The organism is Streptomyces sp. NPDC005799, assembly GCF_040630525.1.
GTDB classification, from domain to species: Bacteria; Actinomycetota; Actinomycetes; order Streptomycetales; family Streptomycetaceae; genus Streptomyces; species Streptomyces griseorubiginosus_B.
Map to the genome: position 1 here is coordinate 1 of NZ_JBEXXQ010000026.1, position 56588 is coordinate 56588.

At 72.1% G+C, this 56588-nt stretch carries 54 protein-coding genes, 1 tRNA gene, 3 pseudogenes and 1 riboswitch (1 of these 59 running past the window's edge); of the genes and pseudogenes, 43 read left to right on the forward strand and 15 right to left on the reverse strand.

Translation table 11 applies throughout. The annotated features are described in order from the left end of the window. Window positions 1–104 precede the first annotated feature (104 nt). Window positions 105–356 (forward strand): annotated as a pseudogene (locus ABZ453_RS24830) (DJ-1/PfpI family protein); the annotation flags it as partial. On the opposite strand, the gene ABZ453_RS24835 reads toward ABZ453_RS24830, so the two are convergent. After that, entirely contained in the window at window positions 328–1083 is a 756-nt protein-coding gene (locus ABZ453_RS24835) for an enoyl-CoA hydratase-related protein (RefSeq protein ID WP_359017806.1), read from the reverse strand. The pseudogene ABZ453_RS24830 and the gene ABZ453_RS24835 overlap by 29 nt on opposite strands. A 223-nt stretch (window positions 1084–1306) precedes the next feature. On the opposite strand from ABZ453_RS24835, the gene ABZ453_RS24840 reads away from it, so the two are divergent. Then, window positions 1307–1780 carry an ATP-binding protein gene (locus tag ABZ453_RS24840; protein ID WP_359018033.1) on the forward strand — a complete coding sequence of 158 codons (474 nt, stop codon included), beginning with the start codon at window positions 1307–1309 and terminating at the stop codon, window positions 1778–1780. 6 nt (window positions 1781–1786) lie between these two features. On the opposite strand, the gene idi is transcribed toward ABZ453_RS24840, so the two are convergent. Next, window positions 1787–2380 (reverse strand): isopentenyl-diphosphate Delta-isomerase, encoded by a 594-nt coding sequence (gene idi, locus ABZ453_RS24845; RefSeq protein WP_356766717.1) that lies wholly within the window; start codon window positions 2378–2380, stop codon window positions 1787–1789. Window positions 2381–2916: 536 nt separating this feature from the next. Continuing rightward, window positions 2917–3885, reverse strand: coding sequence for a UDP-glucose 4-epimerase GalE (galE, locus tag ABZ453_RS24850; RefSeq protein WP_359017809.1), 969 nt, complete (start codon window positions 3883–3885; stop codon window positions 2917–2919). Window positions 3886–4162: 277 nt separating this feature from the next. On the opposite strand from galE, the gene ABZ453_RS24855 reads away from it, so the two are divergent. The 21 genes from ABZ453_RS24855 to ABZ453_RS24955 all read left to right on the forward strand — a co-directional run bounded on the left by ABZ453_RS24855 (window position 4163) and on the right by ABZ453_RS24955 (window position 28754). Beyond that, window positions 4163–5974, forward strand: a complete 1812-nt coding sequence (locus ABZ453_RS24855; RefSeq protein ID WP_359017811.1) for a DUF5941 domain-containing protein — start codon at window positions 4163–4165, stop codon at window positions 5972–5974. Continuing rightward, window positions 5971–6723 carry a phosphocholine cytidylyltransferase family protein gene (locus ABZ453_RS24860; RefSeq protein ID WP_359017813.1) on the forward strand — a complete coding sequence of 251 codons (753 nt, stop codon included), beginning with the start codon at window positions 5971–5973 and terminating at the stop codon, window positions 6721–6723. Before ABZ453_RS24855 ends, ABZ453_RS24860 begins: the two co-directional genes overlap by 4 nt. Next, the gene (locus ABZ453_RS24865; protein WP_359017815.1) at window positions 6711–7772 is read left to right on the forward strand and encodes an iron-containing alcohol dehydrogenase family protein; all 1062 of its coding nucleotides are present in this window, start codon (window positions 6711–6713) and stop codon (window positions 7770–7772) included. Before ABZ453_RS24860 ends, ABZ453_RS24865 begins: the two co-directional genes overlap by 13 nt. Further along, window positions 7750–8529, forward strand: coding sequence for a CDP-alcohol phosphatidyltransferase family protein (locus ABZ453_RS24870; RefSeq protein ID WP_359017817.1), 780 nt, complete (start codon window positions 7750–7752; stop codon window positions 8527–8529). Before ABZ453_RS24865 ends, ABZ453_RS24870 begins: the two co-directional genes overlap by 23 nt. A 5-nt stretch (window positions 8530–8534) precedes the next feature. After that, complete coding sequence (locus ABZ453_RS24875; protein ID WP_359018034.1) at window positions 8535–9407, forward strand: glycosyltransferase family 2 protein; 873 nt, start codon at window positions 8535–8537, stop codon at window positions 9405–9407. Window positions 9408–9521: 114 nt separating this feature from the next. After that, window positions 9522–10451, forward strand: coding sequence for an ABC transporter permease (locus ABZ453_RS24880; protein ID WP_359017819.1), 930 nt, complete (start codon window positions 9522–9524; stop codon window positions 10449–10451). Beyond that, entirely contained in the window at window positions 10444–11232 is a 789-nt protein-coding gene (locus ABZ453_RS24885) for an ABC transporter ATP-binding protein (RefSeq protein WP_359017821.1), read from the forward strand. The genes ABZ453_RS24880 and ABZ453_RS24885 overlap by 8 nt, the downstream gene beginning before the upstream one ends. Before the next feature lie 389 nt (window positions 11233–11621). Continuing rightward, window positions 11622–12524, forward strand: coding sequence for a squalene synthase HpnC (gene hpnC, locus ABZ453_RS24890; RefSeq protein WP_359017823.1), 903 nt, complete (start codon window positions 11622–11624; stop codon window positions 12522–12524). Then, complete coding sequence (gene hpnD / locus ABZ453_RS24895) at window positions 12521–13471, forward strand: presqualene diphosphate synthase HpnD (protein WP_359017825.1); 951 nt, start codon at window positions 12521–12523, stop codon at window positions 13469–13471. Before hpnC ends, hpnD begins: the two co-directional genes overlap by 4 nt. Beyond that, a complete protein-coding gene (locus ABZ453_RS24900) occupies window positions 13471–13608 on the forward strand; it encodes a DUF6380 family protein (RefSeq protein ID WP_359017827.1) in 138 nt (45 codons plus the stop codon). Before hpnD ends, ABZ453_RS24900 begins: the two co-directional genes overlap by 1 nt. Beyond that, a complete protein-coding gene (gene hpnE, locus ABZ453_RS24905) occupies window positions 13605–15032 on the forward strand; it encodes a hydroxysqualene dehydroxylase HpnE (protein ID WP_359017829.1) in 1428 nt (475 codons plus the stop codon). The genes ABZ453_RS24900 and hpnE overlap by 4 nt, the downstream gene beginning before the upstream one ends. A 71-nt stretch (window positions 15033–15103) precedes the next feature. After that, the gene (locus tag ABZ453_RS24910; RefSeq protein WP_165954752.1) at window positions 15104–16168 is read left to right on the forward strand and encodes a polyprenyl synthetase family protein; all 1065 of its coding nucleotides are present in this window, start codon (window positions 15104–15106) and stop codon (window positions 16166–16168) included. 119 nt (window positions 16169–16287) lie between these two features. After that, the gene (shc, locus tag ABZ453_RS24915) at window positions 16288–18288 is read left to right on the forward strand and encodes a squalene--hopene cyclase (RefSeq protein WP_359017831.1); all 2001 of its coding nucleotides are present in this window, start codon (window positions 16288–16290) and stop codon (window positions 18286–18288) included. After that, window positions 18288–18929 (forward strand): 1-hydroxy-2-methyl-2-butenyl 4-diphosphate reductase, encoded by a 642-nt coding sequence (locus tag ABZ453_RS24920; RefSeq protein WP_359017833.1) that lies wholly within the window; start codon window positions 18288–18290, stop codon window positions 18927–18929. Before shc ends, ABZ453_RS24920 begins: the two co-directional genes overlap by 1 nt. Window positions 18930–18934: 5 nt before the next feature. Next, a complete protein-coding gene (hpnH, locus tag ABZ453_RS24925; protein ID WP_133042090.1) occupies window positions 18935–19957 on the forward strand; it encodes an adenosyl-hopene transferase HpnH in 1023 nt (340 codons plus the stop codon). A 4-nt stretch (window positions 19958–19961) separates the two neighbouring features. After that, window positions 19962–21119 carry a flavodoxin-dependent (E)-4-hydroxy-3-methylbut-2-enyl-diphosphate synthase gene (gene ispG / locus ABZ453_RS24930; RefSeq protein WP_359017835.1) on the forward strand — a complete coding sequence of 386 codons (1158 nt, stop codon included), beginning with the start codon at window positions 19962–19964 and terminating at the stop codon, window positions 21117–21119. A 27-nt stretch (window positions 21120–21146) separates the two neighbouring features. Beyond that, window positions 21147–23081, forward strand: a complete 1935-nt coding sequence (gene dxs, locus ABZ453_RS24935; RefSeq protein ID WP_359017837.1) for a 1-deoxy-D-xylulose-5-phosphate synthase — start codon at window positions 21147–21149, stop codon at window positions 23079–23081. Next, window positions 23078–24463 carry an aspartate aminotransferase family protein gene (locus ABZ453_RS24940; protein ID WP_359017839.1) on the forward strand — a complete coding sequence of 462 codons (1386 nt, stop codon included), beginning with the start codon at window positions 23078–23080 and terminating at the stop codon, window positions 24461–24463. Before dxs ends, ABZ453_RS24940 begins: the two co-directional genes overlap by 4 nt. Before the next feature lie 87 nt (window positions 24464–24550). Next, window positions 24551–27937 (forward strand): hypothetical protein, encoded by a 3387-nt coding sequence (locus ABZ453_RS24945; protein WP_359017841.1) that lies wholly within the window; start codon window positions 24551–24553, stop codon window positions 27935–27937. Window positions 27938–28008: 71 nt separating this feature from the next. Continuing rightward, window positions 28009–28632, forward strand: a complete 624-nt coding sequence (locus ABZ453_RS24950; RefSeq protein WP_359017843.1) for an XRE family transcriptional regulator — start codon at window positions 28009–28011, stop codon at window positions 28630–28632. Continuing rightward, a complete protein-coding gene (locus ABZ453_RS24955) occupies window positions 28629–28754 on the forward strand; it encodes a DUF6126 family protein (RefSeq protein WP_359017845.1) in 126 nt (41 codons plus the stop codon). The genes ABZ453_RS24950 and ABZ453_RS24955 overlap by 4 nt, the downstream gene beginning before the upstream one ends. A 7-nt stretch (window positions 28755–28761) precedes the next feature. Here the strand turns inward: ABZ453_RS24955 and ABZ453_RS24960 are convergent, their stop codons facing one another. Beyond that, window positions 28762–29559 carry a tyrosine-protein phosphatase gene (locus ABZ453_RS24960; RefSeq protein ID WP_359017847.1) on the reverse strand — a complete coding sequence of 266 codons (798 nt, stop codon included), beginning with the start codon at window positions 29557–29559 and terminating at the stop codon, window positions 28762–28764. A gap of 170 nt (window positions 29560–29729) precedes the next feature. Between ABZ453_RS24960 and ABZ453_RS24965 the strand changes: the two genes are divergently transcribed. The 3 genes from ABZ453_RS24965 (at window position 29730) to ABZ453_RS24975 (ending at window position 34252) form a co-directional block, all read left to right on the forward strand. Then, window positions 29730–31802 (forward strand): alpha-galactosidase, encoded by a 2073-nt coding sequence (locus ABZ453_RS24965; RefSeq protein WP_359017849.1) that lies wholly within the window; start codon window positions 29730–29732, stop codon window positions 31800–31802. Window positions 31803–32107: 305 nt separating this feature from the next. Further along, a riboswitch (cyclic di-AMP (ydaO/yuaA leader) is annotated at window positions 32108–32266 on the forward strand. A 4-nt stretch (window positions 32267–32270) separates the two neighbouring features. Then, complete coding sequence (locus ABZ453_RS24970) at window positions 32271–33197, forward strand: LysM peptidoglycan-binding domain-containing M23 family metallopeptidase (RefSeq protein WP_359017851.1); 927 nt, start codon at window positions 32271–32273, stop codon at window positions 33195–33197. Window positions 33198–33466: 269 nt separating this feature from the next. Further along, complete coding sequence (locus ABZ453_RS24975) at window positions 33467–34252, forward strand: SGNH/GDSL hydrolase family protein (protein WP_359017853.1); 786 nt, start codon at window positions 33467–33469, stop codon at window positions 34250–34252. Between the two features lie 19 nt (window positions 34253–34271). Here ABZ453_RS24975 and ABZ453_RS24980 read toward each other — a convergent pair whose 3' ends face one another. The 6 genes and pseudogenes from ABZ453_RS24980 to ABZ453_RS25005 form a co-directional block, all read right to left on the reverse strand. After that, the gene (locus tag ABZ453_RS24980) at window positions 34272–34892 is read right to left on the reverse strand and encodes a TetR family transcriptional regulator C-terminal domain-containing protein (protein WP_358597014.1); all 621 of its coding nucleotides are present in this window, start codon (window positions 34890–34892) and stop codon (window positions 34272–34274) included. A 9-nt stretch (window positions 34893–34901) separates the two neighbouring features. Further along, window positions 34902–35228 carry a DUF1330 domain-containing protein gene (locus ABZ453_RS24985; protein ID WP_359017856.1) on the reverse strand — a complete coding sequence of 109 codons (327 nt, stop codon included), beginning with the start codon at window positions 35226–35228 and terminating at the stop codon, window positions 34902–34904. A gap of 11 nt (window positions 35229–35239) precedes the next feature. Beyond that, a complete protein-coding gene (locus ABZ453_RS24990; protein WP_359017858.1) occupies window positions 35240–35494 on the reverse strand; it encodes a hypothetical protein in 255 nt (84 codons plus the stop codon). A 30-nt stretch (window positions 35495–35524) separates the two neighbouring features. Further along, window positions 35525–36703 (reverse strand): Glu/Leu/Phe/Val dehydrogenase dimerization domain-containing protein, encoded by a 1179-nt coding sequence (locus ABZ453_RS24995; protein ID WP_359017860.1) that lies wholly within the window; start codon window positions 36701–36703, stop codon window positions 35525–35527. Between the two features lie 124 nt (window positions 36704–36827). Continuing rightward, window positions 36828–36959 carry an acyl-CoA dehydrogenase family protein gene (locus ABZ453_RS25000; protein WP_359018037.1) on the reverse strand — a complete coding sequence of 44 codons (132 nt, stop codon included), beginning with the start codon at window positions 36957–36959 and terminating at the stop codon, window positions 36828–36830. Window positions 36960–37050: 91 nt separating this feature from the next. Then, window positions 37051–37845 (reverse strand): annotated as a pseudogene (locus ABZ453_RS25005) (acyl-CoA dehydrogenase family protein); the annotation flags it as partial. Window positions 37846–38068: 223 nt separating this feature from the next. Here ABZ453_RS25005 and ABZ453_RS25010 point away from each other — a divergent pair. The 9 genes from ABZ453_RS25010 to ABZ453_RS25050 all read left to right on the forward strand — a co-directional run bounded on the left by ABZ453_RS25010 (window position 38069) and on the right by ABZ453_RS25050 (window position 45942). Then, window positions 38069–39316 carry an MBL fold metallo-hydrolase gene (locus tag ABZ453_RS25010; RefSeq protein WP_359017862.1) on the forward strand — a complete coding sequence of 416 codons (1248 nt, stop codon included), beginning with the start codon at window positions 38069–38071 and terminating at the stop codon, window positions 39314–39316. A gap of 179 nt (window positions 39317–39495) precedes the next feature. Beyond that, a complete protein-coding gene (locus ABZ453_RS25015) occupies window positions 39496–40290 on the forward strand; it encodes a DUF429 domain-containing protein (RefSeq protein ID WP_359017864.1) in 795 nt (264 codons plus the stop codon). Window positions 40291–40297: 7 nt separating this feature from the next. Next, window positions 40298–40690, forward strand: coding sequence for an AraC family transcriptional regulator (locus tag ABZ453_RS25020; RefSeq protein WP_358597038.1), 393 nt, complete (start codon window positions 40298–40300; stop codon window positions 40688–40690). A gap of 89 nt (window positions 40691–40779) precedes the next feature. Then, on the forward strand, window positions 40780–41190 hold the full coding sequence (locus tag ABZ453_RS25025; RefSeq protein ID WP_359017867.1) for a VOC family protein: 411 nt from the start codon (window positions 40780–40782) through the stop codon (window positions 41188–41190). A gap of 407 nt (window positions 41191–41597) precedes the next feature. Beyond that, window positions 41598–43889 (forward strand): ATP-binding protein, encoded by a 2292-nt coding sequence (locus ABZ453_RS25030; RefSeq protein ID WP_359017869.1) that lies wholly within the window; start codon window positions 41598–41600, stop codon window positions 43887–43889. 74 nt (window positions 43890–43963) lie between these two features. Beyond that, window positions 43964–44398 carry a roadblock/LC7 domain-containing protein gene (locus ABZ453_RS25035; RefSeq protein ID WP_133042106.1) on the forward strand — a complete coding sequence of 145 codons (435 nt, stop codon included), beginning with the start codon at window positions 43964–43966 and terminating at the stop codon, window positions 44396–44398. Window positions 44399–44400: 2 nt separating this feature from the next. Beyond that, window positions 44401–44772 carry a DUF742 domain-containing protein gene (locus ABZ453_RS25040; protein ID WP_133042168.1) on the forward strand — a complete coding sequence of 124 codons (372 nt, stop codon included), beginning with the start codon at window positions 44401–44403 and terminating at the stop codon, window positions 44770–44772. Further along, complete coding sequence (locus ABZ453_RS25045) at window positions 44750–45364, forward strand: ATP/GTP-binding protein (RefSeq protein WP_356766647.1); 615 nt, start codon at window positions 44750–44752, stop codon at window positions 45362–45364. Before ABZ453_RS25040 ends, ABZ453_RS25045 begins: the two co-directional genes overlap by 23 nt. Beyond that, the gene (locus tag ABZ453_RS25050; RefSeq protein WP_359017872.1) at window positions 45361–45942 is read left to right on the forward strand and encodes a GAF domain-containing protein; all 582 of its coding nucleotides are present in this window, start codon (window positions 45361–45363) and stop codon (window positions 45940–45942) included. The genes ABZ453_RS25045 and ABZ453_RS25050 overlap by 4 nt, the downstream gene beginning before the upstream one ends. A gap of 125 nt (window positions 45943–46067) precedes the next feature. Here the strand turns inward: ABZ453_RS25050 and ABZ453_RS25055 are convergent, their stop codons facing one another. Both ABZ453_RS25055 and ABZ453_RS25060 read right to left on the reverse strand, forming a co-directional pair. Continuing rightward, entirely contained in the window at window positions 46068–46673 is a 606-nt protein-coding gene (locus ABZ453_RS25055) for a GPP34 family phosphoprotein (RefSeq protein WP_359017874.1), read from the reverse strand. Window positions 46674–46686: 13 nt separating this feature from the next. Continuing rightward, window positions 46687–46926: pseudogene (locus ABZ453_RS25060) on the reverse strand (MFS transporter); the annotation flags it as partial. A 238-nt stretch (window positions 46927–47164) separates the two neighbouring features. Between ABZ453_RS25060 and tdh the strand changes: the two are divergent. The 8 genes from tdh to ABZ453_RS25100 all read left to right on the forward strand — a co-directional run bounded on the left by tdh (window position 47165) and on the right by ABZ453_RS25100 (window position 53444). Further along, a complete protein-coding gene (gene tdh, locus ABZ453_RS25065; RefSeq protein ID WP_359017876.1) occupies window positions 47165–48193 on the forward strand; it encodes an L-threonine 3-dehydrogenase in 1029 nt (342 codons plus the stop codon). Between the two features lie 57 nt (window positions 48194–48250). Next, a complete protein-coding gene (locus ABZ453_RS25070) occupies window positions 48251–49444 on the forward strand; it encodes a glycine C-acetyltransferase (protein WP_359018039.1) in 1194 nt (397 codons plus the stop codon). A gap of 41 nt (window positions 49445–49485) precedes the next feature. After that, window positions 49486–50415, forward strand: coding sequence for a LysR family transcriptional regulator (locus ABZ453_RS25075; RefSeq protein ID WP_359017878.1), 930 nt, complete (start codon window positions 49486–49488; stop codon window positions 50413–50415). Window positions 50416–50461: 46 nt separating this feature from the next. Next, window positions 50462–51043: an XRE family transcriptional regulator gene (locus tag ABZ453_RS25080; RefSeq protein ID WP_359017881.1), complete on the forward strand. Its 582-nt coding sequence runs from the start codon at window positions 50462–50464 to the stop codon at window positions 51041–51043. After that, window positions 51040–51576 carry a GNAT family N-acetyltransferase gene (locus tag ABZ453_RS25085; protein WP_359017883.1) on the forward strand — a complete coding sequence of 179 codons (537 nt, stop codon included), beginning with the start codon at window positions 51040–51042 and terminating at the stop codon, window positions 51574–51576. The genes ABZ453_RS25080 and ABZ453_RS25085 overlap by 4 nt, the downstream gene beginning before the upstream one ends. Before the next feature lie 46 nt (window positions 51577–51622). After that, a complete protein-coding gene (locus tag ABZ453_RS25090) occupies window positions 51623–51982 on the forward strand; it encodes an MmcQ/YjbR family DNA-binding protein (RefSeq protein ID WP_359017885.1) in 360 nt (119 codons plus the stop codon). Between the two features lie 87 nt (window positions 51983–52069). Next, a tRNA-Pro gene (locus ABZ453_RS25095) sits at window positions 52070–52143 on the forward strand. Between the two features lie 149 nt (window positions 52144–52292). Further along, window positions 52293–53444: an acyl-CoA dehydrogenase family protein gene (locus tag ABZ453_RS25100; protein ID WP_359017887.1), complete on the forward strand. Its 1152-nt coding sequence runs from the start codon at window positions 52293–52295 to the stop codon at window positions 53442–53444. On the opposite strand, the gene ABZ453_RS25105 is transcribed toward ABZ453_RS25100, so the two are convergent. The 3 genes in view from ABZ453_RS25105 to ABZ453_RS25115 are tightly spaced (at most 12 nt apart) and all read right to left on the reverse strand, a layout consistent with a single transcriptional unit that may run on beyond the window. After that, window positions 53438–53953 carry a PaaI family thioesterase gene (locus ABZ453_RS25105; RefSeq protein WP_359017889.1) on the reverse strand — a complete coding sequence of 172 codons (516 nt, stop codon included), beginning with the start codon at window positions 53951–53953 and terminating at the stop codon, window positions 53438–53440. The genes ABZ453_RS25100 and ABZ453_RS25105 overlap by 7 nt on opposite strands. 12 nt (window positions 53954–53965) lie before the next feature. Beyond that, on the reverse strand, window positions 53966–54940 hold the full coding sequence (locus ABZ453_RS25110; RefSeq protein WP_359017891.1) for an LLM class flavin-dependent oxidoreductase: 975 nt from the start codon (window positions 54938–54940) through the stop codon (window positions 53966–53968). Continuing rightward, window positions 54937–56588 carry the 3' portion of a GNAT family N-acetyltransferase gene (locus ABZ453_RS25115; RefSeq protein ID WP_359017893.1) on the reverse strand. 778 nt of this gene lie beyond the right edge of the window, so the window shows 1652 of its 2430 coding nt (coding positions 779–2430); its start codon lies beyond the right edge, outside the window; its stop codon occupies window positions 54937–54939. The genes ABZ453_RS25110 and ABZ453_RS25115 overlap by 4 nt, the downstream gene beginning before the upstream one ends.

Genomic DNA, 56588 nt, shown 5'->3' on the forward strand with positions numbered 1-56588 from the left:
GGGCCCCCCGCCCCCGCCGCCGCCCGGGGGGGGGCGGGGGGGGGGGCCCCCCCCCCCCCCCCACCGGCCCCCCCCGGCCCGCGCCACCGGGCCCCGCCCCCCCCCCGACGGGGGAGCGGGTGGTGACGGACGGCAAGTACGTCACCGCGGCCGGGGTCTCCTCCGGCATCGACATGGGCCTCGCCCTGCTGGGCCGTATCGCCGGTGACTTCGTCGCGCAGGCCGTGCAGCTCGGGATCGAGTACGACCCGCAGCCGCCCTACGACGCGGGCTCCCCGCACAAGGCGCCCGCGGACGTCGTCGGACTCATGCGCTCACGCAGCCGGTTCATCCTCGGCCAGGAGCCGACCACGTGAAGCGCGGCTGACGGCGTTCCAGGAACGCGGCGACCCCCTCCTCGGTGTCGCCGCCGGCGCGGGCCTGCTCGCTCCAGTGCGCGTCCCGGTCGGTCCGCCCGCTGACGAACTCCTTCGCCGCGGCCTGTGTCAGCTGCGAGCGGGAGACCAGGATCCGGGTGAACTCCGCTACCCGCTTGGCGAGTTCGCCCTCGGGCAACACCTCGTCCACCAGGCCGGTGCGCAGCGCCCGCCCGGTGTCGATCAACTCTCCGGAGAACAACAGGTACTTGGCGGTCGCCGGTCCCACCAGCGACACCAACCGCCGGGTGGAGGAGGCCGGATACACGATCCCGAGCTTCGCCGGCGTCACCCCGAACAGCGCGCCCTCCATGGCGAACCGCAGATCGCAGGCGCCCGCCAGCTGCGCCCCGCCGCCCACGCAGTGCCCGCGGATCGCGGCCAGGGTCGGCTTGGGAAACGCCGCCAGGGCCTCCTCCGCCCGCACCGCGAGCCGCTGTGCCTCCTCCGGCGACTCCCGCAGCGTGGAGATGTCGGCCCCGGCGCAGAACGTCCCGCCCTCTCCCGTGAGCACCAGCGCACGGACCTCCGGGTCGGCGGCGAGGGTGTCGAGCAGCGGCGGCAGGGCCGCCCACATCGCCGCCGTCATGGCGTTGCGCTTCGCCGGATGACGGATGACGACCGTGGCGACCGCGTCGGCGACGGTGTGCAGCAGCTGGGGCTCCATGGCCGGATGCTAACCGGCACGCCGTGTGCGTGATCAAGAAGGGATCGGCGAGAGTTACGACACCCTGGGGCGACAGGAGCGGTCCGAGAACCGCCCGGCTCGCGCGCGGACGGTCACGAACGCTCGATAGTCGCTGACTTCTGTTCAGTACTCGGGAGCGATGCGTTTCGTTACCAACACTCGACGTGTGGTGACAATCGAGCGCGAGGGTGGCGACCGGACGATGGAGAACCACGGGGGCGGGTCCGGTCCAAAGCCGCCGGATCCACTGCCCTACGAGGGCGTCTGGCGGTTCACCGCCCCCGCCGTGGACGCGTCGGTCCCGCAGGCCCGGCACGCTGTGCGGGACCTGCTGCACCGCCAGGGCGTACCCGTCTCCGACGATCTGGCGCACGGTCTGCTGCTCATCGTCTCGGAGCTGGTCACGAACGCCGTCAAACACGCGGCGCTGCTGTCGCCGATGCTCGCCGTGGAGGTCGCCGTCGGGGCCGAGTGGGTGCGGGTGTCCGTGGAGGACAACCATCCCTACCGTCCCACCGCCCTGGAGGCGGACCACGGGCAGACCGGTGGCCGGGGTCTGCTGCTGGTCCGCGAGGTCGCCCGGGAGGCGGGCGGGGTGTGCGACGTCGAGCACACGGCGGGCGGCGGCAAGGTGATCTGGGCCGCCCTGCCGCTCAAGCCCCTGCGGGTGCCCTGACGGGCGTCACCAGCCGGCCGACGGGCCCGTCAGCTCCCTGATCGCCGGGCGGGCCGCGTCGAGCACGGTCATGAACCAGGACGAGAAGGTGTCCTTGGCGTGCCGTTCGGCCAGCTCGGCGGGGGTCACGAAGGCGGTCTCGCCGACCTCCTCCGGATCGGGCCGCAGCGGGGACTGCACCATGCCGACGAACAGGTGGTTGTACTCCTGCTCGACCAGGCCCGAGTCCGGGTCCGGGTGGTTGTAGCGCACCGTGCCCGCCTCCGCGAGCAGCGACGGGGAGACCCCCAGCTCCTCGAACGTCCGCCGGGCCGCCGCCGCGAAGGGGGCCTCTCCGGGGTAGGGATGGCCGCAGCAGGTGTTGGACCACACACCGGGGGAGTGGTACTTGCCGAGCGCCCGCTGCTGCAGCAGCAGCCGGCCGTGCTCGTCGAAGAGGAAGACGGAGAAGGCGCGGTGCAGCCGGCCCGGTGGCTGGTGGGCGGCGAGCTTCTCCGCGGTGCCGATCGTGACGCCGTCCTCGTCGACCAGTTCCAGCAGGATCGCGTCTGCGGTGCCGTTCGACGGACTGTGCGTCGCGGTGGCAGGTGTGATCGGCATACCCATCCTTCGCATCGGTCTTCGCGCCCCAAGTGTGCCGCACGAATCCGGCACTCCCGGCACTTCCCGGCACGCCCGCATGTCCCGCGCGCTCCGCGGGCCACGGCCGTCACCGGTCGACGCCGGACGAGGGGCCCGGTAGGTGATCGTGCCCGGTGCGGTCGGCGGGGAACCGTCCGGGGTGGGGCTGTGGGGCTTAGGGGTCCTTTCACTATGCCCGTCCGGGTCGCGCGGTCTGGCACCGCACCTCGCCGCGTTGCCGAAACGCCCACGTGGCTCCTCCCCCACTCTCGGCTTCGCTCGAGCGGGGGACCCCATCGAGGGCGCTCCGGCGCCTTGCGATGCACGGCACCAGACCACGCGACCTCATCGGACGCTCATAGTGAAAGGAACCCTTAAGGACGCGCGTGCGCGCCGGATGGCTGCGTTCCGCTCCGGGGGCGCACCACCGGCCTCAGTGGCACGGCCCGCCTCGTGTTCCGCATGGCCGGCCGGTTCCCGCTGGAAGGTGCGGCGCAGACGAGTCGGAGGCCGGTTCATGCGCCGTGGTGGTGCTGCCAGCCCCGCCAGGCGGACTCCACCATCTCCCGCACCCCGAGCCGGGCCGTCCAGTCCAGTTCCTGTGCGGCCCGCGCGGCGGAGGCGACGGCGCGAGGCGCGTCGCCGGGGCGGCGGCCCTCGACCACCGGGGCGCGGTCGTCGCCGGTCACCTCGCCGATGACGGTGATCAGCTCGCGCACGGAAACGCCCTCGCCGCGACCGATGTTGACCGTCAGATCGCCGCTCGCGCCCGCCTCCAGGCGGCGCGCCGCGGCCAGATGCGCCTCCGCGAGGTCGGCGACATGGATGTAGTCGCGGACGCAGGTGCCGTCCGGTGTCGGGTAGTCGGCGCCGAAGATCCGCGGGGCCTCGTCACGGGTGAGCCGGTCGAAGACCATCGGCACGATGTTGAAGACACCCGTGTCGGCCAGCTCGGGCGCGGCGGACCCCGCGACGTTGAAGTAGCGCAGGCACACCGTCGCGATGTCGTGCGCCCGGCCCGCCGCCCGCACCAGCCACTCACCGGTGAGCTTGGTCTCGCCGTAGGGGTTCACCGGGGCGCACGGGGTGTCCTCCGTGATCAGCTCCACGTCCGGGTCGCCGTACACGGCCGCCGAGGAGGAGAACAGGAACCGGCTGATCCCCGCCTCCGCGGTCGCCTCCAGGAGCCTCGCGAGTCCGCCGACGTTCTCCTCGTAGTAACGGGTGGGCCGCGCCACCGACTCGGCGACCTGCTTGCGCGCGGCGAGATGGACGACGCCCGTCACGTCGTACTCGGCGAACACCCGCTTGAGAAGGGAGGGTTCGTGCGCCGATCCCTCGACGAGCGGGACGTGGGCCGGCAGCCGCTCGGGGTACCCGGCCGAGAGGTCGTCGAGGGCGACGACCGTGTCCCCGGCCCCGGCCATCGCCCGCGCCACATGGGCCCCGATGTATCCCGCCCCGCCTGTGATCAGCCATGTCATGGACGCCCACCCTATGCCGAGGCCGCGGGGGCGAACCCGATGTCCGGGATGCCCGGTCTGCGAAGCGCGGTTTGTGGGCAGGACCCCGGATCACCGATGATGATCGCGGCAAAGGCCGGGGGAGAGGGCGTTGATCGGCTCATGAACGGCCGGTGAACGGCGTACTCCGGGCATCCGATAGCCTCTGCCGACATGCCGCCCGCCTGGTGCCGCCAAGGGGCGCCCCACCCGTGCACATGACCGGCGCCCCGCGTCGGCACCCAGGGAGTGAGTTCGGTTGTCGACCGCCATCCTCACCGGTCAGCCGGTCCCCGGATCGTCGATCGAGGGCGATCTGCGGTCCCTCGGCTTCGACGTACGGACCGCCGTCGACGCCGCCGACGCCGAGCGACTCGTCGCCCAGGCGCCGCACGACCAGCGGGTGGCCCTCGTCGACGCCCGCTTCGTCGGCCATCCGCACGCCCTGCGCCTCGGTCTGACCGACCCGCGCTTCGCCCTCGCCGCCGTCCCCGGCGCCGTCACCGCACAGCCCGAGGGCCGGGCGACCCTCATCAGAGCCCTGGCCGAGGAGAACTCGACGGGCGGCGGGGCCGCGGTGAACTCCACCGGCGGCGGTACGGCCCTGGCCGTGGACAGCCTCCCCGACCGTGTCGTCACCGCCCTGGCCGACGACGGCACCGAGGTGCACCGCCCCGAACTCGGCAGCCTGGTCGCCGCCGTCCCCGCCGACCCGCAGGACCGCAACGAAGCACGGCAGGCCGTCGCCGCCGTCGACGACGAGGCCGTACGCCTGAAGTCGGCCGTGAAGTCCCGGGACGGCTTCTTCACCACCTTCTTCATCAGTCCCTACTCCCGCTACATCGCCCGCTGGTGCGCCCGCCGCGGACTGACCCCCAACCAGGTCACCACCGCCTCCCTGCTCACCGCGCTGATCGCGGCGGGGTGCGCGGCCACCGGCACCCGGCCCGGGTTCGTCGCGGCCGGCGTCCTGCTGATCGCGTCCTTCGTACTGGACTGCACCGACGGCCAGTTGGCCCGCTACTCCCTGCAGTACTCCACGCTGGGCGCCTGGTTGGACGCCACCTTCGACCGGATCAAGGAGTACGCGTACTACGCGGGGCTCGCGCTGGGAGCGGCCCGCAACGGCGACGACGTATGGGCGTTGGCCCTCGGCGCGATGGTCCTGCAGACCTGCCGGCACGTCGTGGACTTCTCCTTCAACGAGGCCAACCACGACGCCACCGCCAACACCAGCCCCACGGCGGCTCTTTCGGGCAAGCTCGACGGCGTCGGCTGGACGGTGTGGGCACGGCGCATGATCGTGCTGCCGATCGGCGAGCGCTGGGCGATGATCGCGGTCCTCACGGCGGCCACGACTCCCCGGATCACCTTCTACGCCCTGCTCGTCGGCTGCGCGTTCGCGGCGACCTACACCACGGCGGGCCGGGTGCTGCGGTCGCTGACGCGCAAGGCACGGCGCACCGACCGGGCCGCGCGGGCGCTGGCGGACCTCGCGGACAGCGGGCCCCTCGCCGGACTGACGGCACGGGTCGCCCCCCGCGTCCCCGCGCCCGTAAGTGCCGTCGCCGGCGGTCTCCTCGTAGTGATCTCCGCCGCACTCCGGGGCGCCGCCTGGCCCACCGCACTGGCCGCCGCCGGCTACGTCCTGCTCTCCGCCGCCGCCGTCTCCCGTCCCCTCAAAGGCGCCCTCGACTGGCTCGTTCCCCCCGTCCTCCGCGCCGCCGAGTACGGCACCGTCCTGGTGCTGGCGGCCGAATCCGGGGTAAACGGAGTGCTGCCCGCGGCTTTCGGGCTGGTGGCCGCCGTCGCCTACCATCACTACGACACGGTGTACCGCATCCGTGGCAACGCCGGAGCGCCCCCGGCCTGGCTGGTGCGCGCCGTCGGGGGACACGAGGGACGGACGCTGCTCGTCACGGTCCTGGCCGCCGCGCTCACCGCCTCGCAGTTCAAGGTCGCGCTCACGGTCCTCGCCGTGGCCGTCGCCCTGGTGGTGCTCGTCGAGAGCATCCGCTTCTGGGTGTCCGCTGGGGCGCCCGCCGTACACGACGAAGGAGAAACCGCATGATCGGCCTCGTGCTGGCGGCGGGCGCCGGGCGGCGTCTGCGCCCCTACACCGACAGCCTGCCCAAGGCGCTGGTGCCGGTGGGGCCCGCGGGCATAGAGGACTCGATCACGGTGCTCGACCTGACCCTCGGCAACTTCGCCGAGATCGGCCTGAAAGAGGTCGCCGTCATCGTCGGTTACCGCAAGGAGGCCGTGTACGAGCGCAAGGCGGCCCTGGAGCAGAAGTACGGCCTCAAGCTCACCCTCATCGACAACGACAAGGCCGAGGAGTGGAACAACGCCTACTCCCTGTGGTGCGGCCGTGACGCCCTCAAGGACGGGGTGATCCTCGCCAACGGCGACACGGTCCACCCCGTCTCCGTCGAGAGGACCCTGCTCGCCGCGCGCGGCGAGGGCCGGCGCATCATCCTGGCCCTGGACACCGTGAAGAACCTCGCCGACGAGGAGATGAAGGTCGTCGTCGACCCTGACAAGGGCATGACGAGGATCACCAAGCTGATGGACCCCGCCGAGGCCACCGGCGAGTACATCGGCGTCACCCTCATCGAGGGCGACGCCGCACCGGAGCTGGCCGACGCCCTGAAGACCGTCTGGGAGAGCGACCCGCAGCAGTTCTACGAGCACGGGTACCAGGACCTCGTGAACCGCGGCTTCCGGATCGACGTGGCGCCGATCGGCGACGTCAAGTGGGTCGAGATCGACAACCACGACGATCTCGCCCGCGGACGGGAGATCGCGTGCCAGTACTGACGAGGCTGATTCCCTCACCGGTCGTCGTGGACATCCGCGCGGGTGCCCTCGACGACCTGGCCTGTGTGCTCGCCGACGAGCGCATCTCGCACTCCGGCAGGCTGGCGGTCGCCGTCAGCGGCGGCTCCGGGGCCCGGCTGCGCGAGCGGCTGGAGCCCTCACTGCCCGGCGCCACCTGGTACGAGGTCGGCGGGGGCACCCTCGACGACGCGATCCGGCTGGCCGGCGAGATGAAGGCCGGCCACTACGACGCCGTCGTCGGGCTCGGCGGCGGCAAGATCATCGACTGTGCCAAGTTCGCCGCGGCGCGGATTGGGCTGCCCCTGGTCGCCGTACCGACGAACCTGGCGCACGACGGTCTGTGCTCGCCCGTCGCCACCCTCGACAACGACGCCGGCCGCGGATCGTACGGCGTGCCCAACCCGATAGCGGCCGTCATCGACCTCGACGTCATCCGCGAGGCCCCGGTGCGGTTCGTGCGCGCGGGCATCGGCGACGCGATCTCCAACATCAACGCGATCGCCGACTGGGAGCTGGCCAACCGGGTCAAGGGCGAGAAGATCGACGGTCTCGCCGCGGCCATGGCCCGCCAGGCCGGCGAGGCGGTGCTCAGGCACCCGGGCGGAGTCGGTGACAACGGCTTCCTCCAGGTGCTCGCGGAGGCGCTGGTCCTCACCGGTGTGGCCATGTCCATCTCGGGCGACTCACGCCCCGCGTCGGGCTCGTGTCACGAGATCAACCACGCCTTCGACCTGCTGTATCCCAAGCGCGCGGCGAGCCATGGCGAGCAGTGCGGCCTCGGTGCCGCCTTCGCGATGTTCCTGCGGGGCGCGCACGAGGAGTCGGCCGACATGGCCGAGGTGCTGCGCAGGCACGGGCTTCCGGTGCTGCCGGAGGAGATCGGCTTCACGGTGGACGAGTTCGTCCGCGCCGTGGAGTTCGCGCCGGAGACCCGGCCCGGCCGCTACACCATCCTCGAACACCTCGACCTCACAACCGACCAGATCAAGGACATCTACGCCGACTATGTCAAGGCCATCGGTAGCTGAACTCCGTCCGGTCGTCCACCCCGCTGGGGTCAAGGACCGGCGCAGCGGTGAGCACTGGATGGGACGCCTCTACATGCGTGAGGTGTCCCTGCGGATCGACCGCTACCTGGTGAACACCAGGGTCACGCCCAACCAGCTCACGTACCTGATGACCGTCTTCGGCGTGCTCGCGGCCCCGGCGCTCCTGGTGCCGGGGATCCCGGGCGCCGTGCTCGGCGTGTTCTGCGTCCAGATGTATCTGCTGCTGGACTGCGTCGACGGCGAGATCGCGCGCTGGAAGAAGCAGTACTCCCTCAACGGTGTCTACCTCGACCGGGTCGGCGCCTACCTCACCGACGCCGCCGTGCTCGTCGGCTTCGGGCTGCGCGCCGCCGACCTGTGGGGCAGTGGCCGTATCGACTGGCTGTGGGCGTTCCTCGGCACGCTGGCCGCGCTCGGCGCCATCCTGATCAAGGCCGAGACCGACCTGGTCCAGGTCGCCCGGCACCAGGGCGGTCTGCCGCCGGTCAAGGAGGCGGCCGCCGAGATGCGTTCCTCCGGCATGGCACTGGCCCGCCGGGCCGCCGCGGCCTTCAAGTTCCACCGGCTGATCCTCGGTATCGAGGCGTCCCTGCTGATCCTGGTGCTGGCGGTCGTCGACCAGGCGCGCGGCGACCTGTTCTTCTCCCGGCTCGGGGTGGCCGTCCTGGCCGGCGTCGCCCTGCTGCAGACCCTGCTGCACCTGGTGTCCATCCTCGCCTCCAGCAGGCTGAAGTGAGCGGCATGAAGGTCGGCGCGGTCATCATCACGATGGGCAACCGCCCCGACGAACTCCGCGCCCTGCTCGACTCGGTCGCCAAGCAGGACGGCGATCCGGTCGAGGTGGTCGTGGTCGGCAACGGCTCGCCCGTGCCGGAGGTCCCGGACGGCGTCCGGACGATAGAGCTGCCCGAGAACCTCGGCATCCCCGGCGGCCGCAACGTCGGCATCGAGGCCTTCGGCCCCGGCGGCCGCGACGTCGACATATTGATGTTCCTCGACGACGACGGCCTGCTCGCGGGCCACGACACCGCCGAGCTGTGCCGGCAGGCCTTCGCGGCCGACCCGAGGCTCGGCATCGTCAGCTTCCGCATCGCCGACCCCGACACCGGGGTCACCCAGCGCCGGCACGTCCCGCGGCTGCGTGCCGCCGACCCGATGCGCTCCTCCCGGGTCACCACCTTCCTCGGCGGCGCCAACGCCGTCCGCACCCGGGTCTTCGCCGAGGTCGGCGGACTGCCGGACGAGTTCTTCTACGCCCACGAGGAGACCGACCTCGCCTGGCGGGCCCTCGACGCGGGCTGGATGATCGACTACCGGTCCGACATGGTGCTGTACCACCCCACGACCACCCCCTCGCGGCACGCGGTCTACCACCGCATGGTCGCCCGCAACCGGGTCTGGCTCGCCCGCCGCAACCTCCCCGCGCCCCTCGTCCCGGTCTACCTCGGGGTGTGGATGCTGCTCACCCTGGTCCGCCGCCCCTCGCGGCCCGCGCTGCGGGCCTGGTTCGGCGGGTTCCGGGAGGGCTGGAGCACCCCGTGCGGCCCGCGCCGGCCCATGAAGTGGCGTACCGTGTGGCGGCTGACCCGACTGGGCCGGCCCCCTGTGATCTGACAAGCTCGTTCCTGAGGAGCGGGCGTTCCCGAGAGCGTTCGGGCCCCATCGGGGTACCGGGCTGATGACGTGCCCGCACAGGCCGGGCATCACGAAGACGAAGGTTATCCACCAGTGAGTGAGACAACGCACGACGACAGGGTCGCCCTCGGCGCGGCCGTGTCGCCCGACGAGGGCCTCCCGGCGAGCCGGCTCGCCGCACGGTACGGGCTGAGCGTGAGCGGCGCCCGCCCCTCCCTCGCCGAGTACGTCCGCCAGCTCTGGGACCGGCGTCACTTCATCATGGCCTTCTCCCGCGCGAAGCTGACCGCGCAGTACAGCCAGGCGAAGCTGGGCCAGCTGTGGCAGGTGGCGACCCCGCTGCTGAACGCCGCGGTGTACTTCTTCATCTTCGGTCTGATCCTCAAGGCGAACCGCGGTCTGCCGCGCGACGTCTACATCCCGTTCCTGGTGACGGGCGTGTTCGTGTTCACCTTCACGCAGAGCTCGGTGATGGCGGGCGTGCGGGCGATCTCCGGCAACCTCGGCCTGGTGCGGGCGCTGCACTTCCCGCGCGCCTCGCTGCCGATCTCCTTCGCCCTGCAGCAGCTCCAGCAGTTGCTCTTCTCGATGATCGTGCTGTTCGCGGTGGCCGCCGGCTTCGGCAGCCTGCCGGACCTGTCCTGGTTGCTGATCGTCCCGGTGCTGGCACTGCAGTTCCTCTTCAACACCGGGCTCGCGCTGATCATGGCCCGGGCGGGCGCCAAGACCCCCGACCTCGCGCAGCTCATGCCGTTCGTGATGCGGACGTGGATGTACGCGTCCGGCGTGATGTTCTCCATCCCCGTCATGCTGGCCGACAAGCCGCAGTGGCTGGCGAACGTCCTGCAGTGGAACCCCACCGCGATCTACATGGACCTGATGCGCTTCGCCCTGATCGACGGCTACGGCGCCGAGAACCTGCCCGACCACGTCTGGGCGGTCGCCGGCGGCTGGGCCGCGCTGTTCGCCCTGGGCGGCTTCGTGTACTTCTGGAAGGCGGAGGAGAGGTACGGCCGTGGCTGAGCCGAGCACCGAGCAGCAGGGGGAGCGGATCCCCACCGTCATCGCGGACGAGCTGCACATCGTCTACCGCGTGCACGGCGCCAAGACCGGCAAGGGCAGTGCCACCGCCGCCCTCAGCCGCATCCTCAAGCGTGGCGAGGAGCGCGGGGTGCGCAAGGTGCACGCCGTCAAGGGCGTCTCCTTCGTCGCCTACCGCGGGGAGGCCGTCGGCCTGATCGGCTCCAACGGCTCCGGCAAGTCGACCCTGCTGCGCGCCATCGCCGGGCTGCTGCCCGCCGAGAGCGGCAAGGTGTACACCAACGGCCAGCCGTCCCTGCTGGGCGTGAACGCGGCCCTGATGAACGACCTGACGGGCGAGCGGAACGTCATCCTCGGCGGCCTCGCCATGGGTATGTCCCGCGAGCAGGTCAGGGAGCGTTACCAGGAGATCGTCGACTTCTCGGGCATCAACGAGAAGGGCGACTTCATCACCCTGCCGATGCGGACCTACTCCTCCGGTATGGCGGCCCGGCTGCGCTTCTCCATCGCCGCCGCCAAGGACCACGACGTCCTCATGATCGACGAGGCACTGGCCACCGGCGACCGCAAGTTCCAGAAGCGCTCCGAGGGACGCATCCGCGAGCTGCGCAAGAAGGCCGGCACGGTGTTCCTGGTCAGCCACAACAACAACTCGATCCGCGACACCTGCGACCGGGTGCTGTGGCTGGAACGCGGCGAGCTGCGCATGGACGGACCGACCGAAGAGGTCCTCAAGGAGTACGAGAAGTTCACGGGCAAGTAGTCCACTTCCGCCTGGACACAACTGCCAGACGGATCGCCGGGCCCCGCCGCAACCCCAGCGGCGGGGCCCGGCGTCTGCAAAGGAAACGTCAACTCGGGCTCGCCTTAGGAATCTTGACACCAATCGGTGTGTTGTTGTGATGTGCAGGACACCCCAGGGAAGCTCGCTGCGTTGTACAACGTAAGCTGTACCGGTCCCGAAACGCGGCAAAGTGGGGCGATAATGCGCGACACCCTCAAGCGGGACAGTCGCACGGACGGCCGGGCGGCGTGTCCGAAATAGTGTGTATTGGGTCAGCGGTGTAGAACGGGAGATGTGACGGCAATGGCTACGGAAACTCCCCAGCTCAACGCAGCAGCCTGTGCCGTCCCCGCCCCGGGCAGCGAGCGGTGACGGGAACCGGCACGTCGCGCTCTTTCGACACGGAGCGCGGCACGCTCGACAAGGCCGCGGGCGAGAACTTCCCCGTGGCCCCCTTCTTCCTGCCCCGGGCCTGGCGAGACGACCTCATGGCCGTGTACGGCTTCGCGCGCCTCGTCGACGACATCGGCGACGGTGACCTCGCCCCCGGCGGCGCCGACGCCAGGCTGCTCGGCGTGTCGCCTGCCGACGCCGAGGACCGGCTGCTCCTCCTGGACGCCTTCGAGGCCGACCTGGACCGCGTCTTCTCCGGGGAACCCCGCCACCCCCTCCTGCGCCGGCTGCGGCCCACGGTCCGCCGCCGCTCGCTCACCCCCGAGCCCTTTCGCGCACTGATCGCCGCCAACCGCCAGGACCAGCTGGTCAGCCGCTACGAGACCTACGACGACCTGCTCGCCTATTGCGAACTGTCGGCCAACCCCGTCGGCCGTCTGGTGCTGTCCGTCACCGGCACCTCGACGCCCGAGCGTATCCGCCTCTCCGACGCGATCTGCACCGCACTCCAGATCGTCGAACACCTGCAGGACGTGGCCGAGGACCTGGGTCGCGACCGTATCTATCTGCCCGCCGAGGACATGAAGCGGTTCCATGTCCAGGAGGCGGATCTCGCCACGGCCACCGCGGGCGCATCGGTGCGCGCACTGGTCGCATACGAAGCAGAACGCGCCCGCGTTCTCCTGAATGAAGGCGCTCCCCTGGTGGGTAGCGTCCAGGGCAGGCTGAAGCTGCTGCTCGCGGGGTTCGTGGCGGGGGGAAGGGCGGCGGTCCGCGCGATCGCCGCCGCCGAATACGACGTACTTCCCGGCCCGCCCAAGCCCGGCAAGGTCCAGCTGCTGCGCGAGGTGGGCGTGACTCTGCGAGGAGAGGGGTGATCCGGAGCGTGGAGTTCGAACAACACGTGTCCGCACCGGTACTCGCCGCCTACCGCTACTGCGAGGCCGTCACCGGACATCAGGCGCGCAACTTCGCGTACGGCATCAGACTGCTGCCGACGCCGAAGCGGCGTGCGATGTCGGCGCTGTACGCGTTCTCCAGGCGCGTCGACGACATCGGCGACGGTGACCTGGCGGACGAGGTCAAGGCGGCGAGACTCGAGGACACCCGGGCGCTGCTGACCCGGGTGCGCGAGGGGGAGGTCGCCGAGGACGACATCGATCCCGTCGCGGTCGCCCTCGCGCACGCCGCCGAGGCCTTCCCGGTCCCGCTCGGCGGCCTGGACGAGCTGATCGACGGCGTGCTGATGGACGTGCGCGGCGAGACCTACGAGACCTGGGACGACCTGAAGGTCTACTGCCGGTGTGTCGCGGGCGCGATCGGCCGCCTCTCGCTCGGCGTGTTCGGTACGGAACCGGGGGCGCGCGGCGCCGAGCGCGCCCCGGAGTACGCGGACACCCTGGGCCTCGCGCTGCAGCTGACGAACATCCTCAGAGACATCCGCGAGGACGCCGAGGGCGGCCGCACCTATCTGCCCTCCGACGATCTCGCGAAGTTCGGCTGCTCGGCCGGGTTCGACGGCCCGACCCCGCCGGAGGGCTCCGACTTCGCGGGCCTCGTGCACTTCGAGGTGCGCCGGGCCCGCGCCCTTTTCGCCGAGGGCTACCGGCTGCTGCCCATGCTCGACCGGCGCAGCGGCGCCTGTGTCGCCGCCATGGCCGGCATCTACCGCCGGCTGCTCGACCGCATCGAGCGCGACCCGGAGGCCGTGCTGCGCGGCCGGGTCTCGCTGCCCGGCCGGGAGAAGGCCTACGTCGCCGTGCGCGGGCTGTCCGGCCTGGACGCCCGGAACGTGACACGGCGGACCGTCAGGAGGCGCGCCTGATGGACAATCCGGTCCAAGGTGATGCGGGCGGAGAAAAGCGGCACGCAACCCTCCGCCGGGAGACGGCGTCCCTGACTGCGACGGCCGACCGTGCACGGTTCCAGCACGGCGGTCGCGCAGGGGAGGGCGCACGATGAACGACGGCACGCGGTCCGAGGGACTGGTCGCCGACATCCCGGGACGACCCGGGCGGGACGCCGTCGTGATCGGCGCCGGTCTCGCCGGCATCACCGCTGCCCTCGCCCTCGCCGACGCCGGCGTACGCGTCACCCTGCTCGAAGGCAGGCCGCGCCTGGGCGGGCTCGCCTTCTCCTTCCAGCGCGGCGACCTGACCGTCGACAACGGACAGCACGTCTATCTGCGCTGCTGCACCGCCTACCGCTGGTTCCTCGACCGGATCGAGGCGACGGCGCTCGCACCGCTGCAGGAACGTCTCGACGTGCCGGTGCTCGACCTCGCGAAGCCCGAAGGACGGCGGCTGGGCAGGCTGCGGCGCGACGCCCTGCCGGTGCCGCTGCACCTGGGGCGCAGCCTGGCGACGTATCCGCATCTCTCGCTCGCCGAGCGCGCCAGGGTGGGCCGTGCCGCGCTCGCGCTCAAGGGGCTCGACCTCGCCGATCCGACCCTGGACACGCAGGACTTCGGCAGCTGGCTGACCGCGCACGGTCAGTCGGCGCGTGCCGTCGAGGCCCTGTGGGACCTGGTCGGGGTCGCCACCCTCAACGCGGTCGCGGGCGACGCCTCGCTGGGGCTCGCCGCGATGGTGTTCAAGACCGGTCTGCTGTCCGACCCGGGAGCGGCCGACATCGGATGGGCTCGCGTCCCGCTGGGCGAACTGCACGACCGGCTGGCCCGCAAGGCGCTCGACTCCGCGGGCGTGCGTACCGAGGTCCGTACACGCGTCACCTCCATCTCTACTGACGAGAACGGGAACCCGCGCGTTCAGGTTCCCGGCGAGACGTTCACACCGGACGCCGTCGTGCTCGCCGTACCCCAGCGCGAGGCGCATGACCTGCTGCCCGAGGGCGCGCTCGACGCTCCGGAAAATCTTCTGCGCATCGGCACCGCGCCCATCCTCAACGTCCATGTCGTCTACGACCGCAAGGTGCTCACGAAGCCCTTCTTCGCGGCCCTCGGCAGCCCGGTGCAGTGGGTCTTCGACCGCACCGACGCCTCCGGGCTGCGCGAGGGCCAGTACCTCGCGCTGTCGCAGTCGGCGGCACGGGACGAGATCGACGAACCGGTCGCGGCGCTGCGCGAGCGCTACCTGCCCGAACTGGAGCGACTGCTTCCGGGTACCCGCGGCGCCGTGGTGCGGGACTTCTTCGTGACCAGGGAGCGCACGGCGACGTTCGCTCCGACCCCCGGCGTCGGACGGCTGCGGCCCGGCGCCCGTACGAAAGCCCCCGGCCTCTACCTGGCCGGAGCGTGGACCGCCACCGGGTGGCCCGCGACCATGGAGAGTGCGGTCCGCAGCGGTGTGAGCGCGGCGGACGCCGCGCTCACCGCCCTGGGCCGGCCCCGCCCCCGCCACCTCTTCGACTTCGAGGAGGCGGCCTGATGCTCGACCAGCACGCGGCAGGCGGCCCCCGCACCCCCGGTACCGCAACAAGAGGAGAGACTGTGCCCACTGTGCCCCCGGCCGAGACGGCCGATCGAGCGACCGCAGTGGACGTGACCGCGCTCCTGGAGCGCGGCCGGACCCTTGCCACACCGGTACTGCGGGCGGCCGTGGACCGTCTGGCCCCTCCCATGGACACCGTTTCCGCCTACCACTTCGGCTGGATCGACGCGCAGGGCAACCCCGCCGACGGCGACGGCGGCAAGGCCGTGCGCCCCGCCCTCGCCGTGCTGTCCGCCGAGGTCACCGGCGCCGCGCCCGAGGTCGGCATCCCCGGCGCCGTCGCCGTCGAACTCGTCCACAACTTCTCCCTGCTGCACGACGACCTGATGGACGGCGACGAACAGCGCCGCCACCGCGACACCGTGTGGAAGGTGCACGGCCCCGCCCAGGCGATCCTCGTCGGCGACGCCCTGTTCGCCCTCGCCAACGAGGTCCTCCTGGAACTCGGCTCGGTCGAGGCCGGCCGTGCCACCCGACGCCTCACCACCGCCACCCGCGCCCTGATCGACGGCCAGGCCCAGGACATCTCCTACGAGCACCGCGACCGCGTCAGCGTCGAGGAGTGCCTGGAGATGGAGGGCAACAAGACCGGAGCCCTGCTCGCCTGCGCCTCCTCCATCGGCGCGGTGCTCGGCGGCGCCGACGACCGCACCGCCGACACGCTGGAGAAGTACGGCTACCACCTCGGCCTCGCCTTCCAGGCCGTCGACGACCTGCTCGGCATCTGGGGCGACCCGGTCTCCACCGGCAAGCAGACCTGGAGCGACCTGCGCCAGCGCAAGAAGTCCCTGCCGGTGGTGGCCGCCCTCGCGGCCGGCGGCCCGGCCTCCGAGCGGCTCGGCGAGATCCTCGCCGCAGACGCCAAGAGCAGCGACTTCGAGAACTTCTCCGAGGAGGAGTTCGCCGCCCGCGCCGCCCTCATCGAGAAGGCGGGCGGCCGGGAGTGGACGGCCGAGGAGGCCCGCCGTCAGCACACGGTCGCCGTGGAGGCCCTGCACGCCATCGACATGCCCGACCCGGTACGGGACCGGTTCGCGGCGCTCGCCGACTTCGTCGTCGTACGGAAGAGATGATCATTATCGGTCGAACAGCCCTCGCGTAGTCGCCGGCCGGTGCCGGCAGGAGGTTTCCGGCACCGGCCGACGGCGGACCCACAGCAGCACGACTCGCACGACTGCACGAAGGGGAAGCCATGACAGCGACGACCGACGGAAGCACCGGGGCCGTGTCGCCCCGAGCTGCCTCGGCCAGCGAAACCGACAGCACCACCCCCGTGGCGGCGGGGGTACGCGACGCCGCCGTACGCGCAGTGCAACGCTCCACCGACTTCCTGCTGTCGCGGCAGGACGCCCAGGGCTGGTGGAAGGGCGACCTCGAGACCAATGTGACGATGGACGCCGAGGACCTGCTGCTGCGGCAGTTCCTGGGCATCCTCGACGACTCCACGCGGCACGCCGCCGGACTCTTCATCCGCGGCGAGCAGCGCCCGGACGGCACCTGGGCCACGTTCCACGGCGGACCCGGCGAACTGTCGACCACCATCGAGGCGTACGTCGCCCTTCGCCTGGCCGGCGACGAGCCGGACGCCCCGCACATGGCGAAGGCCTCCGCCTGGATCCGGGACCAGGGCGGCATCGCCGCGGCCCGTGTCTTCACCCGGATCTGGCTCGCCCTGTTCGGCTGGTGGAAGTGGGAGGACCTGCCCGAACTGCCGCCGGAGCTGATCTACTTCCCCCAGTGGATGCCGCTGAACATCTACGACTTCGGGTGCTGGGCCCGGCAGACCATCGTCCCGCTGACGATCGTCTCCGCGAAGCGGCCGGTGCGGCCCGCGCCCTTCCCGCTCGACGAACTGCACACCGACCCGGCCCAGCCCAATCCGCCCAGACCCCTTGCCCCGGTGGCCAGTTGGGACGGCGCCTTCCAGCGTCTCGACAAGGCGCTGCACCGATTGCGCAAGGTCGTGCCGCGCCGGCTGCGCGGGGCGGCGATGAACTCCGCGGCCCGCTGGATCATCGAGCGGCAGGAGAACGACGGCTGCTGGGGCGGCATCCAGCCGCCGGCCGTCTACTCGGTCATCGCCCTGTATCTGCTCGGCTATGACCTCGAACACCCGGTCCTGCGCGAGGGGTTGGCGTCCCTGGACCGCTTCGCGGTGTGGCGCGAGGACGGGGCCCGGATGATCGAGGCCTGCCAGTCACCGGTGTGGGACACCTGCCTCGCCACCATCGCCCTCGCCGACGCGGGCGTTCCGGCCGACCATCCGCAACTCGTCAAGGCCGCCGACTGGATGCTCGGCGAGGAGATCGTCCGGCCCGGCGACTGGGCCGTCAAGCGACCTCAACTGCCGCCTGGCGGCTGGGCGTTCGAGTTCCACAACGACAACTACCCCGACATCGACGACACCGCCGAGGTGGTCCTCGCGCTGCGCCGGGTCAGGCATCACGACCCGGAGCGGGTGGAGAAGGCCATCGGGCGCGGGGTGCGCTGGAACCTCGGCATGCAGTCCAGGAACGGCGCCTGGGGCGCCTTCGACGTCGACAACACCAGTCCCTTCCCCAACCGGCTGCCGTTCTGCGACTTCGGCGAGGTCATCGACCCGCCGTCCGCCGACGTCACCGCCCATGTGGTGGAGATGCTGGCCGTCGAGGGCCTCTCCCACGATCCGCGCACCCGGCGCGGCATCGAGTGGCTGCTGGCCGAACAGGAGCCGGACGGCTCGTGGTTCGGGCGCTGGGGCGTCAACTACGTCTACGGCACCGGGTCCGTCGTCCCCGCCCTCGTCGCAGCCGGCTTCCCCGGTTCGCACCCGGCGATCCGCCGTGCGGTCGCCTGGCTGGAGTCGGTGCAGAACGACGACGGCGGCTGGGGCGAGGACCTGCGCTCCTACCAGGACGCGAGGAAGTGGAGCGGCAAGGGCGCCTCCACCGCCTCGCAGACCGCGTGGGCGCTGATGGCCCTGCTCGCGGCGGGGGAGCAGGAGTCCAAGGCCGTCGAGCGCGGCGTCGCATGGCTCGCGGCCACCCAGCGCGAGGACGGCTCCTGGGACGAGCCGTACTTCACCGGAACCGGCTTCCCCTGGGACTTCTCCATCAACTACCACCTCTACCGGCAGGTCTTCCCGCTGACCGCCCTCGGCCGGTACGTCCACGGAGAGCCGTCCGTGGTGGCAGCCGTCGGCAAGGGGGGCTGATGACCATCGAGCCCGCCCCCGCCCCGCTGCTGATCGCCTGCGCGCTCGGCATCGAACGCTTCGCCCTGCGCACGAGCGACCGGGGTGGGGCCGGCGGGCCGGTCACCGTGCTGCGCACCGGCATGGGGCCCGAGGCGGCCGAGGTCTCCACCACCCGGGTGCTGTCCCGGCCGCAGCTCGCCGGGGCCGCCGTGCTGGCCACCGGCTTCTGCGCCGGGCTCGCTCCCGGCATGCACCCCGGTGACCTGGTCGTCGCCGAGGAGACCCGGCATCCGCGCGGGACCGTCCCGTGCGTCGGCACCGAGCTGCTGGTCGAGGCACTGGTGCGCGCCGTGCCCGGCCGCACCGTCCACACCGGGCCGCTCACCGGCTCCGATCACGTCGTCCGCGCTCAGGAACGGTCGGATCTGCTCGCGACCGGCGCGATCGCGGTCGACATGGAATCGGCGGCGACGCTCCTGAGCGCCGTGCGCACCGGCGAGCGCCCGGTTGCGGCCGTACGGGTGGTCGTGGACGCTCCTGAACATGAACTCGTCCGGATCGGCACGGTGCGCGGTGGAATATCAGCCTTCCGCGTCCTTCGTTCCGTACTTCCCGCTTTTTTCGAATGGCACCGTTCTTTGCTGCTCCCCCGGAGGTGAGCCAGATGGCCATGCCGCTGCGTCAGTCCATCAAGGTCGCTACTTACCTGGCCGAACAGAAGCTCCGCAAGCGGGACAAGTTCCCGATCATCGTGGAGCTGGAACCTCTTTTCGCATGCAACCTGAAGTGCGAGGGCTGCGGCAAGATCCAGCACCCGGCGGGCGTGCTCAAGCAGCGCATGCCGGTCGCGCAGGCCGTGGGCGCGGTGCTGGAGTCCGGTGCGCCGATGGTGTCCATCGCCGGCGGCGAGCCGCTGATGCACCCTCAGATCGACGAGATCGTGCGGCAGTTGGTGGCCAAGAAGAAGTACGTCTTCCTCTGCACCAACGCCATGCTGCTGCGCAAGAAGATGGACAAGTTCAAGCCCTCCCCGTACTTCGCCTTCACGGTGCACATCGACGGTCTGCAGGAGAGGCACGACGAGTCGGTGGCCAAGGAGGGCGTGTTCGACGAGGCCGTGGAGGCGATCAAGGAGGCCAAGCGGCGCGGCTTCCGGGTCACCACCAACTCGACCTTCTTCAACACCGACACCCCGCAGACCATCATCGAGGTGCTCAACTTCCTCAACGACGACCTAGAGGTCGACGAGATGATGATCTCGCCCGCCTACGCCTACGAGAAGGCGCCCGACCAGGAGCACTTCCTGGGCGTGGAGCAGACCCGCGAGCTGTTCAAGAAGGCCTTCGCGGGCGGCAACCGGCGCAAGTGGCGGCTGAACCACTCGCCGCTGTTCCTCGACTTCCTCGAGGGCAAGGTCGACTTCCCGTGCACCGCCTGGGCGATCCCGAACTACTCGCTGTTCGGCTGGCAGCGACCCTGCTACCTGATGAGCGACGGATACGTGCCGACGTACCGCGAACTCATCGAGAAGACCGACTGGGACAAGTACGGCCGCGGCAAGGACCCGCGCTGCGCCAACTGCATGGCGCACTGCGGCTACGAGCCCACCGCCGTCCTCGCGACCATGGGGTCGCTGAAGGAGTCCCTGCGCGCGATGCGCGAGACGGTCGCGGGAAACCGGGAGTGACGACGTGAGCGCCATCTCCCTGGGCGTCCCCGAGGTACCGGCCCGGCCGATCGCCGAGCGGCGCGTGTCGCGGCAGATCCATGTCGGGCCGGTGCCGGTCGGGGGCGGGGCCCCGGTGTCGGTGCAGTCGATGACGACGACCCGTACGTCGGACATCGGCGCCACCCTGCAGCAGATCGCGGAACTCACCGCGTCCGGCTGCCAGATCGTCCGCGTCGCCTGCCCCACGCAGGACGACGCGGACGCCCTCGCGACCATCGCCCGCAAGTCGCAGATCCCGGTGATCGCGGACATCCACTTCCAGCCGAAGTACGTGTTCGCGGCCATCGAGGCGGGCTGCGCGGCCGTACGGGTCAACCCCGGCAACATCAAGAAGTTCGACGACCAGATCAAGGAGATCGCGCGGGCCGCCAAGGACCACGGCACACCGATCCGGATCGGGGTCAACGCCGGGTCCCTCGACAAGCGGCTGCTGCACAAGCACGGCAGGGCGACCCCGGAGGCGCTGGTCGAATCGGCGCTGTGGGAGGCGTCGCTCTTCGAGGAGCACGACTTCCGGGACATCAAGATCTCGGTCAAGCACAACGACCCGGTCGTGATGATCGAGGCCTACCGGCAGCTCGCCGCCCAGTGCGAGTACCCGCTGCACCTGGGCGTGACCGAGGCCGGTCCCGCCTTCCAGGGCACGATCAAGTCGGCGGTCGCCTTCGGGGCGCTGCTCTCCCAGGGCATCGGCGACACCATCCGGGTCTCCCTGTCGGCCCCGCCCGCCGAGGAGGTCAAGGTCGGCATCCAGATCCTTCAGTCGCTGGGGCTCAGGCAGCGGCGGCTGGAGATCGTGTCCTGTCCGTCCTGCGGTCGGGCGCAGGTCGACGTCTACAAGCTCGCCGACGAGGTCACGGCGGGCCTGGAGGGCATGGAAGTCCCGTTGCGGGTGGCCGTGATGGGCTGTGTGGTCAACGGTCCCGGTGAGGCGCGGGAGGCCGACCTGGGGGTCGCCTCCGGCAACGGCAAGGGGCAGATCTTCGTCAAGGGCGAGGTCGTCAAGACCGTCCCCGAGTCGAAGATCGTGGAGACCCTCATCGAGGAGGCGATGAAGATCGCCGAGCAGATGGAACAGGACGGCGTCGCGTCGGGGGAGCCGGCCGTCACCGTGAGTTGAGCAGCACGGACCGAAGGGGGCCCGACCGTGACGATTCTGGAGAACATCCGGGGACCACGCGACCTGAAGGCGCTGTCCGAGAGCGAACTGCGCGAACTGTCCGAGGAGATCAGGGAGTTCCTGGTGCACGCGGTGGCCAGGACCGGCGGCCACCTCGGGCCCAACCTGGGCGTGGTGGAGCTGTCCATCGCGCTGCACCGCGTCTTCGAGTCGCCCGTCGACCGCATCGTGTGGGACACCGGCCACCAGAGCTACGTCCACAAGATCCTCACCGGGCGCAAGGACTTCTCCAAGCTGCGCGGCAAGGGCGGCCTGTCCGGCTACCCCTCGCGCGAGGAGTCCGAGCACGACATCGTCGAGAACAGCCACGCCTCCACCGCGCTCGGCTGGGCCGACGGTCTCGCCAAGGCCCGCGAGGTGCAGGGCGAGAAGGGACATGTCGTCGCGGTCATCGGCGACGGCGCGCTGACCGGCGGCATGGCCTGGGAGGCGCTGAACAACATCGCGGCAGCCAAGGACCGGCCGCTGATCATCGTCGTCAACGACAACGAGCGCTCCTACGCGCCCACCATCGGCGGCCTCGCCAACCACCTGGCCACCCTGCGCACCACCGACGGCTACGAGAAGGTGCTCGCCTGGGGCAAGGACGTGCTGCTGCGCACGCCCGTCGTCGGCAACACCATCTACGAGTCCCTGCACGGCGCGAAGAAGGGCTTCAAGGACGCCTTCGCCCCACAGGGCATGTTCGAGGACCTGGGCCTGAAGTACGTCGGCCCGATCGACGGACACGACATCGGCGCCGTGGAGTCCGCCCTCCGGCGGGCGAAACGCTTCCACGGGCCGGTCCTCGTCCACTGCCTCACGGAGAAGGGCCGCGGCTACGAGCCCGCCCTCGCCCACGAGGAGGACCACTTCCACACCGTCGGCGTGATGGACCCGCTCACCTGCGAGCCGCTCACGCCGTCCAACTCCCCGTCCTGGACCTCGGTGTTCGGCGACGAGATCGTCAGGATCGGGGAGGAGCGGGAGGACGTCGTCGCGATCACCGCGGCGATGCTGCACCCGGTGGGGCTCGGCAAGTTCGCCGCGAAGTTCCCGGACCGGGTGTGGGACGTGGGCATCGCCGAGCAGCACGCGGCGGTGAGCGCGGCCGGTCTCGCGACCGGGGGGCTGCACCCCGTGGTCGCCGTCTACGCCACCTTCCTCAACCGCGCCTTCGACCAGTTGCTGATGGACGTGGCCCTGCACCGCTGCGGCGTGACGTTCGTCCTGGACCGGGCCGGCGTCACGGGCGTCGACGGGCCCTCCCACAACGGCATGTGGGACATGTCGATCCTCCAGGTCGTCCCCGGCCTCAGGATCGCGGCTCCCCGGGACGCCGACCAGTTGCGGGCCCAGCTGCGCGAGGCCGTCGCCGTCGACGACGCGCCGACGCTGGTCCGCTTCCCGAAGGAGTCGGTGGGACCCGAGATCCCGGCGATCGACCGGGTCGGAGGCCTCGACGTCCTGCGCCGGGACCCCGGCACACCCGAGGTCCTGCTGGTCGCCGTCGGTGTGATGGCACCGGTGTGCCTGCAGGCCGCCGAGCTGCTGCAGGCCCGCGGGATCTCCTGCACGGTCGTGGACCCGCGCTGGGTCAAACCCGTCGACCCGGCGCTCCCGGGCCTGGCCGCGGAACACCGGCTGGTCGCCGTCGTCGAGGACAACAGCCGCTCCGCCGGGGTGGGCTCGGCGGTCGCGCTCGCCCTCTCGGACGCCGAAGTCGACGTCCCCGTACGGCGGTTCGGCATCCCGGAGCAGTTCCTCGCGCATGCCAAGCGCGGCGAGGTGCTGGCCGACATCGGTCTCACGCCGGTGGAGGTGGCCGGCCGGATCAGCGCGAGCCTCGCCGTCAAGGAGGCCGAGGACACCCTGGCCGTCAAGGAACAGACGGACGGCACCGTCAAGGAGAGGGCTGAATGACCAAGGAGTTCGACCTCGCCGCACTCTTGGCCGAGCGCGGAGCCGAGCGCTACGAGCTGCACGGGAAGTACCTGAACCACCAACTCCCGCGCATGCTGCACACGATCGGCTTCGACAAGGTCTACGAGCGGGCCGAGGGTGCCCACTTCTGGGACGCGGACGGCAACGACTACCTGGACATGCTCGCCGGGTTCGGGGTGATGGGCGTCGGCCGCCACCACCCCGTCGTCCGCAAGGCACTGCACGACGTGCTCGACGCCTCTCTCGCCGACCTCACCCGCTTCGACTGCCAGCCGCTGCCGGGACTGCTCGCGGAGAAGCTGCTGACGTACAGCCCGCACCTGGACCGGGTGTTCTTCGGCAACAGCGGTACGGAGGCGGTGGAGACCGCGCTGAAGTTCGCCCGGTTCGCCACCGGTAGGCCGCGCGTCCTGTACTGCGACCACGCCTTCCACGGGCTGACCACCGGTTCGCTGTCGGTCAACGGTGAGGACGGCTTCCGCGACGGCTTCGCCCCGCTGCTGCCCGACACGGCCGTTCCGCTCGGTGATCTCGACGCGCTGGAACGGGAGTTGAAGAAGGGCGACGTCGCCGCGCTGATCCTCGAGCCGATCCAGGGCAAGGGTGTGCACGAGGCCCCGCCCGGCTATCTGCGCGGCGCCCAGGAACTCCTGCGCCGGCACAAGGCGCTGCTCATCGCGGACGAGGTCCAGACGGGCCTGGGACGTACCGGCGACTTCTACGCCTACCAGCACGAGGAGGGCGTCGAACCGGACCTGGTCTGTGTGGCCAAGGCCCTGTCCGGCGGTTACGTCCCCGTCGGCGCCACCCTCGGCAAGGACTGGATCTTCAAGAAGGTCTACTCGTCCATGGACCGGGTGCTGGTCCACTCCGCCAGCTTCGGCTCCAACGCCCAGGCCATGGCGGCCGGTCTCGCCGTGCTGTCGGTCATGGAGGACGAGCAGATCGTCGCGAACGCCCGCCGTACGGGCGACCTGCTGAAGTCCCGGCTGGCGGCGCTGATCGACAAGTACGAGCTGCTCGCCGACGTACGCGGCCGGGGCCTGATGATCGGCATCGAGTTCGGCAAGCCCAAGTCGCTCAAGCTGCGCGGCCGTTGGACCATGCTGCAGGCCGCCCGCAAGGGACTGTTCGCGCAGATGGTCGTCGTGCCGCTGCTGCAGCGGCACCGGATCCTCACCCAGGTCTCCGGCGACCACCTGGAGGTGATCAAGCTGATCCCGCCGCTGGTCGTCGGCGAGCCGGAGGTCGACCGGTTCGTGGACGCCTTCACGGCCGTGATGGACGATGCGCACAGCGGCGGCGGGCTGATGTGGGACTTCAGCAAGACGCTGGTGAAGCAGGCCGTGGCCAATCGCTGACGCGCCGGGCGGCCGGGGTTGCTGCACGGCCCCCGGCCGCCCGAATAATCGATCGCGCGAGCGATCACCGTGCGGCACAATCGCCGGATGCCGACCGCCGCGGAGCAGTTGCTCTCCGCACTCGAAGGACTGTCTTTCCCGGCCCGTCTCGCCCTCACCGCCAAGACCGCGCGCCGACTCGTGGAGCAGGGGGAACTCGCTCCGCTCCTCACCGAACTCGACGCCCACGGCCCCTACGGGCGCCGCCTCGCCGCGCTGGCCGCCCTCGTCGGCCGGGACGCCGGCTTCCTCGCCGCCCGGCTCGCCGACCCGGACGCGGTCGTCGCCGGGTACGCCCAGCGCGCCGCCCGCACCCTGCCCGTGTCCGACGCGGCGGTGGAGGCGGCGTACGACGACGCACCGGCCGCGCTGCGGGGCCGGCTGGCCCGTCTCCTCGCCTCCGGTGGCCGTGGCGCGCTCGCCGAGCGGCTGGTGACGCGGCTCGGCGAGGAGTGGGGCGAGGCCGAGGCCGCGCGTCTGCTGCCCGCCTGCTCCACGCCCTTCGTCGCACAGGAGCTGCCCCGGCTCGCGCACGCCGTGGACAACTGGCCACGGCTCGCCCGGCGCCACCCGGGCCCGGTGCTGGCCCACGCCGAACGTGCCCTGGCCGACCGGTCCGACCACCGGGCCAGGGAGGAGTGGTGGCGGCTGAACGCCACGACGGTCGCGGCACTCGCCCCGCGGCTGCCCGAGGGGGTCCTGGCCCTGCTGGAACGGCACGGCCCGGACGCCCTGCCGCCCGGCCTGTTCGGCGGCCTCGGCGCGCTCGTCGACGCCGACGCCGAGCGGGTCGTGCGCTGGATCATCTCCCCGCGCCGGGACCCACCGCGCCACGAGACCGTGCCGCCGCCCGGCGTGCTGCGCCGGCTGGTGCGCGCCGAGCCGCCGTCCCTGCCGCTGCTGGGCCGCCACTGGATACAGCGCCGTGACCACCTCGCCGGGCTGCTGAAGGCCATGGCGCCGGGCAGGCGGACGGCCTTCCTCGACGCGGTCACAGCGGAGGGGACGCACTGGGGCCCGGCCCTGTCCGTGCTCGGCCTGCTGCCGCGCGAGCGCCGCTGGGCCGAAGTGCGCAGGGCGGCCGCCGAGTTCGGCGAGAGGGTCGACGCCTGGGACGACCTGGACACGCTCGCCCACGGCCCGTACGACGAGGCACGCGCCTTCCTGATCGCCGCGATACGGCGGCCCGACGCCGACGACCGCGCCGCCGCCTGGCCGCTGTTCGTGGCCTGCGCGGCCCGGGACGGCGGCCGGGAGGCGATCACCGAGGTGCTGGTCGCGGCGGGCCGGCTCCGCAACGACCAGGACCTCGTGCGCTCTGCCGCGCTGGAGGCGCTCGCCGAGTCGCATCCGCGGCTGTTCACCTCCGCGGACGCCGAGCCGCTCGACCGGGTCGCCCTCGACGCCCTGCAGGCCCGGGACTGTTCGGCCGGCACCCTGAAGGCATTGCGCACCCTCGCCGAGCGCGTCCTCGTCGAGCACGCCGGCGACGACGAAACGGCCCTGCGCGCCTGGGCGTTGAGCACGCTGGAGCGGATCACGGGCCGGGTCGGCGTACCCGACTTCGGGCCGCTGCACCGCGTCCTGCGGCGCGGCCAGGAGCACGAGGTGTTCGAGGCGCTGCGCCCCTGGCTGGAGGCGGCGGCGGACCGGTCCGACTTCCGGCTGCTGCTCGGCCTGGCCGCCGCGTTCGGCCCGCGGGCCCGGCGGATGCCCGCGCTGCAGGACATGCTCGCCCTGGCGCTGGAGCGCGGCGACGACATGACGTTCGAGGCGGCCGCGACGCTGTGGCTGGCCGCACCGGCCAGCCGCGGGGAACGGGCGGCCCGGATCGTCGGCCGGGAACCGTCGGCGGTCGTCCTGGCGCCGGTACGGCGGGTGCTGTCCCGCGAGCGCACGGACCTGCTGGACGCCCTGCTGGCCGACACCCCGCCGTACGGGCGCTTCCTGGTCGCCGGGGCGGCGCGCCCGCTGCCGGACCTCGGCGCCGCCGACCGCTGGCTGCCCCGCCAGCAGCGGGCCGCGGCACGGCTCGCCGAGCAGATCACCGAGGACCGCTCCCGGCCCCTGGACGACCGGGCCGCCGCGCTCCGCGCCGCCGCCCCGGTGCCGGAGGTGGGTCTGGCCCTGGCCATGCGGCACAAGGACGACGAGGAGGTGGTCGTCGCCGAGGCGGCGCTCGCCGCGCTGTCCTGGACCGACCGCCCCCAGGACGCCCTGCCGGTGCTCCTGGACCAGGCGGCCGGTGACCGGGCCCGGGTCGCGGTGTACGCGGCGAGCCGCGCCGCCCGCTTCAGCGCCCCCTCCGAACTCGCCGCCGCCCTCAGCCCGTTGCTGACGGGGGAGCGGCCCGCGAAGGTGACCTCCCGCAAGGAGGCCGTGCGCCTCGCGGCCCGCTTCCTGCCGCCGCGTCAGGCGGTGGCGCTGCTCGCGCGCGGCTTCGCCCCCGACACGCACCCCGACGTCCGGACCGCCGTGATCCGCGTGCTTCCGCCCCTCCTGGGCGTGCCGGAGGCCTGGCACCTGCTGGACGCGGCCGCACGGGACGACACCCCCGGCGTACTCCGGGCCGTCGTCGAGGTGGGGCCATGGGAACTGGCCGAGGTGCAGCGTGACCGGTACGCGGCGGTGGTGGACGCGGTCTACGACGCCGGTCTGGCCTCGCACGAGGACTTCTCCGGCTGGGCCTTCCTGCGCGGGCTGGCCCCCTGGACCCGGTACGCGCCCGGGCTGGCCGACCGGATCGCCGGCACGGTGTGCGACCTGGACAACCGGGAGCACTGGAGCCATGCGGCATCGGTGCTGCGCGACCTCGCCTTCGCCGACCCGCCCCACCCGGTGGCCGGCGCCGCTCCCGGCAGTGCCTTCCACGGCGCGGTGACCCGGCTGCTGGCCGCGATGCGGACGCCCGAGGGCGGCTGCGAGGCGCTGGCGGACCGGGATCTGCCGGCGCTGCAGCGACTGCGGGCCCTGGTGTCGCTCTCCTACAACGTCGTCGAACGGCTGGAGGTGCTCGAGGAGATCGCCGCGCTGCTCGCGCCGGAACCGCTGCTGGCGGCCGAACGGGCGAGTCTGCTGCGCCGACTGGTGGACCGAACCGAGCAACCGGACCAGTTGCTCGGGCGGCTGCTGGACCTGGCTCAGGCGTTGGAGGGCACCGGAACGGCGGTCGCGCTCCAGGTTGCGGGCCGGCTGGAGACGGGCTGGGCGCACCGAGCCCGGCCGGAACGGGCTGCGGCCATGCTGGCGGCGGCCCAGCGGCTGGCCCGCGACGGCGGCACGGTGCCCGGTCTGCTCGCGGCGCAGTTGGTGGACGGAACGGCCGGCGGCCTCGGCTGGCCCGAGGAGTGGCGGTCGCTCCTGCGGCTGCTGCGCCGGCACCCGGACCCCGACGTACGGTACAAGGCGTACGAGACGAGGACGGCCCCGGAATGACACCCTGAGCCCTGTTTGCCTCTGAGGCAAGAAATTTGCCGCGCAGGCAAGAGTGCGGCTCAATGGAGAGCATGAGCTCTCCCGAGACCGGGCCCCCGGCCGGGCCGGACGAGGTCCTGCCCGCCGTCGCGCCGCAGCTCCGCGCCCTGCGCCGGCGTGCCGCCCTCACCCTGGAGGCGGCGGCGCGCACCGCGGGGCTGTCACCGGCCCATCTCTCCCGGCTGGAGACCGGGCAGCGCCAGCCCTCACTGCCGGTGCTGCTGGCCCTCGCCCGTATCTACGGTACGACCGTCTCGGAGCTGCTCGGCGAGACGGTTGCCGAACGGGACGCCGTGGTACGCGCCGCCGACATGGAACCGACCGTCGCGGGCGGCTGGACGTACTGGCAGGCCGGTGCGTCCAGCCGCGGGATGCAGGCCCTGCGGGTGCGTGTGCCGCACGGCTCGCAGGGCGACATCGTGCGTGTGCATCCCGGCGAGGAGTGGCTGTACGTCCTCCAGGGACGGCTGCGGCTGCGCCTCGGCGACACCACGCACCGGCTCGGACCGGGGGACAGCGCGCACTTCGACTCGCTGACCCCGCACCGGATCGCCGCCGAGGACGCCGACGGCGTCGAGCTCCTGTTCGTCCACACCCTGCTGCAGAGTCCCACGGCCGCGCTGTGCCTGGGCCCCGACACCGGAGACATGCCATGAGCAACAGCAACATGGAAGAGAAGTTCCCCCGCGCCCTGTGGGTGCGGCTGATCATCTACATCGCCGCCGGGCACCTGTTCGCGGCCTTCGTCTATCTGCTGTTCGCGGTCGGCGCCAAGTAGACCGCGGTCAGTCGAGCAGCCGCTCCCGCAGCCGCTCGCGGATCTCCGGTGTCACCCCGAGACCCTGCTCCAGATAGGTCTCGACGCCGCCCCACGTCTCCTCGATGGTCTCGAAGGCCGCCTCCAGGTATTCGACGCGCGCCTCGAACAGGGGGCTGAGCAGCTCCATGACCTCGGGGGAGTAGCCGGCGCCGGAGGAGCTGCTGCGCCGCACCTTGTAGCGGCGGTGCTTGGCGTTGGACTCCAGGTAGTCGGCGGCGATCGCCTCCCGCTCGACGCCCAGCGCGAGCAAGGTCACGGCTATGGACAGGCCCGCGCGGTCCTTGCCCGCCGCGCAGTGCATCAGCACGGGCACGCTGTCCTCGGCGAGCGAACGCAGCACACGCGCGTGCTCGGCGGTGCGCTCCCGGATGATCGTGCGGTAGGAGACGATCATGCGGTTGGCCGCCTTGCCGTCGCCCAGGATCTCCCGCAGCTGGTCGATCTCACCGTCCCGGACCATCTTCCAGAACCCGGAGCCGTCCGCCGGATCCGTCAGCGGCAGGTTCACATTGCGCACGCCCGGCAGCTCGACGTCCGGGCCCTCCAGCTTCTGGTCCGCCGCGTTGCGGAAGTCGAAGATCGTGTGCAGTCCCAGCGACGAGAGGAACGCGGTGTCCTCCTCCGTGGCGTGCGCGAGATGGCCGCTGCGGAACAGCACTCCGTGCCGCACCCGCCGACCGTCCGCCGTCGGAAGCCCGCCGACGTCGCGGAAGTTGCGCACGGCGGTCAGCTCGGGCTCGGTCGACGGGACCTGCTGCGTCACGGGGCCTCCTCGGGGTCGGCCCCGCCGGCGCGGCTCGACGACGGGCACCTCCTCGACGATACGACATGGGTTCCCCAGGCAATGAGTTGTCCACAGGCGTTGCCGCCGAGGCCCGCTGACGTTGATGATGTTGCCGCTTGATCGGACCTGTTCGAACGTGTGAGGGCTTGATGCTGGAGATCTCCGACAACGGCCGTACCTGGCTCCTGACCGGTCCGGCCAGCGGGTACGCCGTCCATCTGACCGAGGACGACGAGCTGCTGCACCTGCACTGGGGCCCGCGGATCGCGCTCGCGGACGCCGAGGCGCTCGCCGTTCGCCCGCTGCCGGTCTACCGGCCCTTCGAGTCGCCGCTGGACGGCCGCGAGGAGTACCCGGTCGAAGGCGGCCCCCGGTTCGCGCGGCCCGCCCTGTCCGTGCGCACCGAGGAGCGGCGCGGCACCGAGTGGCGTTTCGAGACGCACGAGGCGGAGGGCGACCATCTGCGGCTGCGCTTCCGCGACGGCGGGCTCGTCATCACGCTGCACTACCGCATGCGGCACGACGTCGTGGAACGCTGGGTGAGCCTCGACAACGAGGGACCGGCGCCCCTGGAGCTGCTGCGCGCCGACGCCGCCACCTGGACGCTGCCCGACCGCGAGGACTGGCGGCTGTCCCAGCTGCACGGCCGCTGGGCCGCCGAGTCCCTGCTGACCGCCGCGCCGCTCACCCATGGCGAGAAGGTCATCGGCAGCCGCCGCGGCCACACCGGGCACCAGCACCTGCCCTGGGTCGCCCTCGACACCGACGCCACCGAGGAGCGCGGCGAGGTCTACGGCTGCGCGCTCGGCTGGTCCGGTTCCTGGCGGATCGCGGTGGCGCAGCTCCCGGACGCGCGGGTGCAGATCACCGGCGGCGCCGGGTACGACGACTCCGGGCTGCTGCTCCTGGGCGCGGGGGAGTCGTACACCACCCCCGTCTTCGCCGGACTGTGGAGCGACGGCGGCTTCGGCGGCGCGAGCCGCGCCTGGCACGCCTACCAGCGCGCGTACGTCATCCCGGACGCGGACCGGGACCGGCCGGTGCTGTTCAACTCCTGGGAGGCCACGGAGTTCGACATCTCCGAGGAGCAGCAGGGGGCGCTCGCCCGCCGGGCCGCCGCCATCGGCGTCGAGCTGTTCGTCGTCGACGACGGCTGGTTCGGCAAGCGCACCAGCGACCGTGCCGGGCTCGGCGACTGGACGCCCAACCCCGACCGCTTCCCCAAGGGCCTGGCGCCGCTCGCCGACTACGTGCACGCCCTCGGCATGCAGTTCGGCATCTGGGTCGAGCCCGAGATGGTCAACCCGGACAGCGACCTCTACCGCGCCCACCCCGACTGGGTGCAGTTCCAGCCGGGCCGCAGGCGCACGGAGTTCCGCAACCAGCTCGTACTGAACCTGGCCCGCGAGGACGTCCAGGAGTACCTCTGGCAGCAGCTCGACACGCTCCTGTCCAGCGCCCCTGTCGACTACGTCAAGTGGGACTTCAACCGCTGCTTCACCGACGCCGGCTGGCCCGGCGACCCCTACCCGCAGCGCCTGTGGGTCGACCACGTCCGCGCGCTGTACGCGCTGCTGGACCGGCTGCGGGCGGCCCACCCGGACGTCGTCTTCGAGTCCTGCTCGGGCGGTGGCGGCCGGATCGACCTCGGCATCATGAGCCGTACCGACCAGGTGTGGACCTCCGACAACACCGACCCGCTCGACCGGCTCGCCATCCAGCACGGCTTCAGCCAGATCCACCCCGCGCGCGTGATGGCCGCCTGGGTCACCGACAGCCCCAACACCCAGCTCAACGACCGGGCCAGCTCCCTGCGCTTCCGGTTCGTCAGCGCCATGGCGGGTGTGCTGGGAGTCGGCGGAGACCTCACCCAGTGGACCGAGGAGGAGCTCGCCGAAGCCGGTGACTGGGTGAGCCTCTACAAGGAGATCCGGCCCCTGGTGCAGCACGGCGACCTCCACCGCCTGCGGCCCCCGACGGGCGGGCTCAGCGCCGTGCAGTACGTGCGCGGGGACGAGTCGGTCGTCCTGGCCTGGCTCCAGGCACAGAGTTACGGCGAGCCCGTACCGGCACTGCGGCTGAGCGGACTCGACCCGACAGCCTCCTACGAATGCCCTGAAACGGGCGAAATTCACCGTGGGGCCGTACTGCTGCATCACGGGCTGGACACCGGGCTGCGCGGCGACCTCGATGCGAAAGTCATCCGGCTCCGTCGTATCTGAGCCTTCTGTCCGAATTGGTGTCTTCATTCCAACTCGCTCTGGAATGGGGAATGCTGGAGCACCGTCACGTGAGGAGCGTCATATCCGTGACGGTGCGTGGCCCGTCATGTTCACGTAATTCATAAGGGTTTCAAGGGGCTTTGGACAAAGGGATGGAACTGTAATTCACGGAGGGTGACCGTGAATTCCCGCAGTCGATCAACAGAAACGCATGCACAGGGAACCGCGGCTTGTCCCTTTGCGTCCTGGTCGCTTACGTTCGCCACCCATCCGGACGGACGCCCAATCCTGCCGCCGCCCGGAGCCCGCACAACTCACCCGTGAACGGCAGGAGCGGGGGACCCACAGGTACGACGCCTGTTCCGGTCTCCGGAACGGCTAGGGGTAAAGCCGCGCCGAAAAGCGCGGCCGGGCATCTCCAGCCCGCACCCGACAGCTCACCTCGCAGGCGACGGAGAGGAATTCGCCATGCCCGCGAAGGGTAAGCACCGCCGCCCGAAGCCCAAGCGCTTCACTCGCTCCATCGCCGTCGCCGGAACCGGCGGCGCCGCTCTCGCCCTCCCCCTCATAGGGGCCACCGGAGCCCACGCGGCCACCGCTCAGTCGGCTTCCCAGTCGGTTTCCGAAAAGTCCGTCCAGTCGCTTCCGGCCGCCGAGAAGAAGGCGACCGAGAAGAAGGCGAACGCCAACAACACGGGTGTGCGCACGTATTCGGTCCGGGCCGGTGACTACCTCGCGAAGATCGCCGACGAGCAGCGCGTCCGGGGCGGCTGGCACAAGCTGTACGCGGACAACCGCCAGGCCGTCGGCGACGACCCGTCGCTGATCCACCCGGGCCTCAAGCTCACCCTGGGCGGCAAGGCGACGACCGGCGCCACCAAGTCCTCCACTCCCGCTGCTTCTTCCCCCTCCTCGTCGAGCGCTTCCTCCTCGTCAAAGGCGTCGAAGTCGACGAAGGCCATCCAGACCGCCGAGTCGACCAGCACCGGCTTCACCCTCCCGGTGTCCGGCGGCACCATCGGCACCGGCTACCACGTCGCCGGCAGCATGTGGTCCAGCGGCTACCACACCGGCGTCGACTTCGTCGTCCCGACCGGAACCCCGGTCAAGGCCGTGGGCGCGGGCACCGTCGTCACCGCCGGATGGGGCGGCGCGTACGGCAACCAGGTCGTCATCAAGCTCGCCGACGGCCACTACGCGCAGTACGGGCACCTCTCCCAGATCTCCGTCTCGGTCGGCCAGAGCGTGAGCGCGGGCCAGCAGCTGGGTCTCTCCGGTGCGACCGGCAACGTGACCGGCCCGCACCTGCACTTCGAGATCCGCACCACGCCGGACTACGGCTCCGACGTGGACCCGGTCGCCTACCTCCGTTCCAAGGGCGTCGCCGTCGGCTGACCCCCCGCCGACCGCGCGCCCGACATGCTGCCGAAGGCCGGACCCCGATCCCCGGGTCCGGCCTTCGGTGTTGCAGAGATTTCGCCGTCCGGCGATCGACTCCTCAACGTCGGTGATCCGAGAGTTATTCCTGCCTTGGCCAACCCTTTGGACGTGGCTTATCTCACCGACCGTCAACCCTTTCTTACGGTCGCGTAGGTCACATTCGAAGGTGAATCATGGCCGCCGTGGCAGACGATTCGAAAAGTGACAGCAGAGACAGCAGGGCAGTGATCGGGTCGTACGTCGCGGTGGGGGACAGCTTCACCGAGGGCGTCGGCGATCCCGGCCCCGACGGAGCCATGGTCGGCTGGGCGGACCGGTTCGCCGTGCTCCTCGCGGACCGGCGGCCCGAGGGCGACTTCGCCTACGCCAACCTCGCCGTGCGCGGCAAACTGCTCGACCAGATCGTGGCGGACCAGGTCCCACAGGCCGAGGAACTCGCCCCGGACCTGGTCTCCTTCTGCGCCGGCGGCAACGACATCATCCGGCCCGGCACCGACCCGGACGAGGTCGCCGAGCGCTTCGAGCGCGCGGTCGCCCGGCTCACCGGCGCCGCCGGCACCGTCATGGTGACGACCGGCTTCGACACCCGTGGCGTGCCCGTGCTCAAGCATCTGCGCGGCAAGATCGCCACCTACAACGGACATGTCCGGGCCATCGCCGACCGGTACGGCTGTCCCGTGCTCGACCTGTGGTCCCTCAAGACCGTGCAGGACCGCAGGGCCTGGGACGACGACCGGCTGCACCTCTCGCCCGAGGGTCACACGCGCGTGGCGCTGCGCGCGGGTCAGGTCCTCGGCCTGGACGTCCCGGCCGACCCGGACCAGCCCTGGCCGCCGCTGCCGCCGCGCGGCACCCTCGAGGTGCGGCGGGACGACGTGCACTGGGCGCGCGAGTACCTGGTGCCGTGGATCGGGCGCCGGCTGCGCGGGGAGTCCTCGGGCGACCATGTGACGGCCAAGGGCGCGCTGTCGCCGGACGACATCAAGATGCGGATCGCCCCGGTGGCCTGAGAGCGACGCGTGCGGGAGCTCACCGCTCCGGCGCGGTCAACGCCTCCCGCTCCAGGCCCAGTTCACGGGCCAGCGCCTCGTCCACCCATTCCTGGGCGCGGGCCCGTGACACCGCGCCCGGGTAGGACGTCAGCTGTACGGCGAGCCCGTCCAGCAGCGCCGTCAGCCGCAGGGCCGTGCCCAACGGGTCGGGGCAGCGGAACTCGCCCGCGGCCACGCCCTCGGCGATGACCTCGGCCAGCGCCGCCTTCCACCGCCGGTCGAGGTCACGGGTGACCTCCTGCAGCACGGGTTCGCGCAGGGCGGCCGCCCAGCCCTCGATCCACAGCCGCCAGCCCTTGGCCTGCCCGGTCGGCGCGTACCAGCGCACGGCCGAGCGCAGCCGCCGCAGCGCCGTGGTGCGCCGGCCGAGCAGCTTGCGCAGATGCGCCAGGTCGTCCTCGGCCGCGTGGGTGAACGCGGCGGCCACCAGCTTCTCCTTGGTCGAGAAGTGATACAGCACCAGCGCGTTGCTCACGCCGAGCGCCGAGGCCACGTCGGCGATCCTGACCGCCGCCACGCCCCGCGCCTCGATCTGCTCGATGGCCGCCCGCAGCAACTCCTCACGCCGCTCCGCCACGCTCAACCGCACTCTCGCCACGCGGTCACCCTATTCCGTCGCCGCTGATGGCGCGGGGTCGGGCCGCTGTCCGACCAGTTCAACCGGGTACAGCTCGGTCCGCGCGACCGCCGCGTCGCGCTCGTCGGCCAGGGCGGCGCGCCGCTCGTCCGCCATGAAGGCGTCGAAACCGGCCGGCGAGTCGAACTCGATCAGCTGGATCTCGTCCGGACGCCCCTCGGCGCCGTCGGCGCGGGCCCGCTGCAGCACCCGCCCGCCGTGCTCGCCCAGCAGCGCCAGCACCTTGTCCTCGTAACCGCCCAGGGCCTCGCCGGCACCTGGCCGGGCCCACAGCAGACAACACAGTCGAACCGTCACGCCGCCCGACCCTATCCGGCCCCCAGCACGCCGTGCGCGTCCAGAGCGTGCGCCCCACCGGGGTGCACCAGCAGGGGAGTGACCTCCAGTTCGGCCAGTTCCGGATGCGCCGCCGCCGCCCGCGCCACGGCCAGATGCACGGCGCGCCGCCCCCGTCCGGCGAGGGCGCCCTTCGTCAGCCAGTAGCCCCACTTCTCCGGGTTGTCGGAGGCGCCCACGACGCCCACGGAAGCCGGGTCGAACAGGGCGTCCGGCAGGGCGCTCACGCCCCGTCCGTCACCGGCCGGTCGGCTGTGTCACCGATACCACCCGAACCGCTCCGCGATCACCGGCAGCCGGTCGGCGACGATCGCGTGGGCCGCCGCGCGCGGGGTCGTCCCGTCCGCCTCCGCGCGGGCCAGCATCTGCTCCACCAGGGCTCGCATCGAGCGCCGGGTGTGGGCGAACGCCTCGTCCGCGTCGGCGCCGATGTCCCCGAACAGGGTCCACCACCACCAGGCGTTCGTCCCGGAGTTGACGACCACGTCCGGCAGCACGGTCACCCCGCGCGCGGCGAGCAGTTCCTCCGCCTCGGGCAGCACCGGCATGTTGGCCGCCTCGACGATCCAGCGGGCGGTGATCCGCTCCTGCTCGGCGGCGCCGATCGCGTACGACACGGCCGCGGGCACCAGCACCTCCGCGTCGGCGGACAGCCAGGCGTCGCCGGGCAGTTCACGGTCCTCGGGGCGCAGGGCGGCGCGGTCGACGGTGCCGTAGGCGTCCCGCGCGGCCAGCAGCGTCTCCACGTCCAGGCCCGCCGGGTTGACCATCGTGCCCTTGATGTCGGCGACGGCGACGACGGTCAGCCCCGCGCGCGTGAGGAAGCGCGCCGTCGCCCCGCCCATGGTGCCCAGGCCCTGCACCGCGACCCGAGTGCCCGCGTACGGCACACCGGCCCGGTCCAGGGCCGTCAGCGCCGACTCGGCGACCCCGCAGCCGCCGGCCAGTTCGTCCAGCCCGATGCCGTCCACGTCGACCGCGAACGCGTCCGCGAGCCGTCGCCGGGCCGTCGCCTCGTCGTCCAGCAGCGGGTACACGGCCTGGATGGAGGAGACCAGCCCCGCCTCGGCCGCCGCCCGGTCCACCAGGTCCTGGGTGAGACCGAGGTCCTCACCGGTGGTCCAGAAGCTCTCGATGTACGGCCTCATGGCGCGCAGATAGCGCACCAGCAGCCCGTACGCCCCCGGATCCTGGGGATCGCAGTCGATACCGCCCTTGGCTCCGCCCAGCGGGATGTAGCGGCCCTCCGGGTTGTAGTGCAGCGCCTCCTTCATGGTCATCCCGCGCGCGAGCCCGGCGACCTCCTCAAGGGTGCAGCCCGCGCGCATGCGCAGCCCGCCGCTGGCGACGCCGCGCACCAGCCGGTCGACGACGAGGAACCCCTGGCGGCCGGTGAGGTGGTCGGTCCAGGTGAGCGACATCAGGGGGGCGGTCATGCGGTCTCCTCGACGGGGGTGATCAGGGATGGGGCGGACGGGGACAGGGAGGGGCGGCGTGCACGCCACCGGGACGCTCGGCCGCGCTGCCGCCCCCCTCCCGCGGCAGCGCGGTCACCGCTCGTCACAGGTTGCGCGAGATGACGAGCCGCATGATGTCGGACGTGCCCTCCTCGATCTCCTCCAGCCTGGCGTCGCGTATCCACTGCTCGACGGGGAACTCGCGCGAGTAGCCCCAGCCGCCCAGCGTCTGCACGGCCGCCCAGGTGCAGTAGGCGGCGGTCTCGGAAGGCCGTCAGCTTCGCCGTCGCCGCCTCGGCGGTCGCTCCCGGACCGGCGTCCAGCCGGCGCGCGGCCCGCCAGGTCATCAGCCAGGCCCGCTCCACGCGCGTGCGCATGTCCGCGAGCCGGAAGGCGACCGCCTGGTGCTCGATGATCGGCCTGCCGAACTGTCGCCGCTCACGCGCGTAGTCGCGCGCGTACTCGTACGCGGCCCGTGCCACGCCCGTAGCGGCCGCCCCCAGCACCGTGCCGAAGGAGACACCGTTGGTTTCCCCGCGCAGCAGGAACGCGGACACGTCCCGGGAGCGCAGCGACGGGTCGGTCTTGGCGAACACCACATACAGCTCGGCCTCGCCCGCGTTGGAGATCCACGCCTTGTGGCCGTCGATCCGGTAACCGTCCTCGGTGCGGCGGGCCGTGGTGATGATCGAGGCGGCGTCGGAGCCCGCGCCCGGCGCGGTGGTCGCCAGGGCGGTCATCGGCGTGTCGGGGCCGGTGAGCGGGGTCGGCCAGGCGCGCCTCTGCTCCTCGGCGCCCAGTTCCAGGACCGGGTCGGCGAAGAGGCCGTTCGAGCAGAGCAGATTGCCGATGCCCAGGTCGCCGACGCACAGCTCCTCCTGGACCAGGACCTGCGTGACCACGTCGGTGAAGCCGCCCCCGCCGTACTCCTCGGGAAGCATGAAGCCGGTGATCCCCACCTTGGCGGCCTTGCGCCACAGGTCCCACGGCGTCTCGACGTCCGCCTCGTCGACGGCACGCGCGCGAGGGTGTATCTCCTCGCGGGCGAACGCGCGGGTGAGGTCCACGATGTCGTACTGCTCCGGACTGAGCGGGACGAGCTCAGTAAGCAGGTCGGACACGGTGCCTCCAGCGGGCCGCCGGGAAAACTACTGAATCGCGGGTCAGTATCGGGAGCGGTCGGGTCCCGTGTCAACGGGGCCGCCGTCCAGTCCGGGACCGGCGGGGAAGGGTTCGTTTCTTTGGGTTTTCTTTGGAAAGCGTCCGGCAGGAACGGGACGATCCCCGTGTTGTCCGAGGGGGCGACCATAATGGAATGCCTCACCGACTCCACCTGGAGGTACCGTGTCCGGTTTCCGTTCCCTGAGCTCCGGGCTCCGCGCGCTGCAGCCCGCGGCCTTCGGCGCGGACCCGAGCGGTGAGCGCATGGCGCGCATCCGCAGATCGCCCCACTTCAAGGACGGCGTCTTCCAGAATCCCGGAGGCACCACCCGGACCCGGCCCTCCGGCTCGACGATGGACTTCGCGAAGGTCTTCTTCGACAAGGAGCAGCGGCCCCGGCGCGCCCCCAAGGGAAACATCCCGGTGCACGCCACCACGCTCTCGGACATCGCCAGGCCGCCCGCCACCGGGCTGCGGCTGACCTGGATGGGGCACTCCAGCGTGCTCGCGGAGATCGACGGACACCGGGTCCTGTTCGACCCCGTCTGGGGCGAGCGATGCTCCCCGTTCTCCTTCGTCGGCCCAAAGCGACTGCACCCCGTGCCGCTGCCCCTCGCCGCGCTCGGCCCGGTCGACGTCGTCGTCATCTCGCACGACCACTACGACCACCTGGACATGCCCAGCATCAAGACACTGGCCGGCACGGACACCCTGTTCGCCGTTCCGCTGGGTGTCGGCGAGCACCTCGAGCTGTGGGGTGTCTCCGCCGACCGGATCCGCGAGCTGGACTGGCACGAGGAGACGAGGATCGGCGGCCTCACCCTCACCGCCACCCCGGCCCGCCACTTCTGCGGACGCGGCATGCGCAACACCCAGCACACCCTCTGGGCCTCCTGGTCGGTCGCCGGGGACGAGCACCGCGTCTACCACAGCGGCGACACCGGGTACTTCGAGGGCTTCAAGGACATCGGTGCCGCGCACGGTCCGTTCGACGCCACGATGATCCAGATCGGCGCGTACTCCGACTTCTGGCCGGACATCCACATGACGCCCGAGGAGGGCATGCGCGCCCACCTCGACCTCCAGGGCGGAGCGCCGCACGGCGTGATGATGCCGATCCACTGGGCCACCTTCAACCTGGCCACCCACCCCTGGGCCGAGCCCGGCGAGGGCACGGTCGCCGCCGCCCACGCCACCGGCTCCCGTATCGCGCTGCCCCGTCCGGGAGAGCCGTTCGAGCCCACCGCCGAGACCGTCCCCGGCGACCCCTGGTGGCGCGCGGTGGCCCAGGAGCCGGCGGGCGGCCGGCCGACGGCGGAGGCCGTCGCCGGGGCCGCGATCAAGACGGCGGCGGACTCGGCGGCGAAGGAACAGGCCGACGCGAGGGGCGCCGAGGGGAGCGGGGACCCGGAGACGGTGCCGGCCGGGTAAGGGGGGGCCGCGGCGACCGACAAGGACCAGGGGACGGTCGTCCGGGCTGCGGCGACCGACGGGGACCACGGGGTGGTCGTCCGGCCCGTGATCCCGGGGGTCGTGGTGGTGCTCGACGGAGGGACGCCGGGGCATGAGTGTGCGGGGCGTCGGCTGAGCAGGTGCGGGAGGGGTCCGGAATGCCGCGTCGGCAGGTCGTGACCGTCGGGGTCGATCTCGCCGCCAGCGCTCGGCGTACCGCCGTGTGCCGGGTGGAGTGGGACCACCTGGGCGTGCCGACGGTGGAGTTCGTCGTGCCGGACGGGGACGAGGAACTGCTGGCCCTGGTCAGCGGTGCCGACAAGACGGGGCTGGACTGTCCGCTCGGCTGGCCGACCGGCTTCGTGGACACGATCGCGGCGCACCATCAGGGGCTGCCGCTGCCGTCCCCGGCCCGCTTCGGGGACCGTAGCGACGGCAGGCCGGGACTGGACCCGCTGCGCTTCCGGCTCACCGACGACCTCACCTGGAAGGCGACAGCGACGCGGCCGCCCCTGTCGGTCTCCACCGACCTCCTCGGCGTGGTCGCGCTCCGGGCGGCCCGCCTCCTGGACGCCCTCGGCACCGGATCCGTGCCGCGGGACGGATCCGGGCCGGTCGCCGAGGTGTACCCCGCGGCCGCGCTGCGGCTGTGGGGCATCCGTCCCGCCGGCAGCTACAAGAACCCCACACCCGACGCGCGGGCGGTGCGGGAGCACGTGCTCGGCTCCCTCGAGACGGGGCTGGGGCGGGTGCTGCCCGAAGAGGTGCGCACGCGGTGCGTCGCCAGCCACGACCACCTCGACGCACTGGTCTGCGCCCTGGTCGCCCGTGCGGTGCTGGTGGGCGACACCCGGTGGCCCTCCTCGGCGGAGGAGCGTGCCGCCGCCCTGCGGGAGGGCTGGATCCACCTGCCCGGCCCAGACCTCGCAGCCCTGAGCGGACCCGTGGTGTGATGGCGCCGTGAGCCGCGCCGCCGAAGAGACCAACCGCCGGATGCTCCGCGCCCGGGACGCGATGGACCGTGCCTACGCGCAGCCCCTGGACGTACCGGCCCTGGCGCGGATCGCCCATGTCTCCCCGGCCCACTTCGCCCGCACCTTCCGCGCCACCTTCGGCGAGACCCCGCACCGCTACCTCCAGCGCCGCCGCGTCGAACGCGCGATGTTCCTGCTGCGCGAGACCGACCGCAGCGTCACCGACATCTGTTTCGAGGTCGGCTTCGGCAGCCCCGGCACCTTCAGCCGCACCTTCCGCGACGTCGTCGGCCGTTCGCCGCGCGAGTACCGCAAGGAGGCCGTGGCCCTGGACGTGCCGACCTGCTTCACCATGGCGTGGATGCGGCCGAGCGCCTGACGGCCGGCCCGTCGCGGTCTGCCCGGCGTTCGGGCGACTGAGCAGTTTTGGATAAGTTTTCGCCGGGCGGGGCTCGTAGCGTGATGCCCATGTTCACAGGAATCACGCACTCGCAGATCTACGTACTCGACCAGGACGAGGCCCTCGACTTCTACGTCGGCAAGCTCGGCCTGGAGATCAACACCGACGCCGACCTCGGCTTCATGCGCTGGCTCACCGTCAACGTCCCCGGCCAGCCCGACCGCGAGGTCCTGCTGGAGCGGCCCGGCCCGCCGCGTCTGTCCGAGGAGACCGCGGAGCAGGTCCGCGAACTGCTCACCAAGGGGGCGACCGGCGGCTTCCTCATCTTCGGCACGGAGGACTGCCGCAAGACCTACGAAACGCTGCGGGCCAAGGGCGTCGAGTTCACCGAGGAGCCCACCGAGCGCCCGTACGGCATCGACTGCGGCCTGCGGGACCCCTTCGGCAACAGCATCCGCTTCACCCAGCCGAAGGCGTGAATAGGCGTCGACCGTTGACACGGACGGTGACGTTCAGGGGTTGACCCGTCGGCGTTCGGGGAGCGTCCGAAACGGTCCGGTCCGGTCGGCGAGCGGGCGGACGGCGGCAATCGGCGGCAATCCGAGAGGGCCGGGGAGCGATGACTCCCCGGCCCTCGATCATTCCTGCCGACCACTTCTGACCAGCACTGATCGATCCGTTCTCGATCCAGATCGGCTGTCCGCCGTGTTTATCGGTCTGTCGTACGACGCCTCATACCAGAGCGGGAGGCTTCGCGTGGGACTTTGTCAACTGCCCACCGCACATGATGCCTTGGCGACTACTGTGAGTGTCCATCGGGCAACCCCTGCCCGAACCGCGCAGCCCGCGCCCCGGGCACCGACGGACCCGTACGACGAGGACACCGATGTCTCACCTCCGCGCACCCGCCGCACGCGCAGACCGCCGTGAGGGCGGACGGCACGGACGGCCCGTCGCCCGCACCGCTGCCTCGCTGCCCGAGACCCACATACGGCCCCAGTTGCTCCGGCTCGCCGTGCTGCCGCCCATCGCGGTCGCCCTGAGCGCCAGCGCGGCCGTGCTGTTCACGGTCCGCTCCGCCGGGGTCCGGCCCGGGCTCACGCTGTGGGGAGTGCTGGGCGGCGCGGTCTCGGTGGCGCTGGCCGGCATCGTGACCGCGGCCGTGGCCGCCGGCCGGGCCGCCCGGACCGTGAGCGACCGCGTCGCCGCGCTGCGCCGCAGTGCCGCGCGCGGCGAGGCCGATCTGCGCGCGCTCGTCGAGGCGCTGCGCCGTGGCGAGGCCCCGCCCCAGCGCACACCGCGCGGCGCGCCCGCCGACGACGCGGACGACTTCGAACTGCTCGCCGCCGACCTGAGCCGGGCGCACGACGGCGCCGTCACCGCCGTCGTGCAGGCCGCGCAGCTGTCCAGCCAGGCGGGCAGCGAACAGAAGCTCGAGGTGTTCGTCAACCTCGCCCGGCGGTTGCAGTCGCTGGTGCACCGGGAGATCTCGATCCTCGACGAGCTGGAGAACGAGATGGAGGACCCCGACCTCCTCAAGGGCCTCTTCCACGTCGACCACCTCGCCACCCGGATCCGCCGCCACGCGGAGAACCTCGCCGTCCTCGGCGGTGCGGTCTCCCGCCGGCAGTGGAGCCATCCGGTGTCCATGACGGAGGTGCTGCGCTCCGCCATCGCCGAGGTCGAGCAGTACTCCCGGGTGAAGCTGGGGCCGCCGGTCGACGGCACCCTGCGCGGGCACGCCGTGGCCGACGTCATCCATCTCCTGGCCGAACTGGTCGAGAACGCCACGGTGTTCTCCGCCCCGCACACCCAGGTCCTGCTGCGGGCCAACCTCGTCACCTCGGGGCTCGCCGTGGAGGTCGAGGACCGGGGTCTGGGCATGCCGGTCGCCGAGCAGAAGAAGATGAACGCGCTGCTCGCCGACCCCGACCAGGTCAACGTCGCCAGCCTGCTCGCGGACGGCCGCATCGGGCTGTTCGTCGTCTCGCAGCTGGCGCGGCGGCACGGCATCCACGTCCGGCTGCAGACCAACATCTACGGCGGCGTCCAGGCCGTACTCGTCGTACCGCAGGGCCTGTTGGGCCCGGCGCAGGGCGCCCCCGGGGCCGTACCCCAACCGCACGGCGCCACGGCGACGCCGACCCAGTCGTCCGGCCCGGGTCCCGCGACCGGCGGCCACCGCGTCGTGCCCCCACCGCCGACACCGCGACGAGTACAGCCGTGGGAGAGCACGGATACCGCCGCCGGAACGCCGAACGGCAGCACATCGGCGAGCCCCGTCGGGGGCGGAGCCGGGGCGAGCGGCGGTATGCGGGCCGGCGTCGCTGCGAACGGCACCTCGGTGAACGGTTCCATGACGAGCGACGGCCCCACCGGCGGCGCCGTGCCGCGGAGTTCCGGCCTGCACAGCGGCACGGCAGACGGCGTCCTGCCGGCCCGCGCCGGGGCGGACGTCTCCGTCGCGGGGGGCGGTATGGCGGGTGGCGCGGGTGATGGTCACGCCACGGGGCAGGGGAGCGGCCCCGCGCCGCTGCCCGTGCGGGGTGCCCAGGGGGAGCGGCCCAATCCCGCGGAGGCCGTGCCCGGGATCCGGCCCGACGACCGGCGGGTCGTCGCGGAGAACGTGGCCGCGTCGGCCACGCCCCGCACCGGGACGGTTCGCGGCACCATGGGCAAGCCCCAACTCCCGCGCCGCCGCGCCCAGGAGCACATCGCACCGCAGCTGCGCGACGGTCCCGCGCCCCGCCAGGACACCGACGCCCACACCGGCCACGACCCGGGCCTGATGGCCGCCTTCCAACGGGGCATGGGCCTGGCGGAGGCCCAGCAGCACCTGGAGGCGGACCACATGGGCACGGACCCCATGGCGGCGCCACCCATGGAGCGCTCCCATCTGGAAGCCCTGGACGACATGGGGGGCGCCCACATGTCCGACCCGCACACCTCCGCATTGGGTCACCCCGACGCCTCCCACACGGCGGTCCGCCACACGGCCGGTCCCCAGACTGACGCCTCCGCCACCACTCCGCCGCACGGCATGGACGTATCGCGCATGGACGTACCGCGTAGGGACGTACCGCGCATGGACCCCGCGCACATAGCGGAGGCGCGCCCGGCTGCGGCTCGCGGCCATGACCGTCCCACCCGGCACGACGGGAGCGCACCAGCCGGATGACGAGCCCAGCCCGCACCCCCGTACTCACCCCCGCCGCTCCCGCAGACCTTCGTACCCCAAGGAGTCGATCCACCATGGCGAGCGATGCGCCGACCGGTCATGTATCCGATCTCGACTGGCTGATGAGCGGCCTCGTGCAGCGCGTACCGCACACCACCAGTGCGGTTCTCCTGTCCTGCGACGGGCTCGTGAAGTCGGTCCACGGCCTGGACGCGGACAGCGCCGACCACATGGCCGCGCTGGCCTCCGGCCTGTACTCCCTCGGCCGCAGCGCCGGGGTGCGCTTCGGCGACGGCGGCGAGGTCCGCCAGGTCGTCGTGGAGCTCGACGCGACCCTGCTGTTCGTCACCACCGCCGGCTCCGGCACCTGTCTCGCCGTACTGGCCGGCCGCGAGGCCGACGCGGCGGTCCTCGGCTACGAGATGGCGATGCTGGTCAAGAGCGTCCGCCCGTACCTGGTCACCGCGCCCCGGCAGCATGCCGTCGAACCCCCGGCGATGAGGCCTTGAGCGTGGTGACGGCCGGCGACGGGCCCTGGCTCGACGACGCGGCCGGACGGCTGGTGCGCCCCTTCACGGTCAGCAACGGCCGCACCCGGCCGAGCATCGCCCTCGACCTGCTGTCGCACGTGATGGCCACCGGGGCCACGCCCCTCGGCTACCTCGGCCCCGAGCACCAGCAGGCGCTCGACCTGTGCCGCGCGCCCGTGTCGGTCGCCGAGGTCGCCGCCCATCTCAAGCTGCCGGCGGTGGTCACCAAGGTGCTGCTGTCGGACCTCGTCGACTGCGGGGCGCTGACCACCAAGCCACCCGAGTTCCACCACAACCCGACTGACCGGGCCCTTCTGGAGGCAGTGCTCGATGGACTACGACGACAGCTCTGACCCCTTCCCGACCGCACTGAAGATCCTGGTCGCGGGCGGTTTCGGGGTCGGCAAGACGACCTTCGTGGGCGCGGTCAGCGAGATCGCGCCGCTGAGCACGGAGGAGCTGCTCACCACGGTCAGCGCCGCGACCGACCGTCTCGACGGGATCGAGAACAAGGTCGAGACGACGGTGGCCATGGACTTCGGCCGCATCACCCTCGATCCGGAACACGTGCTCTACCTGTTCGGCACGCCGGGCCAGGAGCGGTTCTGGTTCATGTGGGACGAACTCTCCGAGGGCGCGCTCGGCGCGGTGATCCTCGCCGACACCCGGCGCCTCGAGGAGTGCTTCGCCGCGGTCGACTTCTTCGAGCAGCGCGGCCTGGGCTTCATCGTCGCCATCAACGAGTTCGACGGCTCCTACCGCTACGACCCCGAGGAGGTCCGTGCCGCCATCGACCTGCCGCCGGAGATCCCGGTGGTGCGGTGCGACGCCCGTATCTCCAGTTCGGGGGTGCAGACGTTGCTGACGCTCGTACGGCATCTGATCGCGCACGCCCCGGCCCCTGCGCCGAGCCACGGCGCCCACGTCCCCAGTGACCGCCCATGAGGTACGACCCCGCGCGTCCGGCCGGTCGTCTGCTGCTCACCCCGGAGGACAAGGAGGCCCCCGCCCGCACCCTGCGCCTCGGTCAACTCGGCCTGGGTGAACGCCCGGACCCCGATCTCGACGCCTATGCCGGCCGGCTCGCCGGGCTCACCCGGGCGCCGTACGCCATGGTCAACTTCATCGACCAGCACCGCCAGTTCTTCGCGGGCCTGCATCTGCCGGACGTGGCGCCGCCGTTCGTGAGGACCGACGGCACGACACCCGTGCTGGGCCGTGAACTCGCCCGCGATCACGGCTTCTGCCCCCATGTGGTGGTCCGGCGCAAGGCGCTGGTGCTGGAGGACGTCTGCGACTACCCCCGGTTCGCGGGCAATCCGATGGTCGACGAGTTCGGCATCCGCTCCTATCTCGGCGCCCCGCTCATCGACAGCACCGGGATGACGCTCGGCACGCTGTGTGTGGCCGACGTCGCGCCACGGCCCTGGGGCAAACCCGGTCTGGAGACCATCAAGTCCTCGGCGGCGGAGCTCGTGGCCCGGCTGGAACGGCGTGAGGCGGACGGGCTGCCGCTGCTCTGAGGCGCGCCGCGACCACCAGCCGACCGGTCTGGTATCGGCTGTTCGAGGAGACGGACGCCGGCCGGCGCAGCATCCGGCCGGCGTCGCAGCCCGTGGCGCTCTCGACCGGTTTCCGCGGGCGCGCTCTAGTAGCCCCGCCACACGTTGTCGAACGCGGCGTCCTCGATCGCCCTGCGCTGGCGTACGGCCTCCAGTTCCATCACCGCGTCGCCGACGGCGGCCAGGACCGTCGTGACCGTCTCGCCGGCGAGGGCCTCCGCGTCCTCGGCCGGTTCGTCCCGGATGCCGGCCGCGGCCGCCAGGGCGGCGAGGATCGGCTCGCCCGCCGCCCAGCGGTCCTCGGCCTCGCGCCGGGCCGCCGAGTCGACGAGCTGCGTGCGGGACGTGCGCAGCGGAATCCGCTGGCCGCGCGGGCGGGCGGTCAGTCCGACCCGTTCGAAGTCCTCGACGTAGGCGGAGGACAGTCCGCGGCCCCGGCGCCACAGCCAGTCCTCGACCGACTCGTACGGCTCCTGTCGTACGAGCGTCCCGGCGGCCTCGTCCAGCAGCCGGTCACCGGTGGGCGTCTGGGCGCTCGGCAGGATCCGGTCACCGTCCAGGACGAGCGCCTTGGCCTCGATGAGGTCGAACACCTCGGCTCCCGCGAGCGCGAGCGAGAGGTCGCCCTGCTCGACGGGCCGGTCCGGTGCCGCCTCCAGGGCGACGATCGCGAGGTCCCGTGCGGTGGTCATGAGCGACTCCACGTCAGTTGGCCGAGTGCGGGGCGAGAGCGTCCGCGTCCTTTCTCGATTCTCGCCGCCCCGAGGCTGCTGTGTGTCCTTCTACGACCATGTGGTGCGGGAAGCCGATCCGCAGCACGGCGACGGCCACGGCCGCGCCCAGGACCACGAGGGCGGCCGGCAGCAGGGCGGGCCGGTAGCCGTGGTGCAGCAGCGGTGCGACGACCAGCGGGCCGAGGAGCTGGCCGGCGGAGTACCCGGCGGTGGAAGGTCAAACCGGTGGTCCTGGCGACCCGGGTGGGGGAGGAGTGATACCTCGCCCGCTACCAGGTCTCCCGCCGCGACGAGGGGGCGTGAAGCCAGGCTGCGGCGCGGCTTAAGAAAACCTCGATGGACCGGGGGTGGTCCGGTGCGGCAGATTGCAGGTGATTCCACCCCCCTCCCCGGACGCGGGCCCGCTTCGGCGTGCCCGCGTCCGGGTCCCCGAGCACAGGAGCCATGGCGTGAAGGCGCTGGTCAAGCAGAAGGCGGAGCCCGGTCTGTGGCTCGCGGACGTCCCGGAGCCCGCCGTCGGACCCGGTGACGTCCTCATCAAGGTGCTCCGCACCGGCATCTGCGGCACCGACCTGCACATCCGGTCCTGGGACGGCTGGGCGCGACAGGCGATCCGCACTCCCCTGATCGTCGGCCACGAGTTCGTCGGCGAGGTCGTGGAGACCGGGCGCGACGTCGCGGACATCAAGCCCGGTGACCGGGTCAGCGGCGAGGGCCACCTGGTCTGCGGCAAGTGCCGCAACTGCCTCGCCGGGCGGCGCCATCTGTGCCGGGCCACGGTCGGGCTCGGCGTCGGCCGCGACGGGGCCTTCGCGGAGTACGTCGCCCTGCCGGCCGCCAACGTGTGGGTCCACCGGGTGCCCGTGGACCTCGATGTCGCGGCGATCTTCGACCCGTTCGGCAACGCCGTGCACACCGCGCTGTCCTTCCCGCTCGTCGGCGAGGACGTGCTGATCACCGGCGCCGGACCGATCGGCCTCATGGCCGCCGCCGTCGCCCGGCACGCGGGCGCCCGCAACGTCGTCGTCACCGACGTCAGCGAGGAGCGGCTGGAACTGGCCCGCAAGATCGGCGTGAGCCTGGCGCTGAACGTGTCGCGGGCCGCCATCGCCGACGGACAGCGGGAGCTGGGCCTGCGCGAGGGCTTCGACATCGGTCTGGAGGTGTCCGGACGGCCCGAGGCGCTGCGGGACATGATCGCCAACATGACGCACGGCGGCCGTATCGCCATGCTCGGCCTGCCCGCCGAGGAGTTTCCCGTCGACTGGGCACGGATCGTCACCTCGATGATCACGCTCAAGGGCATCTACGGCCGGGAGATGTTCGAGACCTGGTACGCGATGTCGGTGCTGCTGGAGGGCGGCCTCGACCTCGCCCCCGTGATCACCGGCCGGTACGGCCACCGCGACTTCGAGGCGGCCTTCGCCGACGCGGCGAGCGGCCGCGGCGGCAAGGTCATCCTGGACTGGACCCTCTGACCTTCCTCCGACCGCTCTCCGACCTCCTCAGGGACTGAACCTCTTTAGGGACTGATGATGTTCGACTCCGTGCGCGACGACCTGCGCGCCACCCTCGACGAGATCCGCGCCGCCGGTCTGCACAAGCCCGAGCGGGTGATCGGCACCCCGCAGTCCGCGACCGTGAACGTGACCGCGGGCGGCCGGCCCGGCGAGGTCCTCAACTTCTGCGCCAACAACTACCTGGGCCTGGCCGACCACCCCGAGGTGATCGCCGCCGCCCACGAGGCCTTGGACCGCTGGGGCTACGGCATGGCCTCCGTCCGCTTCATCTGCGGCACGCAGGAGGTCCACAAGGAGCTGGAGGCGCGGCTGTCGGCGTTCCTCGGCCAGGAGGACACGATCCTGTACTCCTCCTGCTTCGACGCCAACGGCGGCGTCTTCGAAACCCTGCTGGACGCCGAGGACGCGGTGATCTCCGACGCCCTCAACCACGCCTCGATCATCGACGGCATCCGCCTGTCCAAGGCCCGCCGCTTCCGCTACGCCAACCGCGATCTGGCCGATCTGGAGCGGCAGTTGAAGGAGGCGGCCGGTGCGCGGCGCAAGCTGATCGTCACCGACGGCGTCTTCTCCATGGACGGCTACGTGGCACCCCTGCGCGAGATCTGCGACCTCGCCGACCGCTACGACGCCATGGTCATGGTCGACGACTCGCACGCCGTCGGCTTCGTCGGCCCCGGCGGCCGCGGCACCCCCGAGCTGCACGGGGTCATGGACCGCGTCGACATCGTCACCGGCACCCTCGGCAAGGCCCTCGGCGGCGCCTCCGGCGGCTACGTGGCCGCCCGCGCCGAGATCGTCGCCCTGCTGCGCCAGCGCTCCAGGCCGTACCTCTTCTCCAACACGCTGGCCCCGGTGATCGCCGCCGCGTCCCTGAAGGTGCTCGACCTGCTGGAGGCGGCGGACGACCTGCGCGTCCATCTCACCGAGAACACCGCGCTCTTCCGGCGCCGTATGACCGAGGAGGGCTTCGAAATCCTCCCCGGCGACCACCCGATCGCGCCCGTGATGATCGGTGACGCGGCGAAGGCGGCCCGGCTGGCGGAGCTGCTGCTGGAGCGGGGCGTCTACGTGATCGGCTTCTCCTACCCGGTGGTGCCGCAGGGCAAGGCCCGCATCCGCGTCCAGCTGTCCGCCGCGCACTCGACGGACGACGTGAACCGCGCCGTGGACGCCTTCGTGGCGGCCCGGGCCGAGCTGGAGGGCTGACCCGGCCCGGCCGTCCGGGACATGTTGCGATAATCGATCCCATGATCGAAGCGCGGCGGCTCCACATCCTCCGTGCGGTGGCCGACCACCGCACGGTGACGGCGGCTGCCGCCGCGCTGTATCTGACCCCCTCCGCGGTCTCCCAGCAGCTCACCGCCCTGGAGCAGGAGACCGGCCACCGCCTGGTCGAGCGCGGCGCCAAGGGCGTACGGCTCACCCCGGCCGGCGAGATCCTGCTCAGCCACACCAACGCCGTGCTCGCCCAGCTGGAGCGCGCGGAGGCCGAGCTCGCCGCGTATGGCTCGGGCGCCGCCGGAACGGTCACCGTCGCCTCCTTCGCGACCGGCATCGCCCAGGTCGTGGCCCCGGCGGTGGCCCGCCTCGCCGTCACCGCGCCCGGCATCCGCCTGCGTGTCCAGGACGCCGAGGGGGACGCCAGCCTGCCGATGGTGCTGGACCGGCAGGTGGACGTCGCCGTCGCCGTCGAGTACCGCGGGGCCCCGCCGGCCGACGACCCGCGCCTCGCGCACGTCCCGCTGTACGCGGAGCCCTTCGACGCGGTGGTGCCGGTCAGCCACCGCCTGGCCGAGGCCGCCGAGATCCCGCTGGCCGACCTGGCCAAGGATCCCTGGATCGGCCCCTACCCCGGCAACCCCTGCCATGACGTGGTCGTGCTGGCCTGCGAGACGGCCGGCTTCCAGCCCCGCCTGGAGCACTCCTCGGACGACTTCCGCGCCGTCGTCGCCCTCGCCGCGGCCGACGCCGGGGTGGCGCTCGTGCCGAGGTCGGCGCTGCAGGGCATGGACCTGGCCGGAGTGGTCGTCCGCCCCGTCGACGGGGTCGCCCCGACCCGGCGGGTCTTCGCGGCGGTGCGCCGGGGCGCCGAGCAGCATCCGCTGATCCGGCCGGTGCTGGACGCGCTGGGGGAGGCGGCGGGGCCGGACGTCCCGGGAGAGACGGCGGTGCTGTGAGGCCTCCGTAACCCGCTTTTCTCATATCCGGGATAGCGTCCCGGATATGAGAAGCACCGAGGAGGTCGCCCCGGACCCGGTGGACGCCCGGCTCGCCGCGCGGCTCGCCGAGCTGCGGGCCGAACGGGGCTGGTCGCTGGGGGAGTTGGCGCAGCGGAGCGGGATCAGCAGGTCGACGCTGTCGCGGGCCGAGCGGGCGGAGATCAGCCCGACCGCCGCGCTCCTGAACCGCCTGTGTCATGTCTACGGCCGGACCATGTCCCGGCTGCTCAGCGAGGTCGAGGTGGAGCCCGCGCTGCTGGTGCCGGCCGCCGAGCAGCCGGTGTGGGAGGACCGCGCCTCCGGTTTCGTGCGGCGCTCGGTGTCACCGCCGCACGCCGGACTGCGCGGCGAGCTCGTCGAGGGGCGGCTCGCGGCGGGCGCCGACATCGGCTACGACCGGCCGCCGGTGGCCGGTCTCGAACAGCACATCTGGGTCCTGGAGGGAGCGCTGGACGTGATGGCGCAGGACGTGGAGCACCGGCTCGGCGCCGGGGACTGTCTGCGGCTGCGGGTGTGGGGTCCGACGCGGTTCAGGTGCGCCGGTGCCGAGGAGGTCCGGTACGTGCTGGCGGTGGTGCTGCCGTGAGGGTGGAGCGACTGGACGTGACCGAACTGCACGCGCGCGTGGAGGAGTTGGCCGACCTGCTGGTCGACACCGTCGACGGCGGAGCCTCGGTCGGCTTCCTCGCGCCGCTGGACCGCGCGCAGGCCCTCGCCTGGTGGAAGGAGCGCGTGGCCGGCGTGGCGGCCGGGCGGCTCGCGGTGTGGGCGGCGCGGGACGCCGGGCGCACGCTCGGCACCGTCGGCCTGGCCTTCCCGGACAAGCCCAACAGCCGGCACCGCGCCGAACTGGTCAAGCTGATGGTGCACCGGGACGCCCGCGGACGGGGCCTGGGCCGCACGCTCCTGACCACCGCCGAGTCCGCGGCGGCCGCGGCGGGCGTCACCCTGCTGCACCTCGACACCGAGACCGACAGCCTCGCCGAGCGGCTCTACGACACGGCCGGGTGGACCCGCGTCGGCGCGATACCGGACTACGCGGCCAGTCCCGACGCCGTCCTGCGGCCGACGTCGATCTACTACAAGCGGCTCGCCGGTCCCGGAGAAAGCGACGACTGACGTCCTCACCAGGTGCTTGTCAGTGGCAGCCGCTACCGTGCGGGGCATGCAGGATGCCGAAGACGTACGCCGTATCGCCCTTGCCCTGCCGGACACGGCGGAGAAGGTCGCCTGGAGCATGCCCACGTTCCGGGTCGCGGGGAAGATGTTCGCCACGCTGCCCGAGGACGAGACGTCCATCGCCGTGCGCTGCCCCAAGGAGGAGCGCGACGAGCTGGTGCTGGCGGAGCCGGAGAAGTTCTGGATCGCCGGCCACGAGGCGCAGTTCGCCTGGGTCCGGGTCCGCCTCGCCGCGCTGGAGGACGAGGGGGAGCTGCGGGACATCCTCGCCGACTCCTGGCGCCAGGCGGCCCCCACCCGGCTGCTGGAGGCCTACCCCGAGCTGGGGCTGCCGGCCGGCGGCTGAGACAAAAGCCGTGCGCGATCAACGGCCGGAGTGCGGTATGGTTTCCTAACGCGTCCGGCCGGGGGAAACCCCAGGTCAGACAGACACCGGGACGTGGCGCAGCTTGGTAGCGCACTTGACTGGGGGTCAAGGGGTCGCAGGTTCAAATCCTGTCGTCCCGACGGTGTTCACCAGCGGGTTTGCCGACTATGGCAGACCCGCTGGTTGCGTTTTCCCTAAAAGACTCCTCGGACCGACTCACCCGCTCCCCTATCCGCTAACATAGAATAATTAGATAGATAAATGAGCGACTGGGTGGCGAGGAGTGGCCGTGGACTTCGGGCTGACCGACGAGCAGGATCTGTTGCGCGCGACGGCACGGCAGTTCGTCGCCGACGTGTGCCCGGCCGAACGGGCCAAGCGGTGGGACGAGGAGGGGGCCGTACCGCCCGAGCTGTTCCGCGGGATGGCAGACATGGGGTGGTTCGCCCTCCCGTTCAGCGAGGAGGAGGGCGGCGACGGCGGCGGGCCGCTGGAGCTCGTGCTGATCGCCGAGGAGCTGGGGCGCGCCAGCTTCGACGTGGCCATGTGCTACATCGGCGTGCTCATCCCCGGGATCACGGTCTTCCGATGGGGCAGCGAGGCGCAGCGCGCCTTCATCCGCGAGCAGGTCATGACCGGCCGCCACCGGCTCGCCGTCGGCCTCAGCGAGCCCGACAGCGGCTCCGACGCCGCCGCGCTGCGCACCACTGCCGAGGACCAGGGGGAGCACTTTCTGGTGCGTGGGCAGAAGGCGTGGTGCACGGGCGCGGGACTGCCCGACACCACCATCGCCACCTACGTGCGCACCGGTCCCCGCGAGCCGAAGCACGGCGGCATCAGCCTGCTGCTCGTCGACCCGGCGACCGAGGGCGTCGAGGTCCGCCGCACCCCCACGCTCGCCCGGCACATCCTCGGCACCAACGAGGTCTTCTTCAACGACGTCCGGGTCCCGAAGGAGAACCTCGTCGGCCCGCGCGACGACGGCTGGAAGGTGATGCTCTCCAACATCGAACTGGAGAAGGTGATCATCACCGGCGGTTATCTGGGGGCCGCCCAGTCCACCCTGGACGAGATGCTCGAGTACGCCCGCACCCGCCACGCCTTCGGCCGCCCGATCGGCAACTTCCAGTCACTCGCCCACGCCATGGCCGACCTGCAGACCGAGATCGACTCGGCCCGGCTGCTCGCCTACCGGGCCGCCTGGCTGCTCGCCCAGGGCAAGCCGTGCACCCGCGAGGGCTCGATGGCGAAGCTGAAGGGTTCGGAGACCTATGTGGCGGCCGCCCGGCTCGGCATGCAGGTCTGTGCGGGGCACGGCTTCTCGACCGAGAGCGTGATGAGCTTCCGCTACCGCGAGTCGATCGTCGCCACGATTTCCGGGGGAACCAGCCAGATCCAGCGCAACGGGATCGCCCGCAGCATGGGCCTGCGGTCCTACTGACCGCCCCCGGCCGCGTCCTGCCCGGCCAGCCACTGCTCGTGCCGGGCGAAATGGCCCCGGTCCCGGGTCACCCAGATCCCGGAGGCCCGGGCCAGCACGGCCCGGGCCGGCAGCAGGACCATCTCCCCCTTGATGTACCAGCGTGAACCCTCGCGCCGCTCCACCCAGGCCCTGACCTCCAGCGGCCGCTGCACCGGCACGGGCTTGACGAAGCTCACGCTCAGTTCCGCCGTCACGCTCAACACCCGGTGCAGCAGCGGGAGATGACCGAGGCAGTCGTCCAGCACGGCCGCCGTCCAGCCGCCGTGCGCCACATCGGGGCCGCCCTCCTGGTCGCGTGGGCAGGACAGTTCGAACCACGCCACACCGTCGTCGTCGAGACGTTCACGCCGCACGCCCAGCCGGCAGGAACCGGAACCCCGGCACGCTCCGCACAGCGCCACCCCGCCGGGGCTGCGGGGCGGCTCCTGGAAGTCCGCGCCCGCCCAGGTCCCCGTCGCGTTCCCCATCCGTTCCTCCTGTCACACATCCGCGAGCAGCGGACGCAGCTTCCCGGCGATGAGCTGGACCTGGCGGGCCACCATCTCCTCGGGCATCCCGGCCAGCGAGGCCCACAGGAACACCCCTTCCACCGGCAACCCTGCCACGTACGCCGTGACGGCCTCGGCGATCTCCTGCGGGGTGCCGTACAGGAACTGTCCGACGCCGCTCGCACTCAGCCCGGTCTCCCGCCACTTCTCCGGGTCGATGGGGCGCGGCACGGGCCGGTCCGTCCCCTCCACCATGTACCGGCGGTAGCTGTCCCACTGGTACGCCAGGTGTTTGCGCACCACCGGCCAGTCCCCCTCGGGGTCCTCGGTGACGAACGTGGTGAACGAACCCTGCATCCGGGCCACCGAGGCCTCGTACCCGCTCTCAGCCAGGCCCTCCCGGTACGGCGCCAGCAGGGCGGGGTTCAGGGACAGCAACCCCGTGCCGAGCCGGCCGGCCCGTCGGGCGCCCTGCGGGCCCTGGTAGCCGAGCCAGATCGGCAGCGGGTCCTGGACCGGGCCCGGGGTGACCAGGGACTCGGCCCACAGGCCGCGGATCTCCCGCACCCGTTGGTCGGTCGTGGTGTAGCGCCTGGCGAGGTCGGCGCCGAACAGCCGGTACTCGGGCACCCGGTAGCCGGTGCCCAGACCGAGGTCCAGGCGACCGTCGCTGATGATGTCCACGACGGCCGCCTGCTCGGCGAGCTCGGGGGCCGCGTGCAGGGGCGCCGGGACGACCGCGGTGCCCAGCCGCACCCGGCGGGTACGGGCCGCGGCCGCCGCCGCCATGGTGAGCGGCTGGGGGAGATACCCGTCCTCGAAGCCGTGGTGCTCGGAGAACCACACCGAGTCCAGGCCCAGCCGGTCCGCCTCCTCGCACATCTCCAGGGCGAACCCGTAGACCCGGGACCAGCTCTGCCGCCAGGGCGGGGGGTTGCGCAGGTCGAAGTAGATGCCCACCTTCACGCCGGACCGCCTCCTGGGGTGTCGTCCGCGAGTCGGATCGCCGCGTGCGTGACGGCGACCCCGTGCCCGGGCGGCAGCAGCCGTACCGGACGCAGTTGCAGGGCCTCGACGCGGGGGAGGTCGTCGACCATCGCCGAGACCCGCAGGACGGTCTCCTCCAGTGCCGCGAGGTCCACCCCGGGCCCGCCCGCCCGGCCGTCCAGCAGCGGGGCCGCGCGCAGCGAGCGGACCATCTCCCGGGCGTCGCGGTCGCTGAGCGGGGTGACGCGGTGCGCCACGTCCGCCATGAGGTCGGCGTAGGCCCCGGTGAGACCGAAGGAGACCACCGGCCCGAAGACCGGGTCCGCGCCGACGGAGAGGAACGCGTCCGGACCCGGGCCCGGTGGCACGTCGCGAACGGCGATCCCGTACGCGGCCAGCAACTCCACGGCGACCGCGTCCGCGACCGGGCCGGGGGCGCAGGAGGCGACGAGGGACCGGGCGCGCTCGGCGTCGACTCCCGCGAGGTCCGGGACGACGCCCGCGGGGGTGCTGCGCCAGGCCTGGTAGGCCGCCGCGTGCCCGAGCGAGGCGGCCGCCGCCTCGGGGAAGGTGTAGGTGGGGACGACGAGTTCGTCCCGGTGGAGCAGGTCGGCGACCCCCGCGCCGCCCAGGAAGCTCGTCACCACCGGCTTGTCCGGGGCGGTCGCGGCCGCGTCGAGGATGGCGGCCGCCACCTCGTCGGGCTTGTCCGCGAGCGGCGGCATGAACAGGACGACCGCCGCGTCGACGCCGTCGTCCGCCAGGGCCGCCTCCAGCGCCCGCCGGTAGTGCGCGGCGGTGGCCATGGGAGTCAGGTCGATCGGGTTGGCGACCTCGGCGTGGGGCGCGAGGGACGAGCGGAGCTTGTGCCGGGTGCGCTCACTGAGCGCGGGCACGCGCAGACCGTTCGCCGTGCACGCCCCGACCGTCAGGGCCGCGGGGCCGCCCGCGTTGGTGATCACCGCGACCCGGTCGCCGGGCGGCGGAGGCTGGTGGGCGAGCAGCAGGGCGACGTCGAACAGCTCCTGGAGACTGCTGGTGCGGATCACCCCGGACTGGGCGAACAGCGAACTCGCCACCGAGTCCGCGGGGCCCGGGTGGACGGCGACGATCGGCTTGCGCGGGGCGACCCGGCGGGCGACGCGGGCGAACCGGCGCGGATCGCCGAACGTCTCCACGTGCAGCAGGATCACCGAGGTCGCCGGGTCCTCCTCCCACCACTGGAGCAGTTCGTCGGTGGAGACGTCCACGGCGTGGCCCACCGACACGAAGCCGGAGAAGCCGAGCCGCAGCCGCCGGGCGTGGTCGAGGACCGCGAGCCCCAGCGGCCCGGACTGGCTGGACATCGCCACCCGGCCGGGCGCCGGCAGAGCGGGCGAGAAGGTCGCGGCCAGCCGCGCGGCGGGCGTCGTGTTGAGCACGCCCATGCAGTTGGGGCCCACCAGACGCATCCCGGAGGCGCGGGCGAAGCGGGCCAGCTCCAGCTCGGCCGAGCGCCCCTCGGTCCCCGTCTCCCCGAAGCCGGTCGAGACGACGACCACCGCCCTCACCCCGGCCTCGGCACATTCCCGTACGACCTCGGGCACGGCCTCGGCGCGCACGGCCACCAGCGCCAGATCCGGCGGCT

Excerpts from the sequence above, each read along its gene's own strand:
- idi (WP_356766717.1), bottom strand. The coding sequence starts at position 2,380 with ATGCCGATCACACCTGCCACCGCGACGCACAGTCCGTCGAACGGCACC.
- ABZ453_RS24835 (WP_359017806.1), bottom strand. The coding sequence starts at position 1,083 with ATGGAGCCCCAGCTGCTGCACACCGTCGCCGACGCGGTCGCCACGGTC.
- ABZ453_RS24900 (WP_359017827.1), top strand. The coding sequence starts at position 13,471 with ATGGACAATCCGGTCCAAGGTGATGCGGGCGGAGAAAAGCGGCACGCA.
- galE (WP_359017809.1), bottom strand. The coding sequence starts at position 3,885 with ATGACATGGCTGATCACAGGCGGGGCGGGATACATCGGGGCCCATGTG.
- ABZ453_RS24945 (WP_359017841.1), top strand. The coding sequence starts at position 24,551 with ATGCCGACCGCCGCGGAGCAGTTGCTCTCCGCACTCGAAGGACTGTCT.
- ABZ453_RS24940 (WP_359017839.1), top strand. The coding sequence starts at position 23,078 with ATGACCAAGGAGTTCGACCTCGCCGCACTCTTGGCCGAGCGCGGAGCC.
- ABZ453_RS25080 (WP_359017881.1), top strand. The coding sequence starts at position 50,462 with ATGAGAAGCACCGAGGAGGTCGCCCCGGACCCGGTGGACGCCCGGCTC.
- ABZ453_RS24860 (WP_359017813.1), top strand. The coding sequence starts at position 5,971 with ATGATCGGCCTCGTGCTGGCGGCGGGCGCCGGGCGGCGTCTGCGCCCC.
- ABZ453_RS25025 (WP_359017867.1), top strand. The coding sequence starts at position 40,780 with ATGTTCACAGGAATCACGCACTCGCAGATCTACGTACTCGACCAGGAC.
- ABZ453_RS25045 (WP_356766647.1), top strand. The coding sequence starts at position 44,750 with ATGGACTACGACGACAGCTCTGACCCCTTCCCGACCGCACTGAAGATC.
- ABZ453_RS24870 (WP_359017817.1), top strand. The coding sequence starts at position 7,750 with ATGTCAAGGCCATCGGTAGCTGAACTCCGTCCGGTCGTCCACCCCGCT.
- ABZ453_RS24840 (WP_359018033.1), top strand. The coding sequence starts at position 1,307 with ATGGAGAACCACGGGGGCGGGTCCGGTCCAAAGCCGCCGGATCCACTG.
- ABZ453_RS24875 (WP_359018034.1), top strand. The coding sequence starts at position 8,535 with ATGAAGGTCGGCGCGGTCATCATCACGATGGGCAACCGCCCCGACGAA.
- ABZ453_RS24965 (WP_359017849.1), top strand. The coding sequence starts at position 29,730 with ATGCTGGAGATCTCCGACAACGGCCGTACCTGGCTCCTGACCGGTCCG.
- ABZ453_RS25050 (WP_359017872.1), top strand. The coding sequence starts at position 45,361 with ATGAGGTACGACCCCGCGCGTCCGGCCGGTCGTCTGCTGCTCACCCCG.
- ABZ453_RS24970 (WP_359017851.1), top strand. The coding sequence starts at position 32,271 with ATGCCCGCGAAGGGTAAGCACCGCCGCCCGAAGCCCAAGCGCTTCACT.
- ABZ453_RS24995 (WP_359017860.1), bottom strand. The coding sequence starts at position 36,703 with ATGACCGCCCCCCTGATGTCGCTCACCTGGACCGACCACCTCACCGGC.
- ABZ453_RS25055 (WP_359017874.1), bottom strand. The coding sequence starts at position 46,673 with ATGACCACCGCACGGGACCTCGCGATCGTCGCCCTGGAGGCGGCACCG.
- ABZ453_RS25035 (WP_133042106.1), top strand. The coding sequence starts at position 43,964 with ATGGCGAGCGATGCGCCGACCGGTCATGTATCCGATCTCGACTGGCTG.
- ABZ453_RS24920 (WP_359017833.1), top strand. The coding sequence starts at position 18,288 with ATGACCATCGAGCCCGCCCCCGCCCCGCTGCTGATCGCCTGCGCGCTC.
- shc (WP_359017831.1), top strand. The coding sequence starts at position 16,288 with ATGACAGCGACGACCGACGGAAGCACCGGGGCCGTGTCGCCCCGAGCT.
- ABZ453_RS25015 (WP_359017864.1), top strand. The coding sequence starts at position 39,496 with ATGCCGCGTCGGCAGGTCGTGACCGTCGGGGTCGATCTCGCCGCCAGC.
- ABZ453_RS25030 (WP_359017869.1), top strand. The coding sequence starts at position 41,598 with ATGTCTCACCTCCGCGCACCCGCCGCACGCGCAGACCGCCGTGAGGGC.
- hpnH (WP_133042090.1), top strand. The coding sequence starts at position 18,935 with ATGGCCATGCCGCTGCGTCAGTCCATCAAGGTCGCTACTTACCTGGCC.
- hpnE (WP_359017829.1), top strand. The coding sequence starts at position 13,605 with ATGAACGACGGCACGCGGTCCGAGGGACTGGTCGCCGACATCCCGGGA.
- ABZ453_RS24950 (WP_359017843.1), top strand. The coding sequence starts at position 28,009 with ATGAGCTCTCCCGAGACCGGGCCCCCGGCCGGGCCGGACGAGGTCCTG.
- ABZ453_RS25070 (WP_359018039.1), top strand. The coding sequence starts at position 48,251 with ATGTTCGACTCCGTGCGCGACGACCTGCGCGCCACCCTCGACGAGATC.
- ABZ453_RS25105 (WP_359017889.1), bottom strand. The coding sequence starts at position 53,953 with ATGGGGAACGCGACGGGGACCTGGGCGGGCGCGGACTTCCAGGAGCCG.
- ABZ453_RS25090 (WP_359017885.1), top strand. The coding sequence starts at position 51,623 with ATGCAGGATGCCGAAGACGTACGCCGTATCGCCCTTGCCCTGCCGGAC.
- ABZ453_RS25075 (WP_359017878.1), top strand. The coding sequence starts at position 49,486 with ATGATCGAAGCGCGGCGGCTCCACATCCTCCGTGCGGTGGCCGACCAC.
- ABZ453_RS24955 (WP_359017845.1), top strand. The coding sequence starts at position 28,629 with ATGAGCAACAGCAACATGGAAGAGAAGTTCCCCCGCGCCCTGTGGGTG.